Origin of the sequence: Mycobacterium sp. (genome assembly GCF_035697385.1) — a bacterium.
GTDB lineage: Bacteria > Actinomycetota > Actinomycetes > Mycobacteriales > Mycobacteriaceae > Mycobacterium.
Genome location: NZ_DASSCY010000009.1, coordinates 1 through 57,671, shown reverse-complemented (window position 1 = coordinate 57,671; position 57,671 = coordinate 1). Strand labels below are relative to the sequence as shown.

General features: G+C 64.6%; 56 protein-coding genes (1 of these 56 running past the window's edge). 34 read left to right on the top strand and 22 right to left on the bottom strand.

Annotated features, from left to right (window positions below; all coding sequences use genetic code 11):
• The 3 genes in view from VFH65_RS00990 to fadA6 are tightly spaced (at most 47 nt apart) and all read left to right on the top strand, a layout consistent with a single transcriptional unit that may run on beyond the window.
• Positions 1-1,181: the 3' portion of a DUF4153 domain-containing protein gene (locus tag VFH65_RS00990; protein ID WP_353319255.1), read on the top strand. 376 nt of this gene lie to the left of the window's left edge; 1,181 of the gene's 1,557 nt are visible here — the last part of the coding sequence; its start codon lies off the left edge, out of view; its stop codon occupies positions 1,179-1,181.
• A 47-nt stretch (positions 1,182-1,228) separates the two neighbouring features.
• Positions 1,229-1,822, top strand: coding sequence for a TetR family transcriptional regulator KstR2 (kstR2, locus tag VFH65_RS00985; protein WP_353319254.1), 594 nt, complete (start codon positions 1,229-1,231; stop codon positions 1,820-1,822).
• A gap of 10 nt (positions 1,823-1,832) precedes the next feature.
• Positions 1,833-2,981 carry a steroid 3-ketoacyl-CoA thiolase FadA6 gene (fadA6, locus tag VFH65_RS00980; protein WP_353319273.1) on the top strand — a complete coding sequence of 383 codons (1,149 nt, stop codon included), beginning with the start codon at positions 1,833-1,835 and terminating at the stop codon, positions 2,979-2,981.
• A gap of 21 nt (positions 2,982-3,002) precedes the next feature.
• Here the strand turns inward: fadA6 and VFH65_RS00975 are convergent, their stop codons facing one another.
• Genes VFH65_RS00975 through echA20 form a run of 6 tightly spaced genes read right to left on the bottom strand, consistent with a single transcriptional unit; the run spans position 3,003 to position 7,904 of the window.
• Positions 3,003-3,740: a hypothetical protein gene (locus VFH65_RS00975; protein ID WP_353319253.1), complete on the bottom strand. Its 738-nt coding sequence runs from the start codon at positions 3,738-3,740 to the stop codon at positions 3,003-3,005.
• Positions 3,737-4,384 (bottom strand): SatD family protein, encoded by a 648-nt coding sequence (locus tag VFH65_RS00970; RefSeq protein ID WP_353319252.1) that lies wholly within the window; start codon positions 4,382-4,384, stop codon positions 3,737-3,739. Before VFH65_RS00970 ends, VFH65_RS00975 begins: the two co-directional genes overlap by 4 nt.
• Before the next feature lie 54 nt (positions 4,385-4,438).
• Positions 4,439-5,509 carry a (3aS,4S,5R,7aS)-5-hydroxy-7a-methyl-1-oxo-octahydro-1H-indene-4-carboxyl-CoA dehydrogenase gene (gene ipdC, locus VFH65_RS00965; RefSeq protein ID WP_353319251.1) on the bottom strand — a complete coding sequence of 357 codons (1,071 nt, stop codon included), beginning with the start codon at positions 5,507-5,509 and terminating at the stop codon, positions 4,439-4,441.
• Between the two features lie 3 nt (positions 5,510-5,512).
• Entirely contained in the window at positions 5,513-6,262 is a 750-nt protein-coding gene (gene ipdB / locus VFH65_RS00960; RefSeq protein ID WP_353319250.1) for a cholesterol ring-cleaving hydrolase subunit IpdB, read from the bottom strand.
• The gene (ipdA, locus tag VFH65_RS00955; protein WP_353319249.1) at positions 6,259-7,149 is read right to left on the bottom strand and encodes a cholesterol ring-cleaving hydrolase subunit IpdA; all 891 of its coding nucleotides are present in this window, start codon (positions 7,147-7,149) and stop codon (positions 6,259-6,261) included. Before ipdA ends, ipdB begins: the two co-directional genes overlap by 4 nt.
• On the bottom strand, positions 7,146-7,904 hold the full coding sequence (echA20, locus tag VFH65_RS00950; RefSeq protein ID WP_353319248.1) for a (7aS)-7a-methyl-1,5-dioxo-2,3,5,6,7,7a-hexahydro-1H-indene-carboxyl-CoA hydrolase: 759 nt from the start codon (positions 7,902-7,904) through the stop codon (positions 7,146-7,148). The genes ipdA and echA20 overlap by 4 nt, the downstream gene beginning before the upstream one ends.
• A 71-nt stretch (positions 7,905-7,975) precedes the next feature.
• On the opposite strand from echA20, the gene VFH65_RS00945 reads away from it, so the two are divergent.
• From VFH65_RS00945 to VFH65_RS00930, 4 genes are all read left to right on the top strand, one after another.
• Positions 7,976-8,734, top strand: a complete 759-nt coding sequence (locus VFH65_RS00945) for an SDR family oxidoreductase (RefSeq protein WP_414688330.1) — start codon at positions 7,976-7,978, stop codon at positions 8,732-8,734.
• An 11-nt stretch (positions 8,735-8,745) separates the two neighbouring features.
• Entirely contained in the window at positions 8,746-9,651 is a 906-nt protein-coding gene (locus VFH65_RS00940) for an SDR family oxidoreductase (protein ID WP_353319246.1), read from the top strand.
• A gap of 115 nt (positions 9,652-9,766) precedes the next feature.
• Complete coding sequence (locus VFH65_RS00935; RefSeq protein WP_353319272.1) at positions 9,767-10,738, top strand: TAXI family TRAP transporter solute-binding subunit; 972 nt, start codon at positions 9,767-9,769, stop codon at positions 10,736-10,738.
• Between the two features lie 47 nt (positions 10,739-10,785).
• On the top strand, positions 10,786-12,771 hold the full coding sequence (locus VFH65_RS00930; RefSeq protein WP_353319271.1) for a TRAP transporter permease: 1,986 nt from the start codon (positions 10,786-10,788) through the stop codon (positions 12,769-12,771).
• Here VFH65_RS00930 and VFH65_RS00925 read toward each other — a convergent pair.
• From VFH65_RS00925 to VFH65_RS00900, 6 genes are all read right to left on the bottom strand, one after another.
• Complete coding sequence (locus VFH65_RS00925) at positions 12,695-13,144, bottom strand: nitroreductase family deazaflavin-dependent oxidoreductase (RefSeq protein WP_353319245.1); 450 nt, start codon at positions 13,142-13,144, stop codon at positions 12,695-12,697. The two genes, VFH65_RS00930 and VFH65_RS00925, sit on opposite strands and share 77 nt — an antisense overlap.
• A 58-nt stretch (positions 13,145-13,202) precedes the next feature.
• Entirely contained in the window at positions 13,203-13,562 is a 360-nt protein-coding gene (locus tag VFH65_RS00920) for a hypothetical protein (protein WP_353319244.1), read from the bottom strand.
• A gap of 373 nt (positions 13,563-13,935) precedes the next feature.
• Positions 13,936-14,664 (bottom strand): hypothetical protein, encoded by a 729-nt coding sequence (locus VFH65_RS00915; RefSeq protein WP_353319243.1) that lies wholly within the window; start codon positions 14,662-14,664, stop codon positions 13,936-13,938.
• Positions 14,661-15,116 carry a nitroreductase family deazaflavin-dependent oxidoreductase gene (locus VFH65_RS00910; protein WP_353319242.1) on the bottom strand — a complete coding sequence of 152 codons (456 nt, stop codon included), beginning with the start codon at positions 15,114-15,116 and terminating at the stop codon, positions 14,661-14,663. Before VFH65_RS00910 ends, VFH65_RS00915 begins: the two co-directional genes overlap by 4 nt.
• Before the next feature lie 91 nt (positions 15,117-15,207).
• Positions 15,208-15,597 carry a hypothetical protein gene (locus tag VFH65_RS00905; RefSeq protein WP_353319241.1) on the bottom strand — a complete coding sequence of 130 codons (390 nt, stop codon included), beginning with the start codon at positions 15,595-15,597 and terminating at the stop codon, positions 15,208-15,210.
• Between the two features lie 43 nt (positions 15,598-15,640).
• A complete protein-coding gene (locus tag VFH65_RS00900) occupies positions 15,641-16,798 on the bottom strand; it encodes a hypothetical protein (RefSeq protein ID WP_353319240.1) in 1,158 nt (385 codons plus the stop codon).
• A gap of 34 nt (positions 16,799-16,832) precedes the next feature.
• Here VFH65_RS00900 and VFH65_RS00895 point away from each other — a divergent pair, with 34 nt between their 5' ends.
• Positions 16,833-16,982, top strand: a complete 150-nt coding sequence (locus VFH65_RS00895; RefSeq protein ID WP_353319239.1) for a hypothetical protein — start codon at positions 16,833-16,835, stop codon at positions 16,980-16,982.
• 261 nt (positions 16,983-17,243) lie between these two features.
• On the opposite strand, the gene VFH65_RS00890 is transcribed toward VFH65_RS00895, so the two are convergent.
• Together VFH65_RS00890 and VFH65_RS00885 are read right to left on the bottom strand one after the other, a co-directional pair.
• Complete coding sequence (locus VFH65_RS00890) at positions 17,244-17,621, bottom strand: hypothetical protein (protein ID WP_353319238.1); 378 nt, start codon at positions 17,619-17,621, stop codon at positions 17,244-17,246.
• On the bottom strand, positions 17,621-18,784 hold the full coding sequence (locus VFH65_RS00885; RefSeq protein ID WP_353319237.1) for a steroid 3-ketoacyl-CoA thiolase: 1,164 nt from the start codon (positions 18,782-18,784) through the stop codon (positions 17,621-17,623). Before VFH65_RS00885 ends, VFH65_RS00890 begins: the two co-directional genes overlap by 1 nt.
• A gap of 121 nt (positions 18,785-18,905) precedes the next feature.
• Between VFH65_RS00885 and VFH65_RS00880 the strand changes: the two genes are divergently transcribed.
• The 15 genes from VFH65_RS00880 (at position 18,906) to VFH65_RS00810 (ending at position 35,793) form a co-directional block, all read left to right on the top strand.
• Complete coding sequence (locus VFH65_RS00880) at positions 18,906-20,150, top strand: cytochrome P450 (protein WP_353319236.1); 1,245 nt, start codon at positions 18,906-18,908, stop codon at positions 20,148-20,150.
• A gap of 61 nt (positions 20,151-20,211) precedes the next feature.
• A complete protein-coding gene (locus VFH65_RS00875) occupies positions 20,212-21,225 on the top strand; it encodes an acyl-CoA dehydrogenase family protein (protein ID WP_353319234.1) in 1,014 nt (337 codons plus the stop codon).
• Positions 21,210-22,373 (top strand): acyl-CoA dehydrogenase FadE29, encoded by a 1,164-nt coding sequence (fadE29, locus tag VFH65_RS00870; RefSeq protein ID WP_353319233.1) that lies wholly within the window; start codon positions 21,210-21,212, stop codon positions 22,371-22,373. The genes VFH65_RS00875 and fadE29 overlap by 16 nt, the downstream gene beginning before the upstream one ends.
• A complete protein-coding gene (locus tag VFH65_RS00865) occupies positions 22,370-23,344 on the top strand; it encodes a bifunctional MaoC family dehydratase N-terminal/OB-fold nucleic acid binding domain-containing protein (protein WP_353319232.1) in 975 nt (324 codons plus the stop codon). Before fadE29 ends, VFH65_RS00865 begins: the two co-directional genes overlap by 4 nt.
• Entirely contained in the window at positions 23,341-23,775 is a 435-nt protein-coding gene (locus tag VFH65_RS00860; protein ID WP_353319231.1) for a MaoC family dehydratase, read from the top strand. Before VFH65_RS00865 ends, VFH65_RS00860 begins: the two co-directional genes overlap by 4 nt.
• Positions 23,775-24,941, top strand: a complete 1,167-nt coding sequence (locus VFH65_RS00855; protein ID WP_353319230.1) for a lipid-transfer protein — start codon at positions 23,775-23,777, stop codon at positions 24,939-24,941. Before VFH65_RS00860 ends, VFH65_RS00855 begins: the two co-directional genes overlap by 1 nt.
• A 356-nt stretch (positions 24,942-25,297) precedes the next feature.
• Entirely contained in the window at positions 25,298-25,975 is a 678-nt protein-coding gene (locus VFH65_RS00850; protein ID WP_353319229.1) for a response regulator transcription factor, read from the top strand.
• A 299-nt stretch (positions 25,976-26,274) separates the two neighbouring features.
• The gene (locus tag VFH65_RS00845; protein WP_353319228.1) at positions 26,275-27,396 is read left to right on the top strand and encodes a Gfo/Idh/MocA family protein; all 1,122 of its coding nucleotides are present in this window, start codon (positions 26,275-26,277) and stop codon (positions 27,394-27,396) included.
• Positions 27,393-28,502, top strand: a complete 1,110-nt coding sequence (locus tag VFH65_RS00840) for a DegT/DnrJ/EryC1/StrS family aminotransferase (RefSeq protein ID WP_353319227.1) — start codon at positions 27,393-27,395, stop codon at positions 28,500-28,502. The genes VFH65_RS00845 and VFH65_RS00840 overlap by 4 nt, the downstream gene beginning before the upstream one ends.
• Entirely contained in the window at positions 28,499-29,419 is a 921-nt protein-coding gene (locus VFH65_RS00835) for a hypothetical protein (protein ID WP_353319226.1), read from the top strand. Before VFH65_RS00840 ends, VFH65_RS00835 begins: the two co-directional genes overlap by 4 nt.
• Positions 29,420-29,488: 69 nt before the next feature.
• Complete coding sequence (murJ, locus tag VFH65_RS00830) at positions 29,489-31,033, top strand: murein biosynthesis integral membrane protein MurJ (protein ID WP_353319225.1); 1,545 nt, start codon at positions 29,489-29,491, stop codon at positions 31,031-31,033.
• Entirely contained in the window at positions 31,030-32,454 is a 1,425-nt protein-coding gene (locus VFH65_RS00825) for a hypothetical protein (protein ID WP_353319224.1), read from the top strand. Before murJ ends, VFH65_RS00825 begins: the two co-directional genes overlap by 4 nt.
• Entirely contained in the window at positions 32,438-33,088 is a 651-nt protein-coding gene (locus VFH65_RS00820; protein WP_353319223.1) for a sugar transferase, read from the top strand. The genes VFH65_RS00825 and VFH65_RS00820 overlap by 17 nt, the downstream gene beginning before the upstream one ends.
• The gene (locus VFH65_RS00815; RefSeq protein WP_353319222.1) at positions 33,085-35,016 is read left to right on the top strand and encodes a glycosyltransferase; all 1,932 of its coding nucleotides are present in this window, start codon (positions 33,085-33,087) and stop codon (positions 35,014-35,016) included. Before VFH65_RS00820 ends, VFH65_RS00815 begins: the two co-directional genes overlap by 4 nt.
• Positions 35,017-35,022: 6 nt before the next feature.
• On the top strand, positions 35,023-35,793 hold the full coding sequence (locus tag VFH65_RS00810) for a hypothetical protein (protein WP_353319221.1): 771 nt from the start codon (positions 35,023-35,025) through the stop codon (positions 35,791-35,793).
• Here the strand turns inward: VFH65_RS00810 and VFH65_RS00805 are convergent.
• The gene (locus VFH65_RS00805) at positions 35,780-36,355 is read right to left on the bottom strand and encodes an acyltransferase (protein ID WP_353319220.1); all 576 of its coding nucleotides are present in this window, start codon (positions 36,353-36,355) and stop codon (positions 35,780-35,782) included. The two genes, VFH65_RS00810 and VFH65_RS00805, sit on opposite strands and share 14 nt — an antisense overlap.
• Positions 36,356-36,625: 270 nt before the next feature.
• Here VFH65_RS00805 and VFH65_RS00800 point away from each other — a divergent pair, with 270 nt between their 5' ends.
• Entirely contained in the window at positions 36,626-37,687 is a 1,062-nt protein-coding gene (locus tag VFH65_RS00800) for a GNAT family N-acetyltransferase (RefSeq protein WP_353319219.1), read from the top strand.
• Here the strand turns inward: VFH65_RS00800 and VFH65_RS00795 are convergent.
• The gene (locus VFH65_RS00795) at positions 37,644-40,034 is read right to left on the bottom strand and encodes a GNAT family N-acetyltransferase (RefSeq protein ID WP_353319218.1); all 2,391 of its coding nucleotides are present in this window, start codon (positions 40,032-40,034) and stop codon (positions 37,644-37,646) included. The genes VFH65_RS00800 and VFH65_RS00795 overlap by 44 nt on opposite strands.
• Positions 40,035-40,173: 139 nt before the next feature.
• On the opposite strand from VFH65_RS00795, the gene VFH65_RS00790 reads away from it, so the two are divergent.
• The gene (locus VFH65_RS00790; RefSeq protein ID WP_353319217.1) at positions 40,174-41,052 is read left to right on the top strand and encodes a hypothetical protein; all 879 of its coding nucleotides are present in this window, start codon (positions 40,174-40,176) and stop codon (positions 41,050-41,052) included.
• 1 nt (position 41,053) lies between these two features.
• Here VFH65_RS00790 and VFH65_RS00785 read toward each other — a convergent pair whose 3' ends face one another.
• A complete protein-coding gene (locus VFH65_RS00785; protein ID WP_353319216.1) occupies positions 41,054-42,304 on the bottom strand; it encodes an FAD-dependent monooxygenase in 1,251 nt (416 codons plus the stop codon).
• Between the two features lie 818 nt (positions 42,305-43,122).
• On the opposite strand from VFH65_RS00785, the gene VFH65_RS00780 reads away from it, so the two are divergent.
• Positions 43,123-43,470, top strand: a complete 348-nt coding sequence (locus tag VFH65_RS00780; RefSeq protein ID WP_353319215.1) for a hypothetical protein — start codon at positions 43,123-43,125, stop codon at positions 43,468-43,470.
• Positions 43,471-44,089: 619 nt separating this feature from the next.
• Complete coding sequence (locus VFH65_RS00775) at positions 44,090-44,896, top strand: hypothetical protein (RefSeq protein ID WP_353319214.1); 807 nt, start codon at positions 44,090-44,092, stop codon at positions 44,894-44,896.
• 9 nt (positions 44,897-44,905) lie between these two features.
• On the opposite strand, the gene VFH65_RS00770 is transcribed toward VFH65_RS00775, so the two are convergent.
• The 4 genes from VFH65_RS00770 to kstD form a co-directional block, all read right to left on the bottom strand.
• A complete protein-coding gene (locus tag VFH65_RS00770) occupies positions 44,906-45,799 on the bottom strand; it encodes an MPT63 family protein (protein WP_353319213.1) in 894 nt (297 codons plus the stop codon).
• Between the two features lie 295 nt (positions 45,800-46,094).
• Complete coding sequence (locus VFH65_RS00765; RefSeq protein WP_353319212.1) at positions 46,095-46,562, bottom strand: hypothetical protein; 468 nt, start codon at positions 46,560-46,562, stop codon at positions 46,095-46,097.
• Between the two features lie 429 nt (positions 46,563-46,991).
• Entirely contained in the window at positions 46,992-47,852 is an 861-nt protein-coding gene (locus tag VFH65_RS00760; RefSeq protein ID WP_353319211.1) for a MaoC family dehydratase, read from the bottom strand.
• A 1-nt stretch (position 47,853) separates the two neighbouring features.
• Complete coding sequence (gene kstD / locus VFH65_RS00755) at positions 47,854-49,590, bottom strand: 3-oxosteroid 1-dehydrogenase (RefSeq protein WP_353319210.1); 1,737 nt, start codon at positions 49,588-49,590, stop codon at positions 47,854-47,856.
• 73 nt (positions 49,591-49,663) lie between these two features.
• Between kstD and VFH65_RS00750 the strand changes: the two genes are divergently transcribed.
• From VFH65_RS00750 to VFH65_RS00720, 7 genes are all read left to right on the top strand, one after another.
• On the top strand, positions 49,664-50,449 hold the full coding sequence (locus VFH65_RS00750; protein WP_353319209.1) for a 2-keto-4-pentenoate hydratase: 786 nt from the start codon (positions 49,664-49,666) through the stop codon (positions 50,447-50,449).
• A 14-nt stretch (positions 50,450-50,463) separates the two neighbouring features.
• Positions 50,464-51,378 (top strand): acetaldehyde dehydrogenase (acetylating), encoded by a 915-nt coding sequence (locus tag VFH65_RS00745; RefSeq protein WP_353319208.1) that lies wholly within the window; start codon positions 50,464-50,466, stop codon positions 51,376-51,378.
• Positions 51,379-51,450: 72 nt separating this feature from the next.
• Complete coding sequence (dmpG, locus tag VFH65_RS00740; protein ID WP_353319207.1) at positions 51,451-52,515, top strand: 4-hydroxy-2-oxovalerate aldolase; 1,065 nt, start codon at positions 51,451-51,453, stop codon at positions 52,513-52,515.
• Positions 52,516-52,703: 188 nt separating this feature from the next.
• Positions 52,704-53,108 (top strand): hemophore-related protein, encoded by a 405-nt coding sequence (locus VFH65_RS00735; RefSeq protein WP_353319206.1) that lies wholly within the window; start codon positions 52,704-52,706, stop codon positions 53,106-53,108.
• A 67-nt stretch (positions 53,109-53,175) separates the two neighbouring features.
• Positions 53,176-54,126, top strand: a complete 951-nt coding sequence (locus tag VFH65_RS00730) for a permease (RefSeq protein ID WP_414688329.1) — start codon at positions 53,176-53,178, stop codon at positions 54,124-54,126.
• Positions 54,123-54,836, top strand: a complete 714-nt coding sequence (locus tag VFH65_RS00725) for a TIGR03943 family putative permease subunit (RefSeq protein ID WP_353319204.1) — start codon at positions 54,123-54,125, stop codon at positions 54,834-54,836. Before VFH65_RS00730 ends, VFH65_RS00725 begins: the two co-directional genes overlap by 4 nt.
• Before the next feature lie 26 nt (positions 54,837-54,862).
• Positions 54,863-56,950: a RecQ family ATP-dependent DNA helicase gene (locus tag VFH65_RS00720; RefSeq protein WP_353319203.1), complete on the top strand. Its 2,088-nt coding sequence runs from the start codon at positions 54,863-54,865 to the stop codon at positions 56,948-56,950.
• Between the two features lie 208 nt (positions 56,951-57,158).
• Here the strand turns inward: VFH65_RS00720 and VFH65_RS00715 are convergent.
• Positions 57,159-57,671: class I SAM-dependent methyltransferase (locus tag VFH65_RS00715; RefSeq protein WP_353319202.1), on the bottom strand; the 513-nt coding region annotated here is incomplete at its 5' end.

Below are 57,671 nucleotides of genomic sequence, written 5' to 3'. Positions count from 1 at the left end.
TTGGGGTGCTGTGCGTGCTGGCTGCGTGGCTGGTCGGCTGGAGCACGCTGGCGTGCGGCAGGACGTGGACCGCCGTGTTCACCGGCCCCTTTGTGCCGTGGCTGCTGCCCGCGCGGGTGATCGGGTGGGTCCGTCGCGCCGTCCCAAAGGGCGAACTCAGGTGGAGTCGGCGGCCAAGCGCGGTCCGGATCGGCGTCGTCGCGGCAGTCACCGTTGTGCTCGTGCTGGTGTTCGGCGGCTTGTTCGCGTCCGCCGATCCAGCCTTCGCGCGGCTGATCGAACTCCTAACACCCGAATGGAACCCCTACGAGGCCTATGCCCGCGCCCTGGTGTTCGGGATTGTGCTGAGCTTCGTGCTGTTCGGCGGCTACCTGGTGCGCTTCGCCCCCAAGCTCGATGCGCTCGCGCCGGGTCCAATGCGTCCGGTGCCGAACTGGGAGTGGGCGGTGCCCCTTGCGGTGCTGGACGTGCTGTTCATCGGGTTCGTCGCGGTTCAGGCCACGGTGCTGTTCGGCGGGCATGCGCACGTCCTCGAGACCGAGGGACTGACCTACGCCGAGTACGCACGTCAGGGCTTCTGGCAGCTGCTGTGGGTGTCCGCGCTGACGCTCCTGGTGTTGAGTGGCGTCATCCGGGTGGCAAGGCGGCAGGCTGCACCGGATCGCCGGCTCTTGCGGTCTCTTGTCGGAATCCTTTGTGCCACTTCGGTTGTGGTGGTGATCTCGGCGATCCACCGGATGTGGCTGTATCAACAGGCCTACGGGTTCAGTACCGAGCGCGTCATGGTGATCACCATCGAATTGTGGCTCGGCGCGGTGTTCATCCTCGTCGCCGTCGCAGGTATTCGGATGACGGGGCAGTGGTTGCCGCAGGCGATCCTGATGGCCGGTGCGGTGGCGTTGCTGGGACTTGCCGCGACGAATCCCGAGCGGCTGATCGCCGAGCGCAACATCGACCGGTACGAGCAGACCGGGCTGTTGGACACCGCCTACCTGTTTCGGCTGTCCTCGGACATCGAGCCGGCACTGGCCCGGCTGCCCGAACCGATGCGCGTATGCGCGATGTACCGCAGTGACGACCGGGACGCCTGGTACGAGTTCAATCTGTCGCGGTGGCGTGCCACCCACGACGGCGCGCCGCGTGGCGATGAGTGCGGCCAGTACTGGCTGAACTATCGCTAAAGTCCCCGGGACTTACCTAGCAAGCGCTTGGTTGCTATCCTGGTCGGGTGGACAGGGCGCTTCCGAGTCGGCGCGACGAGCTGCTCGAACTCGCCGCGACGATGTTCGCCGACCGCGGATTGCGGGCCACCACGGTGCGCGACATCGCCGATTCGGCGGGCATCCTGTCCGGCAGTCTCTATCACCACTTCGCTTCCAAAGAAGAGATGGTCGACGAGGTGCTGCGCGGCTTCCTTGACTGGTTGTTCACCAGATACCAGGAGATCGTCGACACCGAACCCAACCCGCTGGAGCGGCTCAAGGGCCTGTTCATGGCGTCGTTCGAGGCGATCGAACACCGGCACGCGCAAGTCGTCATCTACCAGGACGAGGCCAAGCGGCTGTCGTCGCAAGCGCGGTTCTCCTACGTGGATGAGCGCAACAAAGAGCAGCGCAAGATGTGGATGGACGTCCTCAACCAGGGCATCGAAGAGGGCCACTTCCGTCCGGACCTCGACGTCGACCTGGTTTACCGGTTCATCCGCGACACCACCTGGGTTTCGGTCCGCTGGTATCAGCCGGGTGGGCCGCTCACGGCCGAACAGGTCGGCAGGCAATACCTCGCCATCGTCCTCGGCGGGATCACAACGGAAAAGGATTGACATGGCTGGGATTTCGCAGGCGTACGTCGTCGAAGCTGTGCGCACCGCAGTCGGCAAGCGAAACGGATCGCTTGCGGGCGTGCATCCCGTCGACCTCGGAGCCGCCGCGTGGCGCGGCCTGTTCGACCGTGTCGACGTCGACCCCGGCGCGGTCGATGACGTGATCGCCGGCTGCGTCGACGCCATCGGACCCCAGGCGGGCAATATCGCACGACTGTCGTGGCTCGCCGCCGGATATCCGGAGGAAGTGCCAGGAGTCACCGTTGACCGGCAGTGCGGATCGAGCCAGCAGGCGATTTCCTTTGGGGCACAGGCGATCATGTCAGGTACCGCCGATTTGATCGTGGCGGGCGGCATGCAGAACATGAGCCAGATCCCGATCTCGTCGGCGATGATCGTCGGCGAGCAGTTCGGCTTCACCTCGCCAACCAACGAATCGAAGAGCTGGCTGCACCGCTACGGCGACCAGGAGATCTCGCAGTTCCGCGGCTCCGAGATGATCGCCGAGAAGTGGAACCTCTCGCGTGAAGAGATGGAGGAGTACGCGCTGACCAGCCACCAGCGCGCGCTGGACGCGATCCGCGCCGGGCACTTCGAGAACGAGATCATCGGCGTCGAGGGCTTCGTCACCGACGAGGGGCCCCGCGAGACCTCGATGGAGAAGATGGCGGGCCTCAAGACTCTTGTCGACGGTGGCCGGTTGACCGCCGCGATGGCCAGCCAGATCTCCGATGGCGCCAGCGCCGTGCTGCTCGCCTCCGAGCAAGCCGTCAAGGACCACGGCTTGAAGCCGCGCGCCCGCATTCACCACATCAGTGCCCGCGGCGCCGATCCGGTGTTCATGCTGACCGGACCGATCCCGGCAACCCACTACGCGTTGGAGAAGACGGGGCTGTCGATCGAGGACATCGACACGGTGGAGATCAACGAGGCGTTCGCACCCGTCGTCATGGCATGGCTCAAGGAGACCAAGGCCGATCCGGAGAAGGTCAACCCGAGCGGCGGCGCGATCGCCCTGGGACACCCCCTCGGTGCGACCGGCGCGAAACTGTTCGCGACGATGCTGAATACGTTGGAGCGCACCGGCGGTCGCTACGGCCTGCAGACGATGTGCGAGGGCGGCGGCACCGCCAACGTCACCATCATCGAACGGCTCTAACCCTTCCCCTCGCGGCAGGCGTTACTGCGCCAACGCCACTCCGCCGAGCGCGAGGATCCAGCTCGCGAAGCTGCCGACCAGGAAGTACTCGGTCACTTCGTCGATGCCGATGCCACCGTTCTCGCGGGCCTTCTGTGCGTTGATCTCCGGGAACCGGACGATGCTCTTGGCGGCGACGACGGCCGTCGCCGCGGCCAGCTGACCGGCCAAACCCAGGCCGACGATGAGCAGGCGTTCCATCGGGCCGAGCAGCCGGCCGCCTTTCAGCTTGTCCGACGCCTGCGGTTGGCCCGCCGGTTTGACCGCGCCGACGGAGCCAAGCACCAAGCGCACCAATTGATTTCCCGTCACAAGTTGCAACAACACGACGCCCACCACCATCAGCACGCGATTCGGCGACACCTCGTCGAGACCGGGCAGTCCGACCCACCCCGACCATCGCTGCACCAAGCCCGCGACGTCAGAACCCCAGCCCGACAACAGGATCAGCACTCCGGCGGCACCGCCGAACACCACCAGCGGCGTCACCTCTCGCTCGCCGGTCCGCTCGGCGCGCGCACACAACACGACCCACCAGACGCTCGCCGCCGCGGCGATCACCAACAGCGCGATGTCACCCAGGTGCCACAGTCCCGCCAGGACCGCGCAGCAGACGACGGTGAGAGGCGCGACGGCGACCGGCACCCAGATGCGGTCGGTGAGTCTGCGGCACACGTCGGCGATGCCCACCGCGATCAGCATCACCGCTAGTCCGCTCACTTTAGGCTCCGTAGGTATTGCGACGCTTGAACAATCAGGTCGAGACCATCGCGGCCGGCGCGCTGCGACACCGCCGAGGCGCTGATGCCCTCGGTCGTCGCGATGTCCTTCTTACTGCGGTTACTCAACAGGCCCTTCAGAATCCGTATCGATCGGTCATCCAGCGATCCAAGCAGATGGTCCCGACACAACAGCGCAGCGTTGACCGCGTCGATGTCGTCGCGGTTCGTGCCGCGAAACGACGTCCGCGCCAGCGCCAGGCCCGGTTGCCGTTGGGCCGACGCCGTCCATTCGATGGCCTCCCGCGCCGCCCACCATCCCGGTCCGTCCTGAATTCCCGCATCGGGGTCGAGCACCACCACTTCGCCCCAGCCGATCCCGAACCGCACGTCGATGTCCGGTACGACGGCCAGCCACAGCGACAGCGCCGCATCGATCGCGCCGCCCACTGTCGGATAGCTGCCCTGAAACTCGTCACCGACGGTGAACGCCGGCGGGTCGATGGCGTCGGGCGCGATATCGGCCAGCGCCCGATTCAGGGCGCGGTGTTGCGCACTTCGGTCGGCGACGCGACGGGAGCCCACGACGTCGCCGATCACGGTCGCCCGGGAAGTGGATGAAGCGATAGACTTCACCTTCGACATATGAAGAGTATAGCTTCAGCATCTCGATATGAAGCTCACAGCTTCATATCGAACTCACACGACGAGTGCGGCCGCCGCCTGCAGGTGCTTGACCGCGTCATTCACGATGGACTCGACCAGCTCCGCGCATGACGGCAGGTCGTCGAGGATGCCTGCGACCTGGCCCGACGCCAGCACACCTGCCGCGGTGTTGCCTTCGACCAGCCCGGCCTTCAGCAGCATTGGTGTGTTGGCCGCCATCACCACCTGCGACCACGTCAGCTCTTTACCGTGCCTCATCTCGAGGCCGTCGCTGATCATCGACCGCCATGTCATGCCGGACATCTTCTTGAACTTCTGGGCATTGCGCACCGCCGCGCTGAACCCGCGCAGGCGCGATCCGCTTTCCAGCTTCTCGACGAGCCCGGTGCGCAGCACGCGATGCGGCATGCCGTCGACGCGGGTGGACACCACGGTGCCGTCAAGCGCCGCCTGCAGGTACCGCTGCTTGACCTCGTCGGGCACGGTGGAGTCGGAGGTCAACAGGAAGCGCGTGCCCATGGCCACGCCCGCCGCGCCGTACGACAGCGCCGCCGCAAGGCCGCGGCCGTCGAAGAACCCGCCCGCCGCAACCACAGGGATGTCTTCCCCCTTCAACGCATCCAGAACCGACGGCAACAGCAGCGTCGTCGCCACCGGCCCGGTGTGCCCGCCGCCCTCGCCGCCCTGGACGATCACCGCGTCGGCGCCCCAGCCGGCGACCTTCTTGGCGTGCTTGGCCGCTCCGACCGACGGAATCACCACCACGCCAGCCTCTTTCAGGCGGGCAATGAGTTCGGGCTTCGGCGCCAGCGCGAACGAGGCGACCTTCACGCCCTCGCGGATCAGCAGATCGACGCGATCATTCGCATCGCCGGCGTCCGCGCGGATGTTGATGCCGAACGGCTTGTCCGTCGCGGCCTTGACCTTGGTGACGGCGGTCTGCAGTTCCTCCAGCGTCATGGTCGCCGACGCCAGGATGCCAAGGCCGCCGGCGTTCGCGGTAGCCGAGACCAGCCGCGCACCTGCCACCCAGCCCATCCCGGTCTGCACCACCGGATGCTCGATGCCGACCAGCTCAGTCAGCGGCGTGCGCAACTTAGCCATTTGTCACACCCGTATTTCCTTGTCCCGCAGTGACTTCGGGTCGATAACCTCGCGGATCAGCTTTTGTTCGTCGACGGTCGGAAGCCGGGTCGGTTCTGCCTTGTCGAGATCGTGTACCTCGAACGACGTGTTCTCCTGAACCTCTTCTGGCGTGATCCCCGGATGCAGGGACACCGCGCGCATCTGATAGTTCGGCCCGTTGAAGTCGAAGACCCCGAGGTTGGACACCACGCGGTACACGTTGACGAAGCGGTACGCCGGATTCGACGCATCGACCTTGTCCCAGCCGATGCCGGACACCACGTCGACAGACTCGCCGAAGACCCGCTTGGAGTGGTTGCCCACCCAGTAACTGGTGGCGTGGTTGATGGTGTTGCCCGGTGCGCCGCGAACGCCGAACATCTGGCGCTTCGGGTGCTGCAGGGGCCCGAACGCCGAGAGGTTCTGATTGCCGTAGCGGTCAATCTGGTTGGCGCCCATGACCACATGCCTGCGGCCCCATGCGAGAGTCTCGAAGACCCGGCCGAACGGCATCCACCCCTCGATCGCGCCGACGGCGCCGATGGCCGGTGTGTCGGCCAGTAATTGCGCCTCGCCGTCGGACAGCAGGATGTCGGGGGAGAAGGTCAGCCGCGCCAGGCGCGCCCCGATCGACACCATGGTCGCCATCGGGCTCACCATGATTTCGCCTGCGTCACGGAACAATTCGGCGCAGGCAACGGCGCACACCTCGGCGCGGGTCACGGAAATCACTTCTTGTTCTCCTCAGCCGCCTGGAACTTGCGAACCGCTGCCTGATAGTCGGCCTCGCTGCCGGACAGGTAGGTCGCGACGAACTGCTGCCAGCTCTCGTCGGATGCGGCGGCCTCGGCGTAGTGACGCTGAAACTTCTCGTCGCGCCCGTAATCCGGTGCGGCGGTGGTGAAGTGGGCGCCGCCCGGCGCTTCGACGACGGTATCGACCATCATCCGGTTCACCAGCAATGCCTGCGGAGGAACGGCCTTGACCAACTCCTCGGTGGGCACCACCTGCTCCACCGACAGGTGACGCTTGTCCGCTGCCATCAGGTAGAGGTCGTCGAAGTACGGGTCGATGCCCGTGTAGGCGGCATTGCCGGCAGCGTCACCGAGATTCATGTGCACGAACGCCGCGTCCAGCCGCAGCGCGGGCATCGCGATCAAGGTTTCGAAGCCGCCGCCGGGAGCGGGGTATGGCGACGTCACCGTCGACAGCTCGCCTTCCCAGAAGTCCGGCACCGAACTGCCCAGCCCTGCGCGGATCGGCAGGAACGGCAGTCGCTGTGCCGCCGCGTGCAGGCCGCACCGCAACATGCCCTCGTCCATCTCGCGCGCCTCGATGGCGCCGGACGTGCGTGCCTTGGCGAACCATGGATCGTAGAACGGCGGCGAATCCAGCGAGACGAAGCCGTAGTACACCCGCCGCACTTTCCCTGCGGCGCAAAGCAACCCGATGTCCGGTCCGCCGTAGCTGACCACGGTCAGGTCTTTGACGTCGGTGCGCAGGATGGCTCGCACGAAAGCCATGGGCTTGCGCCGCGAGCCCCAGCCGCCGATGCCGATGGTCATGCCGTCACGCAACTCGGCGACGGCTGCGTCCAGAGTGGTCCTCTTGTCGGTCACGACTTGCCTCCCTTGGAGGTCCCCGCGAACGCATCGCGGTGCTCATCCGACACACCGGCGAGGTTCAGCTCAAAGGTAAAGCCTTGTTCCATGCGGTAACTCGAATTGACCCGCTGGACGTCGATCAAGTTCAGCGCTTCCTTGGCCGCGCGGATCACCCGAGTGTCCTTCGCGGCGATGTCGCGGGCCACCCGCAACGCCGCCTCGTCCAGATCGTCGCGCGGCACCACCTCGTGCACCGATCCGAAGTGGTGCAGGGTCGCCGCGTCGACGGTGGCGGCGGTGAAGAACAGTCGTCGCATCATGTGCTGCGGCACCAGCCGCGACAGATGCGTCGCAGCGCCGAGCGCGCCACGCTCGACCTCGGGCAGCCCGAACGTCGCGTCGTCGGAGGCCACGATGACGTCAGCGTTGCCGACCAGCCCGATGCCGCCGCCGACGCAGAAGCCGTTGACGGCCGCGACCACCGGCACCGCGCACTCGTACACCGCGCGGAACGCGGCGTAGCAACCCCGGTTGGCGTCAATCAGCGCCGTGTAGCCCTCGGTGCGCTGCATCTCTTTGATGTCGACGCCGGCATTGAAACCGCGACCGGTGGCCCGAAGGATCACGACGTGGGTCTGCTGGTCCTCGCCGGCCTTGGTGATGGCGTCGGCGAGTTCGAACCACCCGCGCGACGGAATGGCATTGACCGGTGGGTAGTCGACGGTGACCGCGACGATGCCCGGCTCGAGTGTGGAAGACGTGATGGTCATAGCACTTCCTGGTGACGGTAGGAAAGCAAGCACTTGCTTGGTACGCTAGCACAGTGACCGACGCGCCAGACATCAACCTCGGACTCAAGGACAGGGTCGTCCTCGTGACGGGTGGCGTCCGCGGCGTGGGCGCTGGCATCAGCGCGGTCTTCGCCGATCAGGGCGCGACGGTGGTGACATGCGCGCGCCGACCCGTCGAGGGATTGCCCTACGAATTCCACTCCTGCGATGTGCGCGACGACGACGCGGTTGCCGCGATGGTCGACAAGGTCGTCGCCGATCACGGCCGCCTCGACGTGGTGGTGAACAACGCAGGAGGCTCACCGTACGTCCTAACTGCGGACGCGAGTGCGAAGTTCAATCGAAAGATCATCGAGCTCAACCTGTTTGGACCGCTGTCGGTCTCGCAACACGCCAACCGGCACATGCAGACGCAATCGCAGGGCGGGTCCATCATCAACGTCGCCAGCGTCAGCGGCCGAAGGCCGACCCCTGGCACCGCCGCCTATGGCGCCGCGAAGGCGGGCGTGGAAAGCCTCACGAACACACTGGCCGTCGAATGGGCGCCGAAGGTGCGCGTGAACGCGTTGGTGGTGGGCATGGTCGAGACCGAACAGGCCGACCTCTTTTACGGCGACGCGGATTCGATCGCAGCGATCTCGGCCAAGGTGCCATTGGGTCGCCTCGCCAAGCCAGCCGACATCGGTTGGGCCGCAGCGTTTTTAGCCTCAGATGCAGCGTCGTACATCAGTGGCGCGTCGCTCGAGGTGCACGGCGGGGGAGAACCGCCGCATTACCTGGACACAACGACCGCGAACGCGATCAAGTAAGGAGACAGCGGATGGGTTTGCTCGACGGCCGGGTGGTCATCGTGACGGGAGCAGGTGGCGGCATCGGGCGCGCACATGCGCTGGCGTTCGCCGCTGAGGGCGCGCGCGTGGTGGTCAACGACATCGGGGTGGGGTTGGATGGCTCACCCGCCGGCGGGGGCAGCGCTGCGCAAGGTGTCGTCGACGAGATCACCGCCGCCGGAGGCGAAGCCGTGACGAGCGGGGCGAACGTCGCCGATTGGGCGCAGGCCGAGGGCCTGATCCAGACCGCCGTCGACAGCTTCGGCGGGCTCGACGTCCTGGTTAACAATGCGGGCATCGTCCGCGACCGGATGTTCGCCAACACCAGCGAGGAAGAGTTCGACGCCGTCATCGCCGTGCATCTCAAGGGGCACTTCGCCACCATGCGGCACGCGGCGGCCTACTGGCGTGCGCAGTCAAAGGCAGGTAACACCCCCGACGCCCGCATCATCAACACCAGTTCCGGCGCCGGCCTGCAGGGCAGTGTCGGACAGGCCAACTACAGCGCCGCCAAGGCGGGCATCGCTGCCATGACGCTGGTGGCATCGGCCGAAATGGGCCGCTACGGCGTCACCGTCAACGCGATCGCTCCGTCGGCGCGAACCCGGATGACCGAGACCGTGTTCGCCGAGATGATGTCGACACAGGACAAGGACTTCGACGCGATGGCGCCGGAAAACATTTCGCCGCTGGTGGTTTGGCTCGGTAGCGTCGAATCCAGGGACGTCACCGGCAGGATGTTCGAGGTCGAGGGCGGCATCGTGCGTGTTGCAGAGGGCTGGGCGCACGGACCTCAGATCGACAAGGGCGCCCGGTGGGATCCGGCGGAACTCGGTCCGGTGGTCAAGGATCTGCTCGCCAAGGCCCGCCCCCCGGTTCCGGTTTACGGAGCTTGATGGCGACGCCGAGCGGCTCCGGCACTTAACTTAAGCCAAACCGCCGCTGAACCGTCCCTCCGCGGACCATGATGGACGGGTGAGACGATACGGACGAGGCGCCGTTATCGGCGCAATGTTGTTGCTACTGGCCGGGTGTGGTGGACAGCGCGGTGACGACTCAGCGGCCGCGGAAACCGAGCCGACGTCGTGCGAAGTGACCACCGACGCCCGGCTGAGCATCGCGACGGGGAACACCACCGGGGTTTACTACACCCTCGGCGGCGCGTATGCGGAGGCCATCAGTAAGGCCACCGAGGGCAAGCTGAAAGCCACCGCTGCGGAGACGTCCGCGTCGCTGCAGAACATCCAGCAGTTGGTGGCGGGTACCCATCAGATCGCGTTCTCGCTCGCCGACACCGCCGCGGACGCTGTCAACGGCACGGCGTCGTTCGACGAGAAGCAGCCGATCGCGGCGCTCGCGCGGCTGTATCCCAATTACACGCAGGTGATCGCCCGCACGGACGCCGGAATCAACTCGATTGCCGATATGCGGGGCAAGCGCGTTTCCACCGGCGCGCCGAATTCCGGCACCGAGGTGATCGCCAACCGGATGCTGGAGGCGGCCGGACTCGACCCCGCCAAAGACATCCAGGCGCAGCGCACCGAACTGGGTAAGACCGTCGAGGGCATGAAGGACGGATCGATCGACGCAATGTTCTGGTCCGGCGGCCTGCCGACCGGTGGCATCACTGATCTGTTCGTCAGCCAGCGTGATGCCGTCAAGTTCCTCGATGTCACAGACACTTTGACGAAGCTGCAGGAGATCAACCCGATCTACGAACGCGGCGTCATCCCTGCGAGCACCTACCAGACGCCGGCGGATGTGCCGACAGTCGTGGTGCCGAATGTGCTTCTGGTCAAAGACGATATGGACGGAAACACCGCCTGCGTGCTGACGAAGGCGCTGTTCGAAAACAAGGCCGATCTCGTGCAGGCGAACAAGGCGGCGGACGGCATCGCGCTCGACACCGCCCGTCAGACCAGCCCGGTGCCGCTGCATCCCGGCGCGAAGAAGGCGCTCGACGATCTCGGCGCCGCCACCTGACCGAGATCTCGCCCGCCTCCTACGAGGAAGAAAAGCCGGCGCGCCGGCTGACCGGGTGGGTACAGCACCTGGTCACGGCCGCCTGCGTCCTGGTCGGCCTGTTCGCGCTGTATCAGGTGTTCTTTCCGCTGGCGCAGGGCAACCAGGTCTCGCTGATCTTGTTCCTGGCGGCGGTGCTGCCGTTGACCTTGTTGTGCTATCGCTCGGGCGTGCGGTTCCGTCGTCGCTCGGACCCACAAACCACCCGTGACAACCCGACGCCGATCGACTGGCTGCTCGCCGCGGTGGCGTTGGTGGCGTGCCTCTACCCGGTGCTCTCAGTCCAAATCGGCGATGGCGGTGGCGGATTCGACGAGTTCCTCAGCCGCCAAGGCACGCCGGGCGTAACCGACGTCATCGTCGGAACGATCGTGTTGCTGTTGGTGTTGGAGGCCTGCCGCCGCACGACGGGCGTCGCGCTGCCGATCGTGTTGGTGCTCGCCCTCGGCTACGCCTACTACGGCGGCTACCTGCCGCAGGGTGCGGCGATCGCGCACGCCGGCGTGGACTGGGACCAGATCATCAGCGCATCGTTCATCCAGTCGACCGGCCTCTACGGCGTGCCGTTGGACGTCGCGGCAACGTACATCGTGCTTTTCACCATCTACGGCGCCGTGCTGGATGCGTCGGGCGCAAGCAAGTTCTTCATCGACCTGTCGTTCTCCGCGTTCCGCAGATCTCGCGCCGCGCCGGGCCGCACCGTGACGTTAGCCGGGTTCCTGATGGGCAGTGTTTCCGGTTCGGGGACCGCGACGACCGTCAGCCTGGGTTCGGTGACATGGCCGGTGCTGCGGCGCGCTGGCTATCCGGCCGAGAACGCCGGAGGAATGTTGGCCGCCGCGGGCATAGGCGCGATCCTCTCCCCGCCGACGCTGGGCGCTGCTGCCTTCATCATCGCCGAGTACCTACAGGTGTCATATCTGACGGTGCTGGTCTGGGCGATCGTGCCGACGATCCTGTACTACCTCGGCATCCTGCTCGCCGTCGAGATCGACGCCCGGCGCTACGCCACCCGTGAGGTCGATGTCGAAACGGAATCGACGTGGCGGCTGCTGGGCAGGTTCGGCTATCACTTGATTTCGCTGGCGACGATTGTCGTGTTCCTCGCGATGGATGTGTCGGCGGTGAGGGCAGTCGTCTACGCGACGGTGGTGCAGATCGTGCTGTCGTACCTGGACCGCGAACACCGGCTCACGCCGGCCAAGCTGTACGGCGCACTGGCCACGGGTGTGCGAGGCGTCCTTTCCGTCGCAGCGGTGTGTGCTGCGGCGGGCGTCGTCGCCGCGATGATCACCCGAACCGGCCTGGGCTTGCAGCTGAACTCCATCCTGGTGAACACCGCACGCACCATCACCGAAAACCCCACGGCTGTATTGATTTTCACCGCGGTCTTCGCGGCGTTGGCGGTGTCGGTGCTCGGGCTCGCGGTGCCCGTTACGGCGTCGTTCGTGATCAGCTGGGTGATCATCGGGCCTGCGCTGCAGGATCTCGGCGTCTCGGCACCAGCGGTGGCGATGTTCGTGTTCTATTTCGCGGTGCTGTCCGAAGTGACTCCGCCGACGGCACTGGCCTCGGTCGCCGCTTCAGCGATCACCGGCGGCCGGGTGATCCCCACCATGATGCAGACGTGGAAGTACACGCTGCCCGCCTTCCTGGTGCCGTTCGCGTTCGTGATCACCGACAACGGCGAAGGCCTTCTCGGCCTGAAGTCGATTGCCGACATGGCGTGGACGGCGGCGGTTGGCGCACTGGCAGTGGCGGCACTGGCGGTGGTCACCGGCGGGTGGCTGATCCGCAAGGCAGGTTGGCCCGAGCGGCTGCTGTGTGTACCGGCGGCGGCGTTGTTGCTGTACATGCAGCCGGTAACGATGGCCGTGGGAGCAGGCCTGGTTGCGGCCGCAGTGGTCCTGAATCTCGTTATCGCTCGCAGAGAACCAGCGGAATCACCCGATCAGTCGCCTGCCGATAGCCCCGATACGGCGGATACATCTTGATCAGCCTGGGCCAGTAGCACTTTCGTTCATCGTCGCTGGCGTCGCGCGCGACAAGGTCGAGGTGCTCGTCGCGAATCTGGATGTGCACCTTAGGGTCTTCCTTCAGGTTGCGGTACCAGCCTGGGTCGCGGGCGCGGCCGCCGAACGACGCCGGCAGCACCACCCGATCGCCGTCACGCAGATACAGCGTCGGCGTGGTATGCGACTGGCCGGTCTTGCGTCCGGTGGTGGTGATCAGCGCCGCGGGAAACCACAGCAGCTTCGCCCCCAACCGCCCGTTGGTGCGCTGATACACCCAGATATGGGCGCGCGCGAAGTACTTCATCAGCAGCGCAAGGAACTTCGAGTTCCGGACCCATCGCCGCTCACTCATTCGACCTGACTAGCCGCAGCGGACCGTTTGCAAACCAACTGACCGAATGGCGTCAAAGCTAGGGGGTCAAGACCCCTCCCGGTGCCGACCCGACGTGTATAGGCGGGCCCGGTAGCGGCGACGGTTGCATTACATGGGTGGGCGCATCGCTGGGCAGCGGGTTGCGGCCCTGCGACTCTGCCGGCGGAGGGGCCGCACACCCTGAGTCATCTTGCGCGTTCGCGTCCGTCACAACCCCACCGCTTGTCAGACAGCACCAGGCGGCGTCTCGGATGGTCTTCTTCATGCAGTCGTCGTACGCCCCGATGTCCCATACCTGCTCGGCGCTGGCCACGGCGGCTGATCCGATCGCCAGGCCTAGTGCGAGCGCTGGGCCCGCTAGGTAGCGGGTCACACGGATGCGGGTCGTCTTGGCCATATCCTTCTCCTTCACGCGAGCTTTTCGCTTGGGAACATGCTCGGCTGAGAAGTCATCGGCGTTCTAGTCATGGATTTGTACCGACCATGGTCCTGAATTTGTACTAGCAGCGTGATGAGGGATGCGGTCGCCTAGTGCCCGAGTCATTACCTATGAGGCAGTAGTTCCCCCTTGCGATGAGATCCCGTCGAATCGGATCACCGCTGCTACACGGCGGACACTTGACCCGCGAAACGTACGTTTTGCAGAGCAAGTGCGAGAAGAGGGCGACAAAACGTACGTTTCGGCGATCCACCGCCGTCGACTTGTGCCCACCAACCGGCCCATCAAAGCTGCCAGTGAATTATTGACTCAGGACACTAGGGCGGTGCGCCTACTTCTTGGTGCGACGGCTGCCGCCGTGCCAATCCTCTTCGATGCCAACTGTTTCGGTGTCGACGCCCAAGGCGGCCAGCTGCGGACGCTCTCGCAGACTGCGCTTGATCTCCGCGAAGCCTGCGAAGCCGGCGAGGCCGATGACGTGGTCCCAGAGCCGGCCGGCGTCGTCCGGACTCGGCAGCCTGCTGATCACCGGGCCGAAGAACGCTGTGCCGCCAGGCGGTTGGAAATGCAGGATCGGCGTTCCGACATCGCGACCCGTCAGGGCGAGCGCCTCTTCGGTCTCGGCGCGGATCATGTCATCGAACGATGTGTCATCGAGCGCGTCGGCAAGGTCGACGGGCAGGCCGGCATCGCGCAATAACGGCTCCACCAGTTCGCGCGCACCTTGACCCGATGCGGTAAGGGGATCGTTGTCGCGGCGCGTGTCGAACAACCGCGTTCCGATCGCGCTGTATAGGGGCCCGACCGCGTCCCGCCCATGGTCCGAGCGGGTTCGCGCGCAGACCCGAAGCAGTCGCAGGCCCGCGGTATGGCCGGCTTCGTAGTCCTCGGGGAAATGCGTGGCGTAGTCCACGTTCGCATTGACGATCCGCAGTGAGATGAACCGCCAGTCGACGCTGTAATCGCGCTGGGCGGCCACCATGCGCACCCACTTGCTCGTCAACCAGGCGAACGGGCAGACCGGGTCGAAATAGAAATGAAGGTCGGCCGGTGCGGTCACGGTTCGCAGACCACGAGCGGGATCACCCGATCGGTCCACGACTGGTAGTCGTCGTACGTCGGGTACATCTCTGTGAGCCGCGGCCAGTACTTGGCGCGTTCCTCTTCGGTGGCGTCGCGGGCCGTCAGCTCGAGTACTTCTTTTTTGATCTGAACCTGAACCTTTGGGTTGGCCTTGAGGTTCAAGTACCACATCGGGTTCTTGTCGCTGCCACCCTTGGACGCGGCCACCACCACGGTGTCGCCGTCGCGGTGGAAGTAGAGCGGACTGATGCGGGGCTCTCCGCTCTTGCGTCCGATCGTGGTCAGCAGCGCCACCGAAATGCCCTGGAAGTCACTGCCGAAGCCCTCGCCGTCGCTGCGGCGGTACAGGTAGGTGTTGATCTTCGACATCCACTTGATGAAGAAGTCGGCGGGCTTCGTGTCCATGAAACGGGGACGTGTGTTTGGCATTGTTCGATGCTACGGCCCCAAGCCAGCACTGATGGAGTGTCTGCAAGTTGACGTGGCGGACTGCATCGCTGGGCACACTTACCGCAATCTTTCACGGACGCGCATTCGCGTTTTGGATTAGGAGTTCAATCCGCCTCGCCGTAACAAGCTTGTACTGCAGTGAGCGCATCAACGGTGCCGCCTTCTCGTCCGGCATGTTCGAGGCGAACTCGATACCTGAACCGAGAAGCGAACTCCCCCAGGATATTTCCGTGAGCACTAAAGCGTGTGCCCAGTCTAGGTCGGATAAAGCATTGCGTTGCTTAATGTCCGCCACCAACCGATTAATCAACTGGATGAACTCGGCCTCAGTGGCCACACCAACTAGCGGCGCGAGCACTGGGGCGCCCGCCGCAGGACCGAGGTACTCGTTGAGGCCCAACACGAGCAGCTGGCGTTCGTCGTCGGTGAGCTCCACGTCAACTGTGTGGCCGGTCGTCATGAAATGATCCTAACCTTTTGTTGGACAAACAATTTGGAATGGTTCATGAGCCTGGCCTGCTTGGTGTTCCGCCAACGCCGTCGAAATCGACCACGGGCAGATCTGACTCGCCGCCCCCAGGGGGGATGACGATCTCGGGCTGGCCGACCATCGGCGGAATGCCGCCTCGCGGACCGCGCGACCCTGGTGGTTCGGCAGGCGGCGCGCGGAACGGTGTGTCGGCCAGCTCAGCGGGCGGTATCGACGGCAGCCGCGTCGGCATCTTGGATTCTAGATACGCTTCGCCGGCCCGCGGCTTAAAAACGGTTCCACCGTCGGCGGCACCCGCGTCGCGGATCACGATGATATTGGTCTTTGGGTCATAGAGCGCTGGCGCGCCGTCTGCGGTTCGCCCGACGATTAAGCTCCCGGGATTAGTGCTGTTCGTCCGCAATATGCGCTCAACCTCTGCGGCGATTTGATCCTTCGACATACCTGGGAACTCCGCGGCGTGCTTGACGCCCGCGTGACCGTAGGCAATCTTCTGGGCCGTGCGCGTGATTGGGTCGTCGCTCCACCCGCCGGGCGGTGGATTCGGCGACGTCCACGGCGGCTTCTCTGGGATTGGGGTGCTGCGGAAATCGACTGCCTGGATGACGTTTTCATTGCCATCGAAATCTGGTCCTTCCCGAAAGGAAACCGTGCCCAAGCTAGCGCCGAAGCTGCTGATCCTCGCAGCGGCATCTTGATCCGCCCGGGATAACGCAAGCGCCTTTGCCCGAATCTCTGCGGCCAGCAACTCGGCTTGTGCTTGGCGGGCAGCCAATTCCTCCAGCGATACTGACGTCTGCCCGTCGGTCACAGAGAGGTCTTCCCCGACGACGAATCCTTCGGCTTGCGCCTCGCCGATCGCATGAAGCGCTTGCTTCTTCGCAAGCTCAAGCTCGTCAACCGCGCTACGAGCGATGTTTGCGGCACCCCGGAGATCGTCAGCCAGACCGCGGACCTTCAGCTGGTCGGCCTTGGCTCTCGCCTGGGCTGCATCCGCAGCAGAGCCTTCCCACGGAAGTCCACCGGGTAATGGCATTTCGCGGGCGACGCGATCAAACGCGTACTCCCAATTGTCGGCAGTATTACTCCAGAAAGTCGCCGCCTGACGCAGGTGCTCGGTGTCCCACGCCCGGATTTGCGACAGCGTAGGCATCACTGACGGGGCGGGCATTGATCAAACCCGGTACGTGGGGCCCACTGCCTCGATGGAGCTGGCCAAGAGCTCATCCTGGCTGACGTATCTCGTCGCGCCTTCCGAGAGTTTCGTGCCGGTGGCAGTCATCCGCGTCGCCATCGCGGCGGATACCGATCTGACCCCAGCATTCACTGCTTGTACGGCAGTCACGGTTGCTTGACTTCTCAGACCAGTGACAACGGGCGCAGCTGACGCGGCCAGTTCACCGGCTAGTCCCTCGCACCATTGTCCCAGCGAAAGCAACCCCTCGGCTTCGACCCTGACTTCCCCCACACGAATGACTTTAGTGTGCTGCGTCTGTGAAATGGCACGGTAGTTTAGGGGAGGCTTGTTACCACCGGGCCACGCCGCAGACGAGTGATGACCAGCGGGACCGGCTTGCGGCCACGAGCCACTCCGCACATGAGACGTCAGACAACCATTAGGACTTGATCAGGAAAGGGCGGATGCTCGCGCGGATCTGGTGGATCTGCCCGTCGGTCGCAGGGATGACGAACGTCTCGTTGATGTGGGCGCCCACTCGCCGCCCGCCGATCGACGGTTTGGTCTCCAGATCGAAACGAGCCCGCACGACGTCGCCGTCGACGGTGAACTCGGGCACGGTCGTGGCCCGGATGACCCGGTACTGCGGTCCGCGATTCAGGCTGCGGCGCAAGTGATTTCCCGAGAATCCGGTCTTGAGTCCCACCTCGACGCGTGTGCAACCAGGTGCGAACGGAACCTTGTCGGCATCGTGGCTGACCAGCGCGTCGACGTACGCCTGCGCGGCCGCGATCCGTTCGGTGTCCGAAGCGGGCACTAGATGCGTTCGATGATCGTGCCGGTGGACAGCGCCCCGCCGGCGCACATGGTGATCAGTGCGGTGTTCTGATCGGTGCGCTCCAGCTCGTGCAGCGCGGTGGTGATCAGTCGGCTGCCGGTGCTACCGACGGGATGCCCCAGTGCAATTGCGCCACCGTTGACGTTGACCCGCTCCATGTCGGCCTCGTGAACCCGCGCCCACGACAGCACGACCGACGCGAACGCCTCGTTGATCTCGACGAGGTCGATGTCGCCCATCTTCATGCCGGCCTTCTCCAGCACCTTCGCGGTGGACTGCACGGGACCGTCGAGGTGGTAGTACGGCTCGGCTCCGACCAGCGCCTGGCTGATGATCCGCGCCCTCGGCTTCAGCCCCAGCGCCTTGGCCTTGTCCTCGTCCATCCACAGCACGGCCGCCGCGCCGTCGGAGATCTGCGACGAAGTGCCCGCGGTGTGAATGCCGCCCTCGATCACAGGTTTCAGCGACGCCAGACCCTCCAGAGTCGTGTCGCGCAACCCCTGGTCGCGGGTGACGACGTGACGCTCGGACGTCGGCTGCTTCTGCTCGTCGAGCACCGGCGCCTCGATACCGCTGATCTCACGGTCGAACCGGCCCTCGGCCCAGGCCTGCTTGGCCTTGCGCTGAGAGTCGAAGCCGAACTGGTCGATGTCCTCGCGAGTGATGCCGCGCCGCTTGGCGATCCGCTCGGCAGCGGTGAACTGATCGGGCAGGTCGATGTCCCACGACTCGGGCCGCAGGATGCCGCGATCAGGCCCGGCGTTGGCGCCAAGGCCGACGCGGCTCATCGCCTCGATGCCGCACGCGATGCCGATGTCGATGGCGCCCGCAGCGATCAGTCCCGCGATCAGGCCGTTGGCCTGCTGACCGCTGCCGCACTGGCAGTCCACGGTCATCGCGCCGACGTGTTCGGGCAGGCCGGCAACCAGCCAACTCACCCGAGTGATGTTGTTGGACTGCTCGCCGTACTGCGTTACGCAGCCGCCGACGACCTGCTCGACATCGCCGGCGTCGATGCCGGCCTTCTCGACGAGCGCCTTCTGAGTGGCGCCCAGCAGCTCGGTGGCATGCAGGCCGGACAGCCATCCGTTCCGCTTACCGATCGGGCTGCGAGTGGCTTCAACGATGACAGGGTTACCCATTCCGTCAGGCTAGAACACGTTTCATTACTCTGACAAGCAAGGATTGTGACCTGCCTTTTTTCTGCGCAGAAGGCATGTTTTACTGGAACTAGAACACGTTGCAATTGAGGAGTTCACACCTATGCCGACCCCCAATATCCCAGCTGATTTCGACTTCCTCGACCCCGACGTCAACCTCGCGGGCCTGCCCGTTGCCGAGCTTGCCGAACTGCGCAAGGCCGAGCCGATCCACTGGGTCGACGTTCCCGGCGGCACGGGCGGCTTCGGGGACAACGGCTACTGGCTGGTCACCAAGCATGCGGACGTCAAGGAGGTGTCGCGTCGCAGCGACGTCTTCTCCAGCTGGCAGAACGGGGCGATCCCGGTCTGGCCGAAGGAAATGACGTTCGAGAACATCGAGTTGCAGCGCAACGTCATGCTCAACATGGACGCGCCGCACCACACCCGGCTGCGCAAGATCATCTCCCGCGGCTTCACGCCCAGGGCAGTCGGACGCCTGGAGGACGAACTCGCCCAGCGTGCCCAGAACATCGCCAAGACCGCGGCGGCAGAAGGGAGCGGCGACTTCGTCGAGCAGGTGTCGTGCGAGCTGCCGTTGCAGGCAATCGCCGGCCTGCTCGGTGTGCCCCAGGACGACCGCGACAAGCTCTTCCGCTGGTCCAACGAGATGACCGGCGGCGAGGACCCCGAGTTCGCCGATGTCGATCCGGCGCAGTCGTCGATGGAACTGATCATGTACGCGATGGCGATGGCGGACGAACGGGGCAAGAACCCCACCGACGACATCGTCACGACGCTGATCCAGGCCGACATCGAGGGTGAGAAGCTCACCGACGACGAGTTCGGCTTCTTCGTGATCATGCTCGCCGTCGCGGGCAACGAGACGACCCGTAACTCGATCACCCACGGCATGATCGCCCTCGCCGACAACCCGGATCAGTGGGAGCTGTACAAGAAGGAGCGCCCCTCGACCACGGCCGATGAGATCGTCCGCTGGGCCACGCCGGTGTCGGCGTTCCAGCGGACCGCCAACGAGGACCTCGAATTGGGCGGCGTGCAGATCAAAAAGGGTCAGCGGCTGGTCATGTCGTACCGCTCGGCCAACTTCGACGAGGACGTCTTCGAAGACCCGCATACATTCGATATCCTGCGCGACCCGAACCCACACGTCGGGTTCGGCGGCACCGGCGCGCACTACTGCATCGGCGCGAACCTGGCCCGGATGACGATCAACCTGATCTTCAACGCGGTCGCCGACCACATGCCGGATCTCAAGCCCATCGGCGAGCCCGAGCGGTTGCGGTCGGGTTGGCTCAACGGCATCAAACACTGGCAGGTCGACTATTCGGGCGCCGGCGCCAAGTAGCTCGAACTTCGCAATCGAATCGCCGCGTGCGGAGCACGCAATTGAATCAAGGAGGATTCGGGTGGATTTCACACCGGACCCGGAGCAGCAGGCTGTCGCCGATGTGGTGACATCGGTGCTCGGGCGCGACAACAGCTGGGATGCGCTGGTAGCCGGTGGCGTCACCGCGTTTGCCGTGCCGGAGCGTCTCGGCGGTGACGGCTTGGGTCTGCCCGAGGTCGCGACGGCGCTGACAGAGATCGGTCGGCACGGCACTGTCAGCCCCGCGCTTGCAACGCTTGGCCTTGGCACCGCGGTGCTGCTGGACTTGGCAACCGACGAGCAGCAGGATCGCTATCTCGCAGGTGTCGCGAAGGGTTCGGTACTGACCGCGGCATTGAATGAAGCCGGTGCGCCACTGCCGGACCGGCCTGGCACGACATACGCCGGGCTCAAGCTGAATGGCACGAAAATCGCGGTTCCCTATGCCGAACAAGCGGATTGGCTCGTCGTCACGGCCGACAGCGCGGTGGTGGTGATATCGCCGAAGGCCGCGGGAGTCCAGCTGATGAAGAGCCCGACATCCAATGGCGGTGACGAGTATTCGGTGACGTTCTCCGACGCTGAGGTGGACGGCGTTCTGGATGGCGCAGAGTCTCACCGGGTCAACCAACTGGCGCTCGCCGTGATCGGAGCGTATGCATCTGGGCTCGTTGCCGGCGCGCTGCGGCTGACCGCGGACTACGTGGCAAACCGGCACCAATTCGGCAAGCCACTTTCGACTTTTCAGACGGTCGCCGCACAGCTCGCGGAGGTCTACATCGCTTCGCGCACACTGACATTGGCTGCCACGTCGGTGGTGTGGCGGCTGTCAGAAGGACGTGACGCCGACGACGATATCGACGTCCTCGGCTACTGGCTGGCGTCGCAGGCGCCGCCGGTCATGCAGCTCTGCCACCACCTGCACGGAGGCATGGGCATGGACATCGACTACCCGATGGACCGCTACTACTCCACCATCAAGGACCTGACCCGGCTGGTGGGCGGGCCATCGCATCGTCTCGATCTGGTGGGAGCGCAATGTTCATCGAACTGACCCCCGAGCAGCGGCAACTGCAAGCCGAACTGCGGCAGTACTTTTCGGGCCTCATCTCGCCCGAGGAGCGCACGGAGATGGAGGCCGACCGGCACGGCAAGGCCTACCGCGCGGTCATCAAGCGGATGGGCTCCGACGGCAAACTCGGGGTCGGCTGGCCCAAGGAGTTCGGCGGATTGGGTTTCGGTCCGATCGAACAACAGATCTTCGTCAACGAAGCACAGCGGGCCGACGTGCCTCTGCCGGCAGTCACGCTGCAGACCGTCGGGCCAACCCTGCAGATGTACGGCAGCGAAGCGCAGAAGAAGAAGTTCCTGCCCGCAATTCTCGCCGGTGACGTGCATTTCGCGATCGGCTACACCGAACCCGAGGCCGGCACCGACCTCGCGTCGTTGCGCACCACCGCGGTTCGGCACGGCGACGAGTACATCGTCAACGGACAAAAGGTCTTCACCACCGGGGGTCATGACGCCGACTACATCTGGCTGGCGTGCCGCACCGACCCGGAAGCCGTGAAACACAAGGGCATTTCGATACTTATCGTCGATACGAAGGATCCCGGCTATTCCTGGACGCCGATGATCCTGTCCGACGGTGCTCACCACACCAATGCCACGTACTACAGCGATGTCCGGGTGCCGGCCGACATGCTGGTCGGCGAGGAGAACGGCGGCTGGCGGCTGATCACCACTCAGCTGAACAATGAGCGTGTGATGCTGGGGCCGGCCGGCCGGTTCGCCAGCATCTACGACCGCATACATGCGTGGGCGTCCAAGCCGGACGGTAATGGTGTGACGCCGCTCGACCACGAGGACGTGCGCCGCTCGCTCGGTGAGATCCACGCGATCTGGCGGATCAACGAGTTGCTCAACTGGCAGGTGGCGGCGTCCGGCGAGGACATCAACATCGCCGATGCCGCGGCAACCAAAGTCTTTGGCACCGAACGCGTTCAGTACGTCGGTCGGCTCGCCGAGGAGATCGTTGGCAAGTACGGCAACCCGGCCGATCCGGAAACCGCCGAGCTGTTGCGATGGCTCGACAGCCAGACCAAGCGGAATCTGGTGATCACATTCGGCGGCGGAGTGAACGAGGTGATGCGCGAGATGATTGCAGCTTCAGGTCTGAAGGTGCCGAGGGTGCCCAGATGAGTGCGGTCGAGGACATCCAGAAGGCGGCCGAGCGGGTCAAGGCCGAGGGCAAGAGCAAGCCGCGGGTTGGCCGTCATCCGGTGAACCAGCCGATGGTCGATCACTGGCTGGACGCGATGGGCGACAAGAACCCCATCTACGTCGACGAGGAAGCCGCCAAGGCGGCAGGACATCCTGGCATCGTCGCCCCGCCGGCGATGATCCAGGTGTGGACGATGATGGGCCTGGGTGGTGTTCGTGCGCCCGACGATCCGCTCACCAAGATCCTCGATTTGTTCGATGACGCAGGCTATATCGGTGTCGTCGCAACCAACTGCGAGCAGACCTACCACCGGTATCTACGGCCGGGTGAAGAGGTCAGCGTCTCGGCCGAACTCACCGACGTCATCGGCCCCAAGCGGACCGCGCTTGGCGAAGGCTTCTTCATCACGCAGAAGATCACCTGGCAGGTCGGCGACGAGGATGTCGCCGAGATGATGTGGCGCATCATGAAGTTCAAGCCGGCCGACCAAGAGGGCGCGAAACCAACCGCCGTGCCCGAAGATCTGGACGCCGGCTCTATGATGCGGCCCTCGTCGTCGCGGGACACCAAGTTCTTCTGGGATGGAGTGAACGCGCACGAACTGCGCATCCAGAAGCGGCCCGATGGCAGCCTGCAGCATCCCCCGGTGCCTGCGCTGTGGGCCGACCCTAAAAAAGAGGCGGCGCCGTCCGATTATCTTGTGGCCAGCGGCAAGGGCACCGTTTTCAGCTTCGTTGTGCACCACGCACCGAAGGTGCCCGGCCGCACGCTGCCGTTCGTCATCGCACTCGTCGAACTCGAGGAAGGCGTGCGGATGCTCGGCGAGCTCCGCAACGTCGACCCAGCCAAAGTGGAGATCGGAATGCCTGTTCGCGCAACCTATATCGATTTTCCCGAAGGCGACTCGGGTCCGGCGTGGACGCTGTATGCCTGGGAGCCGGACGCGTGAGCGCGCCGGCCATAGAGATCGGGACCAAGCTCCCCGAACTGTCGTTGTACGGCGATCCGACGTTCATCGTGTCGACGGCGATCGCGACGCGCGACTACCAGGACGTCCACCATGACCGCGACAAGGCGCATGCCAAGGGCAGCAAGGACATCTTCGTCAACATCCTGAGCGACACCGGCCTGGTGCAGCGTTACATCACCGACTGGGCCGGACCGAACGCGGTGATCAAGACGATCGCTCTGCGGCTCGGCGTGCCGTGGTACGCCTACGACACGGTGACGTTCAAAGGCGAGGTGACCGCCGTCAACGACGGTCTGATCACGCTGAAAATCGTTGGCAGCAACAGCCTTGGCGATCACGTCATCGCGACCGCCACGTTAACCATCGGCTCTTCGCGCGAGCGCTCATCGCAGACCATTGGAGGTGCCTGATGCCGGGCCAGCTGTCCGGAAAGGCCGCGATCGTCGGCATCGGCGCGACTGACTTCTCCAAGAACTCCGGGCGTAGCGAGCTTCGGCTTGCCGCCGAGGCGGTGCTGGACGCGCTGGACGACGCGGGTCTGACTCCTGCCGATGTCGACGGCATGGTCACGTTCACCATGGACTCCAACACCGAGGTTGCCGTCGCACGGGCGACCGGTATCGGGGAGCTGAAGTTCTTCTCGAAGATCCACCATGGCGGCGGCGCGGCTTGCGCGACGATCCAGCAGGCGGCGATCGCGGTTGCCACGGGTGTCGCGGAATGTGTTGTCGCATACCGGGCTTTCAACGAGCGTTCGGGTATGCGGTTCGGCCAGGTGCAGATGCGGCTGGTGGAGAACGCCGATTCGACGGGTGTCGACAACTCGTTCTCGTATCCGCACGGGCTGTCTACCCCTGCCGCGCAGGTGGCGATGATCGCCAAGCGGTACATGCATTTGTCGGGCGCGACGAGCAAGGACTTCGGCGCCGTCTCTGTGGCCGACCGCAAGCATGCCGCCAAGAACCCGAAGGCCTATTTTTACGAGAAGCCGATAACCATTGAAGAGCACCAGAATTCGCGCTGGATCGCCGAACCGCTGCGCTTGCTGGACTGCTGCCAGGAAACCGACGGTGGCGTCGCACTCGTCGTGACAACGCCCGAACGGGCGAAGGATCTCAAGCACCGGCCCGCCATCATCGAGGCCGCGTCGCAGGGATCCAGCCCGGATCAGTATTCGATGGTCAGCTATTACCGGCCGGAACTGGGTCTACCCGAGATGGGCCTGGTCGGCAGGCAGCTTTGGCAGCAGGCGGGGCTGAAGCCGACCGACATCCAAACCGCGATCCTCTACGACCACTTCACGCCGTTCACCCTGATCCAATTGGAGGAATTGGGGTTCTGCGGCAAGGGCGAGGCGAAGGACTTCATCGCCGACGGTGCGATCGAGATCGGCGGGCGGCTGCCGATCAACACACACGGTGGCCAGTTGGGCGAGGCGTACATCCACGGCATGAACGGCATCGCCGAGGGTGTCCGGCAGCTCCGCGGCACCTCGGTGAACCCGGTGCCAGACGTCGAGCATGTGCTCGTCACCGCAGGCACCGGCGTCCCAACTTCGGGCCTGATTCTCGGCTGACGGCAACGCCGTGAACGGCGTTTGACCGACGCTTCGTATAGAGCAACGATCAAACGTCCTGTGGCTACTCCTCTAAATAATTCGCTGTGCAACTAAACAGCAAATTGATTTACTGTAGCGTCAATATGGTTGGGGCCCTCAGCAATCCGATCCTCCATGGAGCGATTTTCGGCAGGAGCTGCGACCCTGATCCCGTGTTATTCGCGGTAAGACGGGATCGGCGGAGACGCCTCGACCGACGCGGCTACCTCAACGCACACCAAAGCATCGGAAGGTGGTGCAAAAGGTAGATTGTGTTGCGGAATACTGATTTGATTGAGATCGCGGGGGAGACGCAGCTAACGGATTGTGGGAGAGTGGCAACCACTGGCGGGGACCGGTGGCCCATATCGATCGTCATCATCGACTGTCAAGATGTGGTCCACGCTGGTATAGAGGCGTGGCTGACTGGAAGTCAGCCACCGATCAAGATCGTCGGCAACTACTCCGGACCCGAAGAGTTCATCGCCGATCACCCTGAGGCCACGCCCGGGGTAGATACCGTCGTGTTCGCACTGCAATACGAGGGCAGCAGACCCCAGTTCGATGCGCTTCGTGCCCTATGTGCCGGCGGTCATCGGGTGATCGTGTACTCCTACCTTTCGACTGACGAAGTCATTTTGACCAGTCTGGATATGGGGGCGCTGACGTATGTGACGAAGTCGGAGAGTGGCAATCACCTGTGTGCCGCCATCCATGCCGCGGGCTCCGGCACGGCCTACGTTTCCCCGCGGATGGCGAAAGCACTGCTCGACGACAAGCGGCTCGGCCGTCCTCACCTGAGCAAGCGAGAGAAAGAAGTTCTCGTCGCGTGGTTCCAGACGGAGAACAAAGAGCTCGTTGCCAAGCGCCTATTCATTGAACCGTCGACGGTGCGATCTCACCTTCAGCGGGCACGCGCGAAATACGCCGCGGTCGGCAGGCCGGCGCCCACCAAGGCGGCGCTCGTTGCCAGGGCGATACAAGACGGAATCCTCAGCGCTCACGACCTGTGACGCGTTAACCGGCGTGAGCAGATGACAATCGGCCCCTGTTAGCAAGCATCGACTGTTCTCGAAAAGTACGTGCAAGTCAGTTTGGGCAACTTTCTACCAGAGAGTCCGAAGATTCTAACGGCGAGTAGGTCAAACGTATGAGTGGGCCATCCACTCAACGAAGCAAATGCACGTCTAACCGGCTGTAACACGTCGTACAAACGGATGAAAGGTATCGCGCTCCTGCGTATCGAGCGCTACCGTCTTTGACTGGGGGAGTGCATTTCAGCAAAGTCTCTGTCCGAACGGGTGGTGGGCCGATGGCTACGGATAGCAACAAAGCGTCGTGTACGGACATTCGGTGGCGTGAGCCGCATAAATCGACACGGGTGGGCCTTGTCGGCTTCGGGTATTGGGGATCGAAGCACGTCCGTGTGTTAGCCGGCCTACCCGGCGTGGATGTCACGGTCATCGAACACCAGCCGGATCGGCTCCGGGAAGCAATGACCAGTTTCCCCGGTATTCAATGCGCTTCGCAGCTCATTGAGGTCCAAGACGAGCTGGACGCCGTCGTCATCGCCACACCCCCCGAAAGCCACGGCCACGTCGCGCTGCAGGCATTGCGGGGCGGTCTGCATACGTTGGTGGAGAAACCGCTGGCGACGTCCATTTCGGCAGCCGAGACCCTAGTGGAGACGGCAGAACAGGTCGGCGTGACCTTGATGGTCGGCCACACCTTCGAGTACAACGCCGCGACCCGAAAGCTCAAGCAACTAGTCAGCTCCGGTGAGCTCGGACGAATCCTCTATATCCACACGGCGAGGCTGAATCTCGGTCGCTACCAAGACAACTGCAACGTGATATGGGATCTCGCGCCGCACGACATTTCCATCATCGCCTATCTAATGGACGAGTTCCCAGACACTGCCTCCGTCTGGGCACAGCGCAACTTGGGTGACGTGCACGCCGATGTCGCCTACGTCCGGCTTGACTTCGGGGGGGCATCGGCGCCGGCCTTCATCCACGTGAGTTGGCTCGATCCGAACAAGGTCCGTCGAGTTACCGTCGTGGGCGATCGAAAGATGGTGGTATACAACGACCTTTCCGAGACGGACCGCATCCGCATCTACGATGTGGGCGTTGTGCCGGCCGAGGTCGGTGCGTCATCGGGCACATATGCGATGCCTGTCACCTACCGCACCGGTGATATCACATCGCCGTACGTGCCCTTCGTTGAGCCACTGCTTGTACAGGACACACATTTTATCGACTGCGTTCGGACGGGCCGTAGACCGGACACGCCAGGCGAAGATGGCTTGGCCGTGGTTAGGGTGCTCGCCGCCACCGACGAGGCGTGCACCACCGGTGCACCCGTTCGGATCCAACCCCCCAAAGTGGATCGCAGTGCACCGGTGGTGCCTCCCGCGGAGGCTGCGTCATGACCGAACTCTTGGAGGCGGTGCCGTTTCTAAACCTGCCCGCCGTCAACGGTGCCCTCGAGGGCGACTACGACCTCGCGTGGAAGAGGGTGCTCGAGCACGGGCGGTTCGTCGGTGGCCCCGAAATCGAACAATTCGAGGCGAGCTTCGCTGATTACTGCGAAACCGCGGCCTGTGTAGGGGTAGCGAATGGCACTGACGCGCTGGAACTTATCCTCGTCGCTCTCGGTATCGGTCCCGGCGACGAGGTGATCGTACCGACCAACAGCTTCGTCGCCACAGCGGAAGCGGTATGTGCGGTCGGGGCACGTCCACGGTTCGTCGACGTGCTGCCTGACACGTTGCTGATCGACCCCAGCGCGGTAGCAGCCGCCGCGGGCCCGGCCACGGCCGCCGTCATCGCGGTACATCTGTTCGGTCAGCCGGCCGATCTTGGTGCATTGCGTCCCGTCGCCCGCCAATACGGTCTGGCCGTCATCGAAGACGCCTGCCAGGCGCATGGCGCCCGGCTGCGTGGGCGGCGCGTTGGCAGCCTCGGCGACGCCGCAGCTTTCAGCTTCTATCCGGGCAAGAATCTTGGGGCGCTGGGCGACGGTGGTGCAGTCGTCACACGCGACCCCTATCTCGCCGCGCGGATCCGCCAACTCGCCAATCATGGCCGTGCCGAGGCGGATTGGCACCGCCACGATCGACGAGGACGCAACAGTCGGCTGGACACATTGCAGGCGGCAATCTTGTCAATCAAGCTCTGCCAGTTGGACGGCGCGAACCTCGCACGACGCCGAGCAATGGACCGGTACCGTGGGCACCTGCCCCCATCGTGCAAGCCCGTAACGACCAACCCTGACGCGGAATCCGTACACCACCTCGCGGTGATCCGCGTCGAAAAACGCGCGACCGTGGCGGCCGAACTCAAGAGCCACGGCATCGGTTGCGGCATCCACTACCCGATCCCATGTCACCACCAGCCGGCCTTCCGGGAGTTCGCTGAGTCACTGCCGGTCGCCGAGCAAGCTGCAAAGCAGATCCTCTCGCTTCCGATGTTCCCGACGATTGCCGACGCACAAATCGATAGCGTCTGCGACGTGCTGTCGACGGTGACGACATGACGAATCAGTTGGGCCGACGTCAGAGTGCCGGCGAGGGCGGCGACACGCTCACGGCGGAAGGCATCATTGGAAACGGAAGCAAAGGCGTTGGGGCAACTGCGGATTCCGTCCGAAGCAGCGAGCGGGAGAGCCACGCCGCCAACAATCCGGCCAGGCGCCATCACCGCGTAAACGCACACGTCCGTCTCGTCATGCTGGCTGTCTTGATCGTGGCAGTCGGCGCAGGCGCGGGCTTCATCGGCGCTTTGCTCCTGCCCAAGGAGTACGCGGCCCGTGCGGAGCTGAAGTACAGCCTGTCGGAGTCCATGCCGAATGCACTTCTGCGCGAGGATCGCCAGCTCATAACCCAGCAGGTCTTGCTCGAAGGCCGGGGAGTTCTCGCGCCGGTTGCGTTCGACAATGGGATGAGACCCGAGGACCTGGCCGAGAACGTCTCCGCGAAAGTAGTCGACAACAGCGAAATTATCGAGGTTGAGGTACGCGACCGAACCCGGGAGCGGGCCCACATGCTGCTGACGGCGGTCGTCGCCCGGTATCTCATCGTCGCAAACAGCAACTGGCAGGACCCCGTTCGCTCCTATGTAGAGTCCGAGCTCGGTCCAGTCCGCTCCTATCTGGAGTTCCAACTCGGCGAAGTGCAGAAGCAGCTGCAGCTAGCTACTCTGCCGCCGGAGAATGCGGCTGAATTGACCCGGCGGGCGGATACGCTGCGCGGTCTCCTGGGTCCGCTTCAGCTGAAGCCCGTCGGCCCGGATTCCCCGTCAGCGCCACCTGCCGAGGTGCTGACCGAGCCATACCCCGTTGCCGAACAAGCTTTTCCGAAGCCCCGGTTCGCCGCCGCAGCTGGAGGGGCAGCGGCACTCGTTGTGGCCGCATTCGTGGTTCTTCTGGTTGCTCGGAATCGCCTCCGGTCGTGAGATGACATGCTCTTGTCGTCGATCGGTCGGGTTCCACCTCAAGCGAGTGCGTTTCGCAATTCAGCGACGGTGTCCGCCTGGACGTTGGTGAGCCGGGTTACCGGCCTGGGCCGGGTCATCGTGATCGGCGCGGTGCTGGGACCCACCTTTTTGGCCAACAGTTTCGTCACGACGAACGTGATGCCGAACCTTGCTTACCTCGCCATCGCCGGCAGCGTGCTCAGTGCAGTTGTCGTGCCGGCGATCGTGCGGACCACGGCCGCCACCGGGAACCAAAGCGCTGTCGACCTTCTTGGTCAGCTGGCGGGCTTTTTACTACGGGTTGCGGGCTTGGCGTCGGCGCTACTACTAGTGGGTTCCCCGGTTATCGCCTGGCTTCTAACCTTCGGCATCGCCGACGCCGCGACACGTAGCCGGGCCGAGCATCTCACGGTGGTGATGCTTCTCTTCATCGCACCTCAGATCGTGTTCTACATGATCGCGACCCTCGGCGCGGCTGCTCAGCAAGCAAGGGGCCGTTTCGCACTTGCGGCGGCGGCGCCGGCGGTCGAGAACGTCGGGGTGATAGCGACTGTTGCCGCAGTCGGGTTCGTGTTCGGGACGGGCGTCGAGATGGACGCCGCCCCTCTGGGCTTGGTGGTTCTGCTTTGTCTGGGGAGTACGTTGTCCGTCGCGCTGCACATGGCGCTGCAACTCTTCGGGGCGTCGCGCGTTGGCCTGCCGATACGTCCGCGCCTACTGCGTCGGGCTGATTCCGTCACCCTCGAAGTGACACATCGGATCGGGCAGTCGATTGTCGTCGCGGCGAGCCCGTGCGTCGCCTACTTCGCCCTATTGGCATTGGCGGCAACGGTGCCCGGCGGGGTGCTCGTCGTGCAGATGGCCTACCACGTCTATGCGCTACCTGTGGCTCTCGGCGCTCGAGCGGTGTCGACGGCGGTGATGCCAGGACTCTCGGTCGCCGCAGGCAGGAGCGATCGAAAACTGTTCAGCGAGAAGGTGCGCGAAGGGATCGCCTACACGTTCATCGCCAGCTTGCCGCCGTTGTTCCTCATGGTGGCATTCGCCTCGCCGATCGCCGATGTCCTCGCGAACGGCCGGCTCCGTGTCGAAGAGCTGATCCAGGCTCTCGCCGGTTGCCTTGTTGTGCTCGCGGTGGCGCAGGTCGCCGCTGGGCTGCGTGAGGTCTGTCTCCAGGGCTTGTTTGCCCGGCTCGATGTGCGACGTCCGCGCATCATCGCCCTGAGTGGGCTCGGTGTCACGCTGGCGGCGGGTCTCTTCACGCTCCACGTGCTTGCCGGTACCGATCGGCTGATCGGATTGAGCTGCGCGGTGCTGGCAGGGGATATAGCGGCGGCCGTGACCGCCATGCTCCTATTGCAGCGGGCGGTGCGGCCCGAAGCGCTCGCGGACCGCAGGCGGCTGATGGCCGCGGCGCTGGCGTCAACCGTCATGCTGCCCGTGGTCGCCGGCGGTTGGCTACTCATCGACGTGCTGGCGGACAACCGCATCGAGGACCTCTTGATCATGGGCCTGACTTCGATGCTGGCACTCGGACTGTTCGCTCTGATACTGCGTAGGCACACCAGGAGTCGTCTCGGGGTGGCCGCGTGATCGTTCAGGTACGGGATGCCGAGCCCCAGCCGCGGACCGAATCCCCGGTGCACGGTCGCATCACGACTGCCGCCTTTGCGGCGGCGTTCCTCGCCGGACTGCTCGGTGCCGTTGCGGGCTGGTTGGGCATCGTCGTGGCGGTCGTGATCGGTCTGGTCTGCCTTGTCGCCTGGCGGCCAGTGCTGGCCGTCTACCTGTACCTCGCGACTCTGCCGTTCATTGCCGGAATCGAGCGAGGTGCGCTGATCCCGCTGATACGACCCAACGAAGGCTTATTGGTCCTCCTCATCGCCGGTGCGATGATCGGAGGCTATGTGCGCGCTTTGAGGGGCGTGCCGCTGCAGCTTCGCCTCCGCCCGTGGGATGTACCGCTCGCTGCTTTCTTTCTTCTTGCCACCTTTTGGCCGATCAGCTCAATGTTGTTGCGGGGCATACTTCCATCCGCCGGAGACGTCTCGGCAGTACTGCCGGCGTGCAAACTGGCCGGGCTCTTACTGCTGGTCCGCATCACGGTACGGACCCCGAGGCATGTGCTGTGGTGCATCCGGCTGATCATCGGTTCGGCGGTCGGCGTCGCTGCGATCGCCGTGCTGCAGAGCCTGAGCGTCGAGCCGATTCCTACGCTGCTGCTCGGCAGCTGGTACCGGGCCTTGGCGGGAGAACTCCACCGCGGCACGACGACACTGTCGAACGCGATCGCCACGGGCGACTACATCCTGATCGGGCTGACCCTGCTGGTCACGGCGGGGGTCTGCGGCTTGATGGGTTGGTGGGCACGGATTGCAGCCGGGCTGGTACTCGTGGCAGGGGTATTGGCCGTAGGCCAAGTCTCGATCTGGTTGGCGGCGCTCCTTATTGGTGCCTTGATCGTCCGGCGTCTGCCCTCGGCGAAGGGGTCCGCGCTCCGCCTTGCGCCGATCCTGGGTATCGCGCTGCTGGTCGGTGCCCCTGCTCTTTTCAGACGAATCGGCAGCTTCTTCGGGGATGGTTTCCCCCCTCAGGGTTGGCGCGTGCGATGGGACAACGTGGCCCACCACTACCTTCCTGAACTTCTCGAGAACGGTCAGCTACTCGTCGGAGTATCACCAAACTGGGTCCTGGTATCACCCGATACCTGGCGCGAATTCGTCTACCTCGAGTCGGGCTATCTTCAGTTCCTATGGGTCGGCGGGGTGCCGCTGCTGCTCGGCTTCGTGGTGCTGTCCCGGGCCGTTCTGAGTTTTGCCGGTCAGCTTGGTAAGCGATCCGACGGTGTCGGCGCCTGCGCATCCGCGCTTGTCATCGTCTGGTGGATGGTCGTCTTCTTGCTCGTCTTCGACGCGCACTTGTTCATGCGCGGGCCTGGCGACCTTATTTTCGCGCTTCTCGGCGTCGTTGCAAGTAGAGCCGTTGAGGAGAGGAACGATGATGCTTCTGGCTGAGCGTCGGACTACGGCACGGGAGCGGGTGGCGCGCCGGGGCGCGGACATCCTCATTGCGGGCACTGCCCTGGTTGTGCTTTCGCCGCTGATGGCCATCATCGGAGTTGCCATCAAAGTGACCAGCCCGGGGCCGGTTCTGTTCAAACAGCATCGCGTGGGACTCGGCCGAAACACATTCTGTCTGTGCAAGTTTCGGACGATGCGCCTCGGCGGCGACGATACGGCGCTGCGCGAAATGATCGCCCGCGAGCTGCGGGGTGAAGATACCTCCAGCCGAGGTAGCCGCAAGCTCGACGGTGACAGCCGCATCACCCGGGTCGGCTCCGTCCTGCGCCGCAGTAGTCTCGACGAGCTACCGCAGCTGATCAACGTGCTGCGCGGAGACATGACTCTCGTCGGACCACGGCCATGTCTGGCCTGGGAGGCCGAGATGTTCCCGAGCGAGTTCGACGAGCGGTTCGCCGTCCGCCCTGGCCTGACCGGACTTTGGCAGGTGAGCGGCCGCAGCACCATGGGCACCCTGGACATGCTTCGCCTCGACGTCTGCTACGCCCGCCACCACACGCTGCGCGGTGATGTCGCGATCCTCGCGCGGACTCTGCCGGCAGTCCTGCGCGGTGATGGTGCCCGATGAAGACGACAATGCGCGTGTGCCTCGTGCGTCAGTACTACGTTCCGCTCGACACCCGGGTGCTGCGGGAGGCTGAGGCACTAGTGGACAGCGGCCACGAGGTCGACCTGGTGTGCCTGCGTGACAAGGGTGAGCCCAGCCGGGAACGTCGCGGCGCCCTGCACATCTACCGTCTGCCGCTCTCCCGCAAGCGCGGCGGGAGCACGCTGTGGCCGCTGGCCGAGTACGTCTTCTTTTTCTGCGCGGCGACAGTGCTTGTCAATCTCCTGCATTTACGCCGCCGCTACGCCGTTGTACAGGCGAACTCCGTTCCAGACTTCCTGATTTTCGTCGCGGCCATCCCCCGCCTGCTCGGTGCCCGCGCGGTGCTCGATCTACACGAGCCCATGCCCGAGTTCTACGCCAGCAAGTTCGGCAGCGGTCCGGATCATCCGGGCGTGCGACTCATGGCCTTCATCGAGCGGATCAGCATTCGCTTCGCCGACGAGGCCATCACGGTCACCGATCCGATGCGTGACCGGTTCGTGGCGCGCGGCGCCGACCCAGGGAAGATCACCGTGGTGCTCAACGGCGCGGACGAGAAGGTCTTCGACCCCAGCCGGTGCTCGCCCGCTACGTCGGACGGCGAGTTCCGCCTTGTGTGCCATGGCTCGATCGAAGAACGCTACGGGCTCGACACCGTCATCAGGGCGGTCGCCTTGCTCGCCGACGAGCTCCCCGCGCTCCGGCTCCGGATCTATGGGCGGGGCACCTACAAGCAGGAGCTCGAGCGGCTCGTCGCCGACCTTGGAGTCGGCGATCGAGTGTGGTTCAGCGAAGGCTTCGTCCCCATAGACGAGCTGGTCCAAGCCTTGGCCGAGGCTGACGCAGGCGTAGTTGCCATGAAGCAGGACGCGTTCCGAGACCTCACCCTTGCCAACAAGATGTATGACTTCATCACCATGCGAAAGCCGCAACTCGTATCTCGCACGCGGTCGGTGGAGGTCTATTTCGACGAAACGGCGTTCGGCTTGTTCCGTTCGGACGACCCCATGGATTTGGCGCGCGCGATTCGAGAAGTCGTCGCCGATCCGCAGCGGCGGGCGGTAATGGTCGACTCCGCCGCTAAGCAGGGTGATGCCCACCGCTGGCCACTCACTGCGCCCCGCTACGTCGGGGTGATCGAGCATGCCGCTGGGCTCGGTCGCCACTCCCGCCGGGGCACTGCAGCAAACGGTGGCGCGCAGAACAAGCAGCATTGGGACCGGGTCGGCGCGGCGTACAGCCGAAGCTGGGAGCCTGCTGCGAAGCGGGTGATGAGCGATCTCGAGCTTGGCTTCGTCGAGGGCCATGTGCCCCGCCGTCCCGGGCTCGCGGTGATGGACGTCGGCATCGGCAACGGTCGCATCATCGAGCGCCTGCTGTCGCGTGATGAGGTCGCCGCACTCGACGGACTGGACATCGCGCCGCAGATGGTGGATGTGTGCCGGATGAATGTCGGCGCCAACCCAAAGGTTCGAGGTTTGCACGTGTGCGATGTCTCCGCCGAGCCCATACCGGTGCAGGGGGAGCTGGACTTCGTCAGTTGCATCCGCGTGCTGAAGTACAGCCGAAACTGGGCCGACGTCGTTGCCAAGCTCGCGGCCAAGCTCGCGCCGGGCGGCGCGCTGGTCTTCACCATGCCGAATCGGTGCTCTCTCACCCGGCTGTCACGCGCGTACGCCGTCGAGTACCACCTCAGCACGGAGGCGGAGCTCCGATGTGTGGTCGAGGCCGCTTCGTGCGAGCTGCTGGAGATCTCGGGGTTCGCCAAGCTGCCGGACCTGTTGTACCGGACTGCGTCCGGTCCCGCATCAGCGCGCGCCGTGCTCGGCGTGGAGCGGCGGCTCGACGCAGCAATGGGGAGGGCCCGATTTGCGCGCGAGCTCTTCGTCGCGGCCCGTAGGCGTTAGCCGATCGTGGACCGCGTTTTGCAGCGCTCGCCCCATCGCACCGTCAAGTTGGAAGATGGGGGCGCAGTGGTGCGCAAGGAGTTCACAGGACCGCTGGCGTCGGCTGAGGCGGCGCGCGAGCATGACCGCCTGCAGCGTTTCCACCGCGCGCTCGGAAGCGATGGCAGGGCCCGGTGCCCGCGGCCCATCGATGTCGGCACTGATGACCCCGTATTCGTCCGCATGGAACGGGCGCCAGGCGAACCCCTTCTCGCTCAACTTGCTTCCCGGCTCTGGACCGACGAGGAGATCAAACAGCTGGCCAGTGTCTTCGCCGCTGCGGTGCGGACCTATGTCGAAACCTTCGACGAGCCATACTTCGACTTCCACTTACGCAACGTGACCTACGAGCCTGCTGAGGGTCGAGTGTGGTTCTTCGATTTCGGGGTCCCGAGCACCTTCGCGCCCGACCTCGTCGCCCGCCTCCGACAACGCGCACCACTCGACGTCAGCGTCGCCAACCTGCTCGGCTCCACACTCTTCGAAGCGACCCGCCCGCGGACGGTGCTTCAGCGCCGGCGTCATCGCCAGTCCCTCCTCCTCGCCGATGCCATCATGTCCGAGCTTCCAGTGATCGCGGCCGAGGTAGATGGTGTCGCCCGTGATGTGTGGAATTCGGCTGCCGCTCAAGGTGATTGGATGGCGATGGCGTGGTATCGATCTTTCGGCAAGTTGGTCGGGCCGCCTATGCGTCGCGCCGCATTCGGAATTGGCAGTCAGCGGATCACCGGGTCCTAACCAGCCCAGTGGATTCCTGCTGGTAGGAACGTCCGCACACGCACGCGAGGTCATCTCCAAGCGTTGTCCCACATTCACAGGACCAGCCAATAAGGCGGCCCGGATTTCCGACGATAATTCCATAAGCGGGAACGTCTTTCGTCACCACAGCGCCCGCTCCGACGAATGCATGTGCGCCGATTGTGAGACCACACACCACCACGACACCGGCGCCCAAAGTAGCGCCGACGTGGACTAGCGTGGGAAGCAACTCGTCGCGGCTGCGTTTGATCGCCGCACGTGGTCGCAGGTCATTGGTAAAAACCACTGCCGGCCCGAGAAACACATCGTTTTCGATTGTCACCTTGTCAAACAACAGGGCAGCGTTCTTCACGGTGACGCGATCACCGATCGTGACGCCGTCCTCTACGTATGCGTGATCGCAAATATTGCAGTCGCGCCCGACTTTGGCGCCAGCCAAGACGTGCGCGAAAGCCCAGATCCGGGTTCCCGCACCCACATCATCGCTTTCACACAGTCCGTGCGGATGGACAAAGACGCCGTTCGATTCACTGGAGTTCATGACGAGCTAATCGCCGCAGGGCTGAGTCATTTCAGAGTCTGTCGACGTGGTAGGGGGCGAAGTCGACCACTTCATGGTCATCGAAGTATAGGCCCGAAACCAATGCTGAAACGCCCAGTCCGCGCCCTATTTTGATGCTATGCAGGGTTAGCAACAACCCAACCATCCCCTCCTAAGAGGACCGATGATGTCACGACCTCGGCGCTGGACCACTGTAGAGAGGCGAGCGGTGCTCATCCTTTCCGCGGTGCAGCGGCGGGATGGTATCCGATGAGCACGGCGATGCCGGGCAGTCGAACGGTGATCGCCGCCGATCCTCGTACCGATCCGCGTTGGAACACGCTCGCGACAGACGCGCAAGGCAGCATCTTCACCTCGCCGCCTTGGATCAGATCGGTGTGCGACACCTACGGATTCACACCGCAGGCGCGGATCGCCACCGACGCCGCGGGACGTCCGACCGACGGTTTCACGTGGGTACCGATCAGTGACTTCCGCGGCGACCGGCTGATCAGCCTGCCATTCTCGGATCGCGCCGAGCCGCTCGTCGCCGATCCCGCGATGTGGTCGTCTCTGGTCGACGACGCTATGCGCCACGACGCCCCCCTCACGATTCGCTGCCTCGACGGCGCGGTGCCGACGGCCGACGCCCGGCTCGTGCGGGCGGAGGAGGCCGCTTGGCACGGCACGCCTTTGGACGTCGCCGTCCAGGACATCTACCGGTCACTCAGCCCGGCGACCCGCCGAAACATCGCTGCGGCCGAGCGCAACGGCGTTTACGTCGACGCAGTCACCGGGCTGGACGGTCTCCGTGCCTATCACCGACTCCACGTGTCACTGCGAAAGCACAAGTATCGGCTTCTGGCCCAGCCCTTTGCCTTTTTCGAGCGCATCTGGCAGGAGTTCTCTGTTCGCGACGGGATCGTCACATTACTCGCGCGCGCTAACGGCGAACCGATCGCGGGTGCGGTCTACCTGGTGTGGAACGACGTCGTGTACTACAAGTTTGGAGCGTCGCTTGCGAGTGCGCTGTCTCTGCGGCCGAATGATGCGGTGGCGTGGGCGGCCCTGCGCTGGGCATCGGAGAGAGGACTTCGTCTGTTGGACTGGGGGCTGAGCGATCTGGATCAGCCGGGACTCGTCGCGTACAAGCGCAAGTGGGCCAGCCAGGAGCGCCGGATCGTGACGCTCTGCTCACCGAGTCCGAGCGATGACAGCGATCGAGAACTCGACGGTCTCCTCGGCGAGTTGACTCGACTGCTCACCGACGATGCGGTGCCCGATGAGATCACAGAGCGGGCGGGGTCGTTGTTGTACCGCTACTTTGCCTGATTGGCCGGACACCGCTCGACGCGCCAGCCCGAAGCCGGTGAGCAGTCTGCTCGACCAGGCGCCTGCCGGCCGGCCAACGTTGGGTGAGATCGTAGGCGACTCGGACCACTCGCGACGAGATGATCTCCACGGGCATGGGGTAGCGGAAAGGTGTCCCGCCGAAAGATGCCTTGAACGCCTCGGAGCTCGTCAATTTGGATGTGTCCGGGGGGTCTTCCAGGAGTATCGAAACCGCCGCATCGCGAATGCCTCCAAAGTCTAACCAGCGGTACCCGTTAGCCTTCGCCCAGCGAATCTCCTCCCACCGAACCGCGGACGAGATCGCCAACTTCCGCACCGCCGAGTCCCGTTCCATGCCGGTCAGGCGTCCCGTCAGCACACCGCCACAGCCGGTGAGTAGATCGGCTACCACCGGCCGGCCCTCGAGCTCCCCGATGAACAGCTCGGCGTGGCCAGCAGGGGCCAGCAGGCGATAGAGATTCGCCATGTAGCCGTGCGGAATGGGCTCGAAGCCGTGATGCTGCGCGGTGGCCGCATGCAGTCGGGCTAGTAGCGCGACATCATTGAGCGTCCCGCGGCGGACACGCACCCCGTGCTCAGGCCATTTGCGGCCCCGCCGCCGCGTTTCCTTCGGAAGCCGGGCCCACAAATAGTCCTCGTCGTTCGAAAGGTCCACGCGGAGAGAGGCTTCCGGGGCGATCCCGGCGTGAGATTGCCGGAAGCCCAAGCGTCGAAGTTCGAGGCTGATGTCGTCACCCCCGTACGGGGGCTGGATGAAAAGCATCCTCATGTGACGGAAGGCGAGATCGTGCAGCGCGGTGGCGAGTGCGGTGACGACCGACGCCCGGTCAGCCTCTAGTGCGACGATCGGACCGTAGGGCACGTAGCCGACCTCGCCGACCAGAGGCAAACTGCGCCTCAGCACGAGCGCTCCGCCGACTAGTTCGCTGGCCCGCCACGCAAACACGTACTGCGGTTCGAAACCGGCTGCCCGACGAATGTCTGCCCACGCGGACAACTGAGCGACGTCGCTGCCGGGCACCGTCTCCACTAGCTCATCCCATGCGGTGAGCACGGATGTGTCCGGGCGACGTATCAACTCGGCGGACACCGGCTCGCTGCCGGGCCGAATTACATTGCAGGTGTGCGGCTTTGACACAGCGGTAGTTGGTGGGGGATCGAGCAGGCTGTCCACGACGTCCGAATAGCGCTGACGCTGCACCCGCCACGAATAGGGACGGGCAACTTCCTTGGCCCGCGTCGCATAGCACGTCGCCAACTCCGGCTCGTGGTACAGACGATCAATGGCGCGGCCCAGGCTGCTCGGGTCGTCGGAGACGAACGGCTCGAAACAGCCTGCGGGAAAGGTCTCCTCCACGGAACGGGTGGTCGATACGACCATCGGGATGCCCATCGTGATGAAGTCGAACATCTTGCCCGCGAGCGTGAGATCGCGGAAGGTGTCCTGCTTCATCGCCACCACACCGACATCGGAGGTGGCTAACGTCGCCACGAGTTCGTCGATCGGAAGGAAGCCTGCACTGAAAACAACCCGATCCGACACCCCCAAACTGGAACTCAACGCCTGTAACTCGCAGCGCTGTGAACCATCGCCGACGATGCGCAACTCCAGGGTGGGGATCGCCTCAGCCAGTCGAGCGACTGCCCGAATCGCTGTATCCAGCCCGTACTGAGGCTCGATCGTGCCGTGGCTGACCAACACGAATTTCTCGTTGGTGCCCTCGCGCGGAGGAAATCGGGTGGGGTCGAAGAGCTCCGCATCCGACCCATCCATGACGACGGTGATCTTGTCCGGAGCGGCACCGCGGCCAACGAACGTCTGGCGCATCTGCTCTGTCACTGTGAGAGCCGCATGTGCGAACCGGATACTCGCCTGCTCGCATGAAGCGATCAGCCGGATGGCCGGATGTCCTTGCGCGGCACCCAACTTCGTTGCGAAGAATTCCGGCAGCGGTTCCTGCAAATCCAGCAGCACCCGAGCTCCGGTGAGCCTCGGGATAAGCGCCGCGAAGACCAGAACATCTGGAGGGGAGTTGACCTGGACGAGGTCGAAACGGCGACGCAGGTGCAGCACTGCGACTCCGAGGCCGACCAAGGCAAGGAACATGGCGTACTCGGCGAGACGACGTGCGGTTCCCGCCCCGGCATGATGGCGCAGCGGCATCCGGCTGATGTAAAGGCGACCGCGATGTTCGCGCAGCGGTTCACTGCTGTCGCGCAGGCACACCACATGCACCGAGTGGCCGCATTCGAGGAGGGCATTGACCTCGCGCTGCAGCCGCGTGTCGCGGAAGTAATGGCATCGAATCACGCACACCCGGGGCATGATGTCTCCTCGATCTTGTCTGACACCGTGCTGATCGCGTGGAAACACCTTATCCCGCTATCGCGGCCCTTCGCGTAGAGTTTGCTCAGACCCATCGAACGGGTTCAATGTCTCCGACTCGCGCCGGGGGGATAGACAGATGGCGCAGCTGGCTCACCGCAGGTTCACCCTGGTGTGGATACTCGGCCTCTCGGTAGCGGCTCTGGCCATTGCACTCGTCATGGTGGTCGACACCGCTCGATCGCGGCCCGAAAGCGCGAAGCCGCAAGCCGCAGATACGCAAGCCGTAGATACGCAAGCCGCAGATAAGGGAATTGGCCGAGCACTGGACCGACGAGTCGAATTGCCACCCGACATACCGCTGGTCGGCGGGACGCTCGCGGTCGGCGCCGACCTACCGTCGGCTGACCACTGCGTTGCACACGCCGAGCAAGTTGGATCCCAACGTGAGCAGATCGCGGAGAACAGGGAAGCGAATCTGTCGGTTCCGGCGTCTCTCACGCTGCCGCCGTGGCCCGACTTCTGGAATGACTCGGCGAACCGACTGTTCGTTCCCCGAATCGATGGGAAATACGCGGGCACGACTGATCAGATCATCGTGTGGGGCGCCTGTAAGTGGGGCATTGATGCCGAAGTCGTCCGCGCGATGGCCGTGGCGGAATCCTCGTGGCGCCAAGACAAGGTCTCAGACTTCGCAACTGATCCGGCCTTATGCGTCGGCGGCGCGGCCGTGCCGTGCCCGACGAGCTTCGGACTGCTGCAGCTCAAGCACACCACACGGCCGGGCTCATGGCCCAACTCTAAGCAACACACGGCTTTCAACGTCGATTACTCGCTGGCCGTCCTGCGCGGGTGCTATGAGGGATGGGTCAACTACCTCGAAAACGGGTACACGGGCGGCGACCTGTGGGGCTGTGTGGGCTGGCATTACTCGGGAGAGTGGAAGGACGGTCTGGCGCTGAAATACATAGAGACCGTGCAACATTGGCTGGACGTACGGCCCTGGACGCGTTGGTAGCTCAGGTTTCGGATGTGCCCGCGTTTCGGCGGGCGTGTTTGCCATACAGCAGGCGCGTCGACGGGCCCACTCGATGGCGCAGCATGCGCATGAACCCGGCTGAATTCAGGATTCTATCGATCCGGTAATAGACCCGAGGCGAGATCTTTGTCATGAGCGGGTCGCGCCGAGCCAGGAGCAGGGCGCCAAGCGCTGACACGGGAAGATTCGCATAGCGGTCGTAGTTCTCGAACCACCGTTGGCTGAACCATGCTTCCGTTTCTGGACCGATGAGCGCCGCCCGCCGCTTCTTTTCGTATGCGTCGAACGCGTCGGCAACAGTCTGCTTGGTCTGTAACTCACGCGCGAGACAGATCGCGTCTTCGAGTGCAAGGCGCATTCCCGAGCCAATGGAGAAGTGCGTCGTATGCGCGGCATCCCCCATCAGCACGACGTTCCCGGAGTACCACCGCTCGTTCGTGACTGTCGGGAAATTCATCCACGGCAGCGTGGGATCCGCGCGTCCGGGAGTGCTCATCAGCGACTCGCCCTTGAGGTGTTCGGCGAAGAGTCGCTTGAGGATAGTCAAGCTCTCACGTGCCGATGCTTCATGTAGGCCAAGACTCCGCCATGTGTCTTCGGTGCACTCAGCGATGAAGGTGCTCGTATTCCCGTCGAAACCGTAGGCATAGAACCAGACCCAGCCCGTCGGGCTGCGTACGAAGCCAAACGTGAAGGACGGAAACTCCTTCGTCGTACCGAGCCAGACAAACTTGTTCTTCCCGCGGACGACGTTCGTCCCAAAGCGTTCGTGATCGCGTTCGCGCAGCACGCTGTAAATACCGTCACATGCGACCACGACGTCGGCGTCCGCGAGTTCGGTGGCCTCCGCTACGTCGGTGTCGAAGCGTATGTCGACACCGAGCGCGACGGCGCGCTGAGTAAGGATGTCGAGAACGGTGGCGCGCGCGATGGCGTAGCAGCTGCCTTCGAATTCGACGCGTTCACCTTCTCGATCGAGGACGATTCCGCGCCACCTGAACGCCGATTCCGCGATGCGAGTGCCAGTGATCTCGTCGGTCGACTGCAACTCGATCATCAAGTCGTCCCACACCGTCAAGCCCCAGCCGCCGGCATAGCCGGGCGGCCGCCGTTCGAGCACCACGACATCGTGGCTCGGATTCGCGCGCTTCACCAGGAGCGCAAAATACAAGCCGGCGGGGCCAGCACCGACGCAGAGAATCCGCAAGCCAACCCTTTCTCCGCTACGCATTACCCCGTGCCGACAGGCGGGGTCCAGTCCGGCCGAGGTCTTCCCGATACCAGCATCTACGTGTCCATTGACGCCAGGTTAGGCGGCGAAGTGCAGATCTAGCAATCATGTGACATCTACTGCCAGGCCTTCAACTCGATTGCTGGTTTGGATGAAGACATGCCCCCGAATCTTATAGAATATTGACGCAAATGACGACATTTCGGCGTTGCCAAGTCATCTGAGCTGGGGATTCCCTGTCAATGTACTTGATCCCGCAAGCGCCGATAACCTGGGCATTCCGGTCAAGTCACGTCCTTTGAGTTCTAATGGGCACCCGCCTGGTGTCAGTAGCCGACGTGTTACGAGTGTCATCGTCATAGTTTCACGACACGGTCAATCAATGGACAGGCGCTTGATCTTGAACTTCGCCGCAGGCAGGCTACGGTCACTTGACGTCAGATCTAGCAAAGTTTAGGATCTTGTGATCTGTAACACACAGGGGTGGACCGGGCCGCCGGTAAGGGTGGTGGCACGTATGGCTCGGGAACGCAACGCTCGGGCCGTGGGATCGGGTCCGGAGCGGAATCAAGCTTGCGGCGGAACTGATGATCCGCCGAGGAGTGCTGGCCGTCGCTCTTCGTCGTCTCGCGGCCCTCCCTCAGGTGGAGGCCGCGCCGAATGCAAGCCGACAACTCAATTTCGCGGGGATCCATAGAAAGGTTCATCCACTAGAGGGTGCGGGCTCGTGCCCAGATTCAGAATACTTATGGCGCTTCGGCGCGACGACGACGCCGAAGAGGGGGCGGCATCGTCGTACACCGAAGCGAACCCGGCCCGTGCTCGGCCGCGGCGGTCTGCTCGTGCTGTATAGCAGCGGCAATGGTGGTGCCAACGCCAATAGCGACAACAATGGCAATGGCGAGAAGTCCGGTACGGCCCTGAATTCCAGTCCCAGTACTCGGCTGGGGTCGAATCTAAACGCCAATTCAAAACGCAATGATGCTGTGGCCGAGCCGAAGCCGAAGTCAGCTGACAGTCCACCGCTTGTGATGGGCCAGCTCTTTGATATCCCAACGGCTCTCGTTACCGAACGTATTGGTGGACCTCCGGGTCAGGATCCGTTGCGGACGTTGGTTGGTGCGATCAACGGGCGGGGCAAAAACGTGAGTTGTTGGTTCGGCTGACCTGAAAGGGGCTCTACGGCGGGGCCGTGACGACGGCCCCGTCGCCAGGGCAATAAGTGAGGGGATAAGCAATTGATGAGTGATTCGGTTGGCGGCAAGGGCGTCGTGACGGCGGTTCTGCCGCGGCACCGCAGCCAAGGACACTGCACTTGCGGCTGGGTCGGCAGACCGCGCTTGTTGCTGTCGTCGGCGAAATGCGATGCGCTCATCCATGCCGCACAGTGTGGCTGCGAGCCTGCGATCCCCTTGATCCGACCAGAACCCATGCCGGCACTAAAACCGCTTGGCACGCTTGATGTCGAGTGCCCCGCCGGCTGCGGCGCGACTTTTCCCGTGCCGCTCGAGGTGGCAGATTCAGTGGATGACGGCGCCGTGGTGGCGCCACGACTGCATAGCCTCGTCTTGAAGCACCTGATGGACTGCTCGCTAACGGATCCGGTGCGCGATCCTGTGCGCACCAACCGGACCGATTCGGCACGCACGAACCGGACAAGGTCCCGACACCGCACATAGACTTCGATTGCCGGCGCACTTCAATTGCGTCACCTACTACCCTCAGTACCGCAGGACGAGACATGGGGGTTGTGACGTTGATTGTGAGGCGCGCGGAGGTCATGACGTGAGGTCGTCTGAACCACCGGACTCGTGGCCGTCCGCTCCGGAAGGCACGTTCGCAGAGCCCGACCCGGACGATGCCGATACAGGCCCGCTGCACATTTCCGTTCCGCCACGGGCCTTACCCGAGGGCGGACTGCCGGGTGATGCCCGGCTGTACACACCGACCGATTCAGACTGGCCGCGCCGTTTCGAACCGCTGCTCGTCAACCCGCGGCCCGTGCGTCGTGCACGCAAACCAACCATTCTGCTCGCCGTCGCCACCCTCGCGGTGGTCGTCGTTGGTGGCCTTGCGGTGTGGTTGTTGCGTCCGTCGTCGTCTGCGCCTAGTTCGGCCGCCAACGATTCCGCGACATCGACCACCGCGCCCTCGAGCTCACCGGAGACCGAAGCACAAGCCCGGCTGTTGCGATTGCTTCCGGCGGGTTACCCCTCCGATTCGTGTAAACCCGTCTCCCCGCCGGACGGTGCGCCGGCAGAAGTCGAGTGCGAGAACAACATCGACGCCGGCGGCCCGCAATCGGCGACCTACACGTTGGCAAGCGACGAGGCCGCGCTCGATGCCGCGTTCAACGACATCGTCCGGACGGCCACCAGAGTCAACTGTCCGGGCAACATTCAGTCGCCTGGCCCGTGGCGACGAAACGCGACACCTCACAAGACCAGCGGTGTGCTGTTCTGCGGTCTCCAGGAAGGCCGCCCAACGGTCGCATGGACCGACGAAGACGACCTCCTGGTCAGCACCGTCCAATCAGGCCCGCAGGGGCCAACATTCGACCAGTTGTACGCGTGGTGGTCGTCCCACTCCTGACCTAGTGCGTCAGGGAGCGGGCACCGGCGTCGTGGTAACGGGGGTGATGGGCGTGCCGTGGCTGCCGTCAGGTGCGGGCACCGGCGACTCTTCCACACTTGCCGGCCGCGGTGCGCCTTCGGGGGCTACCGGAACAGGAGTCACTTCGCTGCCCGGAACGGCTTCGCTGCCCGGCGGAAGGGCTTGGCTGCCAGGCGGAAGGGGAGTTCCTTGGCTGCCTGCGGGCAGTTGTGTCCCCTGGCTACCCGCGGGCAGCGGTGTCCCCTGGCTACCCGCGGGAGGAGGCGTCACTGCCGTGGTCGTCGGAGGGGCGGTGGCCTCTGCCGCCGCGGGTGCAGGTGCCGGGGTGGTCGTCGCGGAGGCAGACGGCGCCGGACTTGTCGCCTGATACGGAGTCGACCGGGGTCCGGTCCGCGGGACCGAGGGCGGCGGTTGCACCCAGAGCAGAAGATCCTGACCGCCCACGTTGTACACGACACTGTCGGGTCCCTCGCCCGTCACATCGAAGTAGACCTTCCCAGTGGTCTTTTGGCCTTGGGCGAGGGTGGCGGGGTTGACCCCTTGCGGGGTAGCGGCGCCGAACAGCACCCGGTACGTCTGACCGTTGCGGGCACGGGCGTTGAGGTTCGAGACGATGGGGGTGGCGCTGCCCTGGAGGGCTTCGTCGGTTGCCGTCGCCTCCCAGAGTGTGCCTGCTACCGGGTAGGGGATGACGTCGGTGCTGGCTTTCAAGTCGCTGATGGTCCAGCCCTGAATGACGGCCCCGTCAACCAGCTTTACCTGGCTGCCTAGTGTGCCGGTGGTGGTGTCCTCGGCGGCGGCGATCGGCGCGCCGATGATGACGGCGGCCCCTGAAGTCGTTATGGCCGCGGCCAAAGCGGTTGTGATTGCGGTGATCTTCAACTTGGTGCACTCCTGACTCAATCCGACAGGCGGCATCCCCGGCGAATGGGGATGATCATGAAGCGAAGTTAGCAGGTCGCGCCGAAATTGTGGACTCTGGATGGGTTGCGGTGCTGGCTATTTCGGGTTGCTCACGGCCCCGTCAGCAACCGTACAACCAAATCTCCCAGCCCCCATTGCGTTACATTTCGCGGGAAGCTGGCCAGACGGCAAAGACACCAACGAGGCTGCAGGGAGGGGTTCCTGCAGCCTCGTGGTGGTACTTCTCGAAAAAGAGATCGAAGACGGTTGCGTCCTAGCCCAGGATCCGCAGAAGTCCGGTCCGGCCGTTGCCGATATTGACAGCACCCAGATTGCCGCCGCCGATCTGGACGAGGCCACCGTTTGCGGTGCCGACGTTGACGGCGCCGCCGTTCAGCACGCCGATGTTGGCGAGTCCCACGTTGCCCGTGCCGATGTTGGCGATGCCTAGGTTGAGGTTTCCCTGGTTGGCGATGCCATTGTTGAGAGAACCGCCGAACAGGCCATTGGCCACCCCGCTGTTCAGGGCACCGGGGCCCAGCAGGTTGTTCGCGATCCCGGTGTTTCCGGTCCCGCCGTTGAGGATGCCGCTGTTGCCGGTCCCGCTGTTGAGCAGGCCGTCGTTACCCGGCGTGAAGTTGATCCCGCTTTCAGCCGAGGCGGCGCCGGCCCCGACGAGAGCGATGGCGCCGGCCCCAACGAGCGAAGCGCCGAGTAGAAGAGTTGAACGGAAGAATGACATGGCTGCTCCTTAGCTGCCTGGACACTGACGGGCTAAATGTTAGACACACTTCACCTCGGAAAGCGAGCATTTCGGCAAACAAATATTGATACCAATCGTATGTCTTCGCAATTTGCCGACAGCTACACAGGCAATGTAACGCTGGGCCAAGCCAGCTATCTGAGCGCTTGTAGGCCGGAGGGCATAGTGCCTGGACAGAGTATTGACGCGCATTTCAGCACGTCAGTGCCGATAGTGAATATTGACCGAAGTATCGATTTCGGCAAAGTGGCATGCCAGTCGGTAGCAAACGAAGAACTACACGAAGTTGACGAAAAGGCAAACTAGTACGGCTAAGGGCGGCAAGCCCGGGCGTGTCTGACTCGGGTATGAGGCGCCAGCAGACGCCCTTTGCTGTATCAGCGTTCGCCGGTACGGCGACCTCAAGCGCTAGGCGGGAATGAACTCCACGCCAGCCAGTGCGACTGCATCGTCCCGCTCGGGTGCGGTGACCATGGCCGAAAAGCCGTCGCCTTCTTTCCAGATGCTGGCCTTGAGCGTCTCGCCGGGATACACCACACCGGCGAAGCGGGCGCCATAGCTGCCGACCCGCGCGGTGTCACCGTCCAGCAACGTGTCCACCATGGCCTTGCATGTCATCCCGTATGTGCACAGCCCGTGCAGGATGGGACGCGGAAACCCTGCCGCCGCAGCGAATTCCGGATCTGAGTGCAGTGGGTTGCGGTCGCCGCACAGTCGGTACAGCAGTGCCTGTTGCGGCGAGACCGGGATGGCCACCTCGAAGTCAGGAGCGCGCTGCGGTGGCTCAGAGGACGTCGACGGCCCCCGCTCCCCGCCGAAGCCGCCTTCGCCGCGCGCGAAGATCGACCGCTTCTGCGTCCACAGCAGCGTGCCGTCTCCAGTGGTCACCGTCGTCTCCGACGAGATCACCGCTGCCTTCCCTTTGTCCCAGACGTCGGTGAACTTGGTGACCGCGCGACCGGTGCCCGCGGGTGGGATCGGTCCTGGCACCGTCACCGCTTCGCTGGCATGCAGAACCTTGGACAGTTCGATGTCGATGCCAGGGAACTTCACCGTCGGCGGCTCGGTCATGTGGAAGCTGGCCGCCACGTTGCCGAACGTGGGCAGCACCTGCGGGGTGTCGTCGATCAGGTAGCGCAGCTCGCGCGGATCCATCGGGTCCGAACCCGCGCCGAGTCCCAGATGATAGAGCTGGATATCGGTACTGGTCCAAGAGAATTCGATGGGATCCAGTTCGGCGCCGAGCGCCTCATCGAGATTGATGGGCATATCAGGCCTTCCCGGTGTTGGTCCCCCGCAAGCGGGTGGTGCCCCCAGTCGCCGGCCGAGCGGCTCCGGCGACGTGCAGGGCCGCCAGATATCCGAACGTCATGGCCGGACCGATCGTCCCGCCGGGACCGGGGTACGTGTGCCCCATCACCGGCGCGCTGACGTTACCGGCGGCGTAGAGACCGTCGATCACCGAACCGTCGTCGCGCAGCGCGCGGCCATGGACGTCGGTGCGGATTCCGCCCTTGGTGCCCAGGTCGCCGGGCACCATTTTCGCGGCGAAGTACGGCCCGTGGCTGATCTCGCCGAGGTTCGGGTTCGGCTTGTTGGTCGGGTCGCCGTAGTAGCGGTCATACGCGCTCTCGCCGCGGTGGAAGTCCTCGTCGACACCGGAGCGGGCGAACCCGTTGAAACGCTCGACCGTCGCGGTCAGGGTTTCGACCGGCAGCCCCGCCTTGCCTGCCAGTTCCTCCAGCGTGTCGGCCTTCACGATAACGCCGGACTCCAGCCACTTGTTCGGGATGCGTTGCCCCGGCTGCAATCCCGCGAAGATGTAGCGGTCGCGGTACTGCTGGTCGAACACCAGCCAGGCCGGAATGTTCTCGCCGGGACCGGGCCCCTGGCCGTACACGCCGCCGTACATGTGGTGACACGCCTCGACATACGGCATCGACTCGTTCATGAACCGCGTGCCGGACATGTTCACGATGATCGAACCGGGGGAGTTGCGCTCGGATAGTGCGAACCACGGTGAGCCGACCAGCGGCACCGTCGGTCCCCACCACGCGTCCTCCATGACATCCAGTGCAGCGCCGAGCTTTTCGGCGGCGATGATGCCGTCGCCCGTGTTGGCCGTCGCGCCGACGGTCCATTCGGTGGTGATCGGGGCGCGCTGGTATTTCACTCGCATCTGCTCGTTGTGCTCGAAGCCGCCGGATCCGAGGATGACGGCCCGCCGCGCCCGGATCAGTTCCGGCTCAGCGGATTCGGGCGCTCCTGTTTCGCGGACGTAGATGCCGCGGACGACACCGTCTTCGACATACAGGTCGGTCAGTGCGGTGTTCAGGCGAACCGGAACCCCGGCCTTCTGCAGCCCGATGCGCAACGGGGCGATCAGCGCCCGGCCCATACCGACGAGGTTCTGGCCGGTGGCCTTGGCCCACATCGTGCGCGCGCCGACCTTCAGGCTCCGCAGCACACCGCGCGGGTGGCGCTTGAGCTGGTTGAGGCGCACGTAATCCTGTTGCATCACAACGACGTTGAGTGGCACCTTGCCGTAGGGCGGCTCGAGGCCGGGCAGGTCGGCGCCGAGCTTGCGCGCGTTGAACGGCTTCGGCTCGATCGACCTGCCGCCGGGCCGGCCACCAGGAGTCTCCGGGTAATAGTCGGAGTAGCCGGGCACCCAGCACATCTTCAGCGGCGAGTGCTTGAGCACGAACGACAGCATCTCCGGGCCGCGGTCGAGATAGGTGTCGATGCGCTCGGGTTCGACGACGTCGCCGATGATGCTGTGCAGATATGTGCGCGCCGCCTCGGCCGTGTCCGTGACGCCGTCGCGCTTGAGGACCTCGTTGTTCGGGATCCACACACCGCCACCTGACCGCGCAGTGGAACCACCATAGTGCGGAGCCTTCTCGACGACTACTGTTGATAGTCCCTGGTGGGCGGCGGTGAGGGCAGCGACCATGCCGGCGGCGCCGCTTCCCACCACGATGACGTCGTACTCCTGACCAGTCATGTAGAACACGTTATAGAATTGGCCGGCCTGGGGACAACTGCCCCGGTCCAAGAGACGAGGGGACTTCGCATAGATGCTCAGTGTCCAGGTGCGTGACGAACTGGCCGCCGACCTCGCCGAGGCAGAGCGCAGTCGCATCCCCATCGACCCGTTGACCACCGGCAATCCCGATATCGACGTCGTGGATGCCTACGAGATCCAGCTGATCAACATCCGCCAGCGGGTCGCCGAAGGTGCCCGCGTGGTGGGACACAAGGTTGGCCTTTCGTCCGAGGCCATGCAGAAGATGATGAACGTGGACGAACCCGACTACGGGCACCTGCTGGACGAGATGCAGGTATACGAGGACCGCCCAGTCAAGTCGGCGAACTATCTCTACCCACGCGTCGAGGTCGAGGTCGGCTTCATTCTGGCCGACGACCTCCCGGGGGCCGGTTGCACCGAAGACGACGTGCTGGCGGCGACGGCAGCGTTCGCCCCGTCCATCGAGCTGATCGATACCCGCATCAAGGACTGGAAGATCAAGCTGTGCGACACCATCGCCGACAATGCCTCCTCGGCAGGCTGGGTGCTGGGCGAGGCGCGGGTGTCGCCCAAAGACATCGACATCCGCAATATCGACGCGGTGCTTACGAATAACGGCGAGGTTGTCGCCAAGGGCCGCAGCGATGCGGTGCTCGGAAATCCGGTCACCGCGGTGGCCTGGCTGGCGCGCAAAGTGGAGAGCTTCGGTGTGCGCCTGAAGGCCGGCGACATCGTGCTGCCCGGGTCGTGCACACGTGCGATAGATGCACCGCCCGGCAGCAATTTCGTCGCCGACTTCGCCGGGTTAGGTTCAGTCCGGCTGACTTTCGAATAGCTAGGGGAAAACACATGCCGGAGAAGGCTTCTGTCGCCATCGTCGGGTCGGGCAATATCAGCACCGACCTGCTGTACAAGCTGCTGCGGTCGGAGTGGCTGGAGCCGCGTTGGATGGTGGGCATCGATCCGGAGTCCGAGGGTTTGGCCCGCGCGCGAAAGCTTGGCCTGGAGACCAGCCACGAAGGCGTCGACTGGCTTCTGGGCCTGGATGAGAAGCCGGACATGGTGTTCGAGGCCACCAGTGCCTACGTGCACCGCGACGCTGCCCCGCGCTACGCCGAGGCCGGCATCCGCGCCATCGATCTGACGCCCGCGGCGGTGGGCCCTGCCGTCATCCCGCCGGCGAACCTGCGTGAGCACCTCGACGCCCCGAACGTCAACATGATCACCTGCGGTGGGCAGGCCACCATCCCGATCGTCTACGCGGTGTCGCGCGTCGTGGACGTGCCGTATGCGGAGATTGTCGCTTCGGTTGCGTCCGTGTCCGCGGGGCCGGGCACCCGGGCCAACATCGACGAGTTCACCAAGACCACCAGCAAGGGCGTGTCGACAATCGGCGGCGCCACGCGCGGCAAGGCGATCATCATCCTGAACCCTGCTGATCCGCCAATGATCATGCGCGACACCATCTTCTGCGCGATCCCTGAGGACGCCGACCGCGATGCCATCGCGCAGTCGATCAAGGATGTGGTGGCCGAAGTGCAGACCTATGTGCCGGGCTACCGGCTGCTCAATGAGCCTCAGTTCGACGATCCGTCGGTCAACTCGGGCGGCCAAGCCCTCGTCACGACCTTCATCGAAGTAGAAGGCGCGGGCGACTACTTGCCGCCGTATGCGGGAAACCTGGACATCATGACCGCGGCGGCCACCAAGGTCGGCGAAGAGATCGCCAAAGAGTCGTTGGCATTAGCTGGAGGTCAGGCATGAGTACCGAAGACGACAACGAGTGAGGATCGCAGCGAGGAACGAGCGAGGACCGGAGCGAGGAGGAGTCGAGGAATGAGCGCCGACGAGATCTATTTCGATCCGATGTGGGACATCCGGATGACCGATACGTCGCTGCGCGACGGATCCCACCACAAGCGTCACCAATTCACCAAGGAGGAAGTCGGTGCCATCGTCGCGGCACTGGACACCGCCGGTGTGCCGGTCATCGAGGTCACTCACGGTGATGGGCTGGGCGGGTCGAGCTTCAACTACGGGTTCTCCAAGACACCTGAGCAGGAGCTGATCAAGCTCGCTGCCGAGACCGCCAAGGAATCCAAGATCGCGTTCCTGATGCTGCCAGGGGTCGGCACCAAGGAGGACATCAAGGAGGCGCAGAACAACGGCGGGTCGATCTGCCGCATCGCCACCCACTGCACCGAGGCCGACGTCTCCATCCAGCACTTCGGTCTGGCCCGCGAGCTCGGCCTGGAGACGGTCGGTTTCCTGATGATGAGCCACACCATTCCGCCGGAGAAGCTGGCTGCCCAGGCCCGGATCATGGCCGACGCGGGATGTCAGTGCGTCTACGTCGTCGACTCGGCAGGCGCGCTGGTCCTCGAGGGCGTGGCCGACCGCGTCGCGGCGCTGGTCGCCGAACTCGGCGACGACGCGCAGGTCGGTTTTCACGGCCACGAGAACCTCGGACTCGGCGTGGCCAACAGCGTCGAAGCCGTGCGTGCGGGAGCCAAGCAGATCGACGGATCCTGCCGGCGGTTCGGCGCGGGTGCTGGCAACGCACCGGTCGAGGCGCTGATCGGGGTGTTCGACAAGATCGGCGTCAAAACCGGTATCGACTTCTTCGACATTGCCGATGCGGCCGAAGAGGTCGTCGCGCCCGCGATGCCTGCCGAATGCCTGCTGGATCGCAACGCGCTGATCATGGGCTACTCCGGTGTCTATTCGAGCTTCCTCAAGCACGCCATCCGCCAGTCCGAGCGCTACGGGGTGCCCGCGCATCAACTGCTGCACCGCGCGGGCCAGCGCAAGCTCATCGGTGGGCAGGAGGACCAGCTCATCGACATCGCGCTGGAGATCAAACGCGAACAAGACAGCGGGCAGGTGCCGGCGACGCGCTGACACGTCAGCGGTTAGCTGGGCTAAAAGAACTTTTTTTGGCGGCGCGATAACCGCCGCTGTGCAGTCGCGACGCTCCGGATCGGCGAGGCGATCCGGCGGTGACGTCGTTTAGCGATCCCGGTCTTCGGTTAGCCCTCGGGGCGCGACGCATCTGTCGCACATTTCGCAGACCGAAGGAGAGTTATCCGATGAAGATGTCCGAGAAGACCGTTCGACGCGGCCTGTACGGCATGTTCGCCGGCGGCCTGCTTGCGTTTGGATCCGCAGCGATCATTGCGCCGGTGGCCAACGCCGAACCTCAACCCCCAGACACGGACAACTGCACCGTGAGCGGGATCGCCAACACCTCGAGCACGGTGTCGGCGTCCACGAGCACGTACCTCGCGTCGAACCCGGCCGCCAATGAGGCGCTGTCGGAGATTGCGACGAAGCCGCAGGTAGAGGCCCAGGCGGCCTACCAGCTGTACTTCGCCGAGAATCCGCAGATCGAGTCCGAGCTGCAGGCGATCAATCAGCCGGCCGTCGACCTCGCGAATCAATGTGGCATCGAGGTGACACCGACGCCGATTTCTGAGGTGCTGTCGGACCTCTAACAAGTAACACCGGCAAGATGGGGCGGTGACCGCCGTCCCGACCGAGCGCCGCAGGCGTATCGGTTCGATGGAGGTCTTGCTCGCTTCGCTCATCGCGCTGGCCCTTTCGGCCGGCGCGATGAGTGCTTTCGTGGCCGGTACCGCTGAGGTGGCCGTCGCCGCGACGGTGTTTTGCGGCGTGTTCGTGCAGGCGTTGCCTTTTCTGGTGCTGGGCGTCGTCATCAGTGGTTTGATCGCGGCGTTCGTGTCGGCCGACAGGCTCGCGCGCTGGCTGCCCCGCCGTCCGGCGATGGCCGTCGCGGTGGCTGGTGTGGGCGGTGCCGCCCTACCCGGCTGCGAGTGCGGTTCGGTGCCCGTTGCGCGGCGGCTCTTCGGCGAGGGCGCATCTGGGGCGGCCGCGCTGACGTTCATGCTGTCCGCGCCCGCCATCAACCCCGTCGTGCTGGTGGCCACAGCCGTGGCATTTCCCGGTGAGCCCGCGATGGTGCTGGCCCGCTGTGTCGCTTCGTTGATCACAGCGGTGACGATGGGGCTGCTGTGGCTGCGGTGGGGCCGCGCCGAATGGATCACCCGCAAGCTGCCCCGTCCGCATGAGGCAGGGGCATCGCGCTGGAGCGTCTTCACCGAGGCCGCGCGCCACGATTTCCTGCAGGCCGGGTCCTACCTCGTCCTTGGCGCTGCGGCCGCCGCGGCGCTTCGGGTCGCCGTCCCCGCGTGGGTGTTCGAGCACCTCGCCGGCAACCTCCTCGTCGGTGTGCTGACCATGGCCCTATTCGCGGTCGTGCTTGCGCTGTGCTCCGAGGCCGACGCGTTCGTCGCCGCCAGCCTCACGATGCTGCCGCTGCTGCCACGACTGGTATTCCTCGTCGTCGGGCCTGCGATCGACGTGAAGCTGTCAGCGATGCAGGCCGGGCTGTTCGGGCGTCCGTTCGCCGTCCGCTTCGGGCCCGCGACGTTCGTGGTCGCCACCGCGGTCGCGACCGTCGTCGGCCTCGTCGTGCTTGGTGGTGCGCGATGAGCCGCGGAACCCAGAACGCCCTGCTGCTGCTCGTCGGGTTGAGCATCGTGGTGATGGCGGTGAAGGGCTCCTACCTGCACTACGTCAAACCGTCGCTGCTGCCGTGGCTGATCGCGGCCGCCGTAGTGCTGATCGCGCTCGCGGTGGCGGCCATTGTGCGCGATCTGCGCGATGGCGTCGACGGGGCCGATGGCGATGACGGTCACCGGCATCGCCCCTGGCTGGTGTGGGTGCTGTTGGTGCCCATCGTGCTCACCACGTTCGTCGTGCCGCCGCCGTTGGGCGCCAACGGCGCCACTCCGGAAGCGGTGGCGTCGACCGAACCGCAACGCCGGCCGTTCCCGCCGCTGCCTGCCGGCCGCGCGCCAACCGTTTCGCTACCCGATGTGCTGATGCGGGCCGCCACCGATTCCACCGGCAGCCTCGACGGCCGACTGATCACCATGACCGGCTTCACGCTGAAGTATCCCGACAGCACCGACCTGGCTCGGGTGGTCATCGTCTGCTGCGCCGCCGACGCACAACTGGCGCGGATCCACTTGTCCGGTCCGGCGCTCGGGGTCGCGGCCGGCTACCCGGAGGACACCTGGTTGCAGGTGGAGGGCACCGTGACACCTGGGACATCAACGCCTGCGACGAACTTCATCCCCACCCTGGCGGTGACGAGCGTCAAGCGCATCGACAAACCCGCCAACACCTACGCGTACTAGTCGGAGGGTGCGGGCACGATGGGCACATGGCGAGTCGCGAGCAGGCCCAGGCAATTCTCGAACAGCTAGCGGGCCCACAGGCGACGCTTCGCGACGACCAGTGGACCGCCATCGAGGCGCTGGTGGTCCACCATCGCCAGGCTCTCGTCGTACAGCGCACCGGCTGGGGAAAGTCAGCCGTGTACTTCATCGCCGCCAAGCTTCTGCGGGCCGCCGGTAGCGGACCGACCGTGATCGTCTCGCCGCTGCTGGCCCTGATGCGCAACCAGGTCGCCGCCGCCGAGCGTGCCGGGGTTCAAGCAGCCACCATCAACTCGAGCAACATCGCAGACTGGGAAGAGATCCACCGCCGGGTCAAGACCGGTGAACTCGATGTACTTCTCGTCAGCCCAGAACGCCTGAACAACCCCGACTTTCGCGACAATGTGCTGCCGGCGCTGGCCGGTGACGCCGGACTGGTCGTCGTCGACGAAGCGCACTGTGTTTCGGACTGGGGGCACGACTTTCGGCCCGACTACCGCCGGATACGCACCCTCATCGCCGAATTGGGAACAGATATCCCGGTTCTCGCGACGACGGCAACCGCCAACGACCGAGTGGTCGAGGATGTCGCGAGCCAGTTGGGTGTCGGGGGCCGCGACACGCTGGTGTTGCGCGGCGGGCTTGACCGCGAATCGCTGCGACTCTCGGTGGTGAAGACCGACAGTCCAGCACAGCGGGCGGCATGGATTGCCGCGCAACTGAATTCGCTGCCGGGCTCGGGGATCGTTTACACGCTCACCGTCGCGCAAGCGCACGACATCGCGGCCATGCTGCGCGAGCAGGGCCACGCCGTCGCCGCCTATGCCGGCTCCACCGAAGCCGCCGAACGCGAACAACTCGAGGCCGATCTGCTCGACAACAAGGTCAAGGCCCTGGTCGCAACATCGGCGCTGGGCATGGGATTCGACAAACCCGACCTCGGATTCGTCGTCCACCTCGGGGCGCCGTCCTCGCCCATCGCGTATTACCAACAGGTGGGCCGTGCGGGCCGGTCGACCGACAGCGCCGAAGTCATCCTCCTGCCAGGGCGCGAGGACACCGACGTCTGGCGCTACTTCGCGTCCGTGGCGTTCCCCTCGGAAGCCATGGTGCGCAACGTCATCCGTGCACTCGAGCCCGACCGCCCGCAATCGACACCCGCGCTGGAACCGCTGGTGGATCTCGGACGGACCCGGCTGGAGATGGTCCTGAAGGTGCTCGATGTCGACGGCGCGGTCCGACGCGTCAAGGGCGGATGGGTCAGCACCGGCGAACCGTGGAGCTACGACGAGGAGAGGTATCGAAAGCTCGACGAGGCGCGCAAGCGCGAGCAGCAGGCCATGCTGGACTATCTCGACACAGACGGATGCCGGATGGTGTTCCTGCGCAGCCAACTTGACGACCCCGAACTACGCGACGGGGACCGCTGCGGCCGCTGCGACAACTGCGCAGGGCCTCATCTCCGCGCTGACATCGACGTGGCGGCGGTGGAGACCACCCGGCAGCGGTTGATGCGCCCCGGCGTCGAGATCACGCCGCGCAAGCAGTGGCCGTCGGGCCTGGCCAAGCTCGGCCTGAACCTCAGCGGCCGCATCGGTGACGGCCCGTCAGCGGGGCGGGTCATCGGGCGGCTGACGGACTTGGGCTGGGGCGCCCGATTGCGGCGCCTGATCGACGATCCCGATCAGGAGGTGCCGGACGAGGTGGTGCGCGCCGCCGTGCAGGTGCTCGCGGCCTGGACCTGGGAGACCCGGCCTACCGCGGTGATGGGCCTGGACTCCGCACGCCATCCGATGTTGATCGGTTCGCTGGTGGACCGGTTCGCGCAACTGGGTCGTCTGACCAATCTGGGAACGCTGAGGTATTCGCCTGAGCATCGCCCGGTTGCCGCCGCGAACTCCGCGTATCGCGTTGCTGCGCTACATGATTCGTGGGAAGCGCCGGATCCTGCGGTGATCAGTGCCGCTGGCGGTCCGGTGCTGCTGGTCGACGACGTCACCGATACCGGATGGACGCTGACCATGGCGGCACGTGTGGTGCGCGGCGCCGGGGCGGTCGACGTGCTGCCGTTCGCGCTGGCGAGCGTCAGCTAGGGGCGTGGGGCAATGCCTGCGCCGAGTGTGCGATGGCTGTGCCGAGTGTGCGCTTGCTGCGGAATTTTGCGAAGATCTCGACGCTGCATGCACACTCGACGCGATGAGCGCACACTCGGTTGGGTCGTGCCGATAACGGTGGGCGTCGAGCCGACTTCTCGGCCATTCCCGCGAACCTCTACGTCAGCGCACTCGTCACGGGATGTCGCTAGCGGCGTCGCGGATCGCGCACCGCCCTGATCGCCAGAAAACCGGTGGGCTCGCGATGCAAGCGCTCGTACCGGTCCTGGTCGATCTCGGCAGCCGCAGGGGTCGGACGCGGCTCGATCAGGCGCTCGATGAGGAAGCCGGCTTCGTGCAATTCCTCGCAGGTCTGCTCGAGTGGGGCCAGCCAGTATCGGACCCGCCAGCCCCGACTCCACACCTCGTCGATGACCCGTACATCGAAGTAGTTCCCGCCGTGTCGCAGCCAGTCACCGGTGGGATGCTGTCGCGACAGCACCAGCGCCCCGTCAGGACGAAGCACGCGCCGAAGCTCCCGCAGCGCGCGCGCCCTGTCGTCGACGTACTCCAACGCAAGGGCGAACAGCACGAGGTCCACAGACCCGTCGGGCAGCCAGTCGAGCGGATCGGCGAGATCGTGCGCCCGAAACCGGCCTGAGGGCACGCGCTGCCTGCACAGTTCGGCCATTCGCGGACTCTGGTCGAAGCCGATTACGTC

Bases quoted from the DNA above. Each gene is read 5' to 3' on its own strand.
- VFH65_RS00970 (WP_353319252.1), bottom strand. From the start codon at position 4,384: ATGTCGAAGGTGAAGTCTATCGCTTCATCCACTTCCCGGGCGACCGTG.
- ipdC (WP_353319251.1), bottom strand. From the start codon at position 5,509: ATGGCTAAGTTGCGCACGCCGCTGACTGAGCTGGTCGGCATCGAGCAT.
- echA20 (WP_353319248.1), bottom strand. From the start codon at position 7,904: ATGACCATCACGTCTTCCACACTCGAGCCGGGCATCGTCGCGGTCACC.
- VFH65_RS00940 (WP_353319246.1), top strand. From the start codon at position 8,746: ATGGGTTTGCTCGACGGCCGGGTGGTCATCGTGACGGGAGCAGGTGGC.
- VFH65_RS00935 (WP_353319272.1), top strand. From the start codon at position 9,767: ATGTTGTTGCTACTGGCCGGGTGTGGTGGACAGCGCGGTGACGACTCA.
- VFH65_RS00925 (WP_353319245.1), bottom strand. From the start codon at position 13,144: ATGAGTGAGCGGCGATGGGTCCGGAACTCGAAGTTCCTTGCGCTGCTG.
- VFH65_RS00920 (WP_353319244.1), bottom strand. From the start codon at position 13,562: ATGGCCAAGACGACCCGCATCCGTGTGACCCGCTACCTAGCGGGCCCA.
- VFH65_RS00910 (WP_353319242.1), bottom strand. From the start codon at position 15,116: ATGCCAAACACACGTCCCCGTTTCATGGACACGAAGCCCGCCGACTTC.
- VFH65_RS00905 (WP_353319241.1), bottom strand. From the start codon at position 15,597: ATGACGACCGGCCACACAGTTGACGTGGAGCTCACCGACGACGAACGC.
- VFH65_RS00900 (WP_353319240.1), bottom strand. From the start codon at position 16,798: ATGCCCGCCCCGTCAGTGATGCCTACGCTGTCGCAAATCCGGGCGTGG.
- VFH65_RS00895 (WP_353319239.1), top strand. From the start codon at position 16,833: ATGGAGCTGGCCAAGAGCTCATCCTGGCTGACGTATCTCGTCGCGCCT.
- VFH65_RS00885 (WP_353319237.1), bottom strand. From the start codon at position 18,784: ATGGGTAACCCTGTCATCGTTGAAGCCACTCGCAGCCCGATCGGTAAG.
- VFH65_RS00880 (WP_353319236.1), top strand. From the start codon at position 18,906: ATGCCGACCCCCAATATCCCAGCTGATTTCGACTTCCTCGACCCCGAC.
- fadE29 (WP_353319233.1), top strand. From the start codon at position 21,210: ATGTTCATCGAACTGACCCCCGAGCAGCGGCAACTGCAAGCCGAACTG.
- VFH65_RS00865 (WP_353319232.1), top strand. From the start codon at position 22,370: ATGAGTGCGGTCGAGGACATCCAGAAGGCGGCCGAGCGGGTCAAGGCC.
- VFH65_RS00855 (WP_353319230.1), top strand. From the start codon at position 23,775: ATGCCGGGCCAGCTGTCCGGAAAGGCCGCGATCGTCGGCATCGGCGCG.
- VFH65_RS00845 (WP_353319228.1), top strand. From the start codon at position 26,275: ATGGCTACGGATAGCAACAAAGCGTCGTGTACGGACATTCGGTGGCGT.
- VFH65_RS00840 (WP_353319227.1), top strand. From the start codon at position 27,393: ATGACCGAACTCTTGGAGGCGGTGCCGTTTCTAAACCTGCCCGCCGTC.
- VFH65_RS00835 (WP_353319226.1), top strand. From the start codon at position 28,499: ATGACGAATCAGTTGGGCCGACGTCAGAGTGCCGGCGAGGGCGGCGAC.
- VFH65_RS00820 (WP_353319223.1), top strand. From the start codon at position 32,438: ATGATGCTTCTGGCTGAGCGTCGGACTACGGCACGGGAGCGGGTGGCG.
- VFH65_RS00815 (WP_353319222.1), top strand. From the start codon at position 33,085: ATGAAGACGACAATGCGCGTGTGCCTCGTGCGTCAGTACTACGTTCCG.
- VFH65_RS00805 (WP_353319220.1), bottom strand. From the start codon at position 36,355: ATGAACTCCAGTGAATCGAACGGCGTCTTTGTCCATCCGCACGGACTG.
- VFH65_RS00800 (WP_353319219.1), top strand. From the start codon at position 36,626: ATGAGCACGGCGATGCCGGGCAGTCGAACGGTGATCGCCGCCGATCCT.
- VFH65_RS00795 (WP_353319218.1), bottom strand. From the start codon at position 40,034: ATGCCCCGGGTGTGCGTGATTCGATGCCATTACTTCCGCGACACGCGG.
- VFH65_RS00790 (WP_353319217.1), top strand. From the start codon at position 40,174: ATGGCGCAGCTGGCTCACCGCAGGTTCACCCTGGTGTGGATACTCGGC.
- VFH65_RS00785 (WP_353319216.1), bottom strand. From the start codon at position 42,304: ATGCGTAGCGGAGAAAGGGTTGGCTTGCGGATTCTCTGCGTCGGTGCT.
- VFH65_RS00765 (WP_353319212.1), bottom strand. From the start codon at position 46,562: ATGTCATTCTTCCGTTCAACTCTTCTACTCGGCGCTTCGCTCGTTGGG.
- VFH65_RS00760 (WP_353319211.1), bottom strand. From the start codon at position 47,852: ATGCCCATCAATCTCGATGAGGCGCTCGGCGCCGAACTGGATCCCATC.
- kstD (WP_353319210.1), bottom strand. From the start codon at position 49,590: ATGACTGGTCAGGAGTACGACGTCATCGTGGTGGGAAGCGGCGCCGCC.
- VFH65_RS00750 (WP_353319209.1), top strand. From the start codon at position 49,664: ATGCTCAGTGTCCAGGTGCGTGACGAACTGGCCGCCGACCTCGCCGAG.
- VFH65_RS00745 (WP_353319208.1), top strand. From the start codon at position 50,464: ATGCCGGAGAAGGCTTCTGTCGCCATCGTCGGGTCGGGCAATATCAGC.
- dmpG (WP_353319207.1), top strand. From the start codon at position 51,451: ATGAGCGCCGACGAGATCTATTTCGATCCGATGTGGGACATCCGGATG.
- VFH65_RS00735 (WP_353319206.1), top strand. From the start codon at position 52,704: ATGAAGATGTCCGAGAAGACCGTTCGACGCGGCCTGTACGGCATGTTC.
- VFH65_RS00730 (WP_414688329.1), top strand. From the start codon at position 53,176: ATGGAGGTCTTGCTCGCTTCGCTCATCGCGCTGGCCCTTTCGGCCGGC.
- VFH65_RS00725 (WP_353319204.1), top strand. From the start codon at position 54,123: ATGAGCCGCGGAACCCAGAACGCCCTGCTGCTGCTCGTCGGGTTGAGC.
- VFH65_RS00720 (WP_353319203.1), top strand. From the start codon at position 54,863: ATGGCGAGTCGCGAGCAGGCCCAGGCAATTCTCGAACAGCTAGCGGGC.